General features: G+C 45.9%; 45 protein-coding genes and 1 tRNA gene. 12 read left to right on the top strand and 34 right to left on the bottom strand.

Going from position 1 to position 51,498, the window contains the following annotated elements; genetic code table 11:
- Positions 1 to 13: 13 nt before the first annotated feature.
- From ACOSVP_RS17535 to ACOSVP_RS17525, 3 genes are all read right to left on the bottom strand, one after another.
- The gene (locus ACOSVP_RS17535; RefSeq protein WP_487348774.1) at positions 14 to 457 is read right to left on the bottom strand and encodes an REP-associated tyrosine transposase; all 444 of its coding nucleotides are present in this window, start codon (positions 455 to 457) and stop codon (positions 14 to 16) included.
- A gap of 163 nt (positions 458 to 620) precedes the next feature.
- Complete coding sequence (locus ACOSVP_RS17530; protein WP_487348773.1) at positions 621 to 1,058, bottom strand: tellurite resistance TerB family protein; 438 nt, start codon at positions 1,056 to 1,058, stop codon at positions 621 to 623.
- Positions 1,059 to 1,060: 2 nt separating this feature from the next.
- A complete protein-coding gene (locus tag ACOSVP_RS17525) occupies positions 1,061 to 1,477 on the bottom strand; it encodes a DUF6942 family protein (protein WP_487348772.1) in 417 nt (138 codons plus the stop codon).
- Between the two features lie 141 nt (positions 1,478 to 1,618).
- Between ACOSVP_RS17525 and ACOSVP_RS17520 the strand changes: the two genes are divergently transcribed.
- The 5 genes from ACOSVP_RS17520 (at position 1,619) to ACOSVP_RS17500 (ending at position 5,654) form a co-directional block, all read left to right on the top strand.
- On the top strand, positions 1,619 to 2,017 hold the full coding sequence (locus ACOSVP_RS17520) for a YeeE/YedE family protein (protein ID WP_487348771.1): 399 nt from the start codon (positions 1,619 to 1,621) through the stop codon (positions 2,015 to 2,017).
- Between the two features lie 9 nt (positions 2,018 to 2,026).
- Complete coding sequence (locus tag ACOSVP_RS17515; RefSeq protein ID WP_487348770.1) at positions 2,027 to 2,446, top strand: DUF6691 family protein; 420 nt, start codon at positions 2,027 to 2,029, stop codon at positions 2,444 to 2,446.
- Between the two features lie 264 nt (positions 2,447 to 2,710).
- Positions 2,711 to 3,877, top strand: coding sequence for a type III PLP-dependent enzyme (locus ACOSVP_RS17510; protein ID WP_487348775.1), 1,167 nt, complete (start codon positions 2,711 to 2,713; stop codon positions 3,875 to 3,877).
- A 287-nt stretch (positions 3,878 to 4,164) separates the two neighbouring features.
- Positions 4,165 to 5,001, top strand: coding sequence for an MOSC domain-containing protein (locus ACOSVP_RS17505; RefSeq protein ID WP_487348769.1), 837 nt, complete (start codon positions 4,165 to 4,167; stop codon positions 4,999 to 5,001).
- A 137-nt stretch (positions 5,002 to 5,138) separates the two neighbouring features.
- A complete protein-coding gene (locus ACOSVP_RS17500; protein ID WP_487348768.1) occupies positions 5,139 to 5,654 on the top strand; it encodes a Crp/Fnr family transcriptional regulator in 516 nt (171 codons plus the stop codon).
- Positions 5,655 to 5,834: 180 nt separating this feature from the next.
- Here the strand turns inward: ACOSVP_RS17500 and cobO are convergent, their stop codons facing one another.
- The 10 genes from cobO to ACOSVP_RS17450 all read right to left on the bottom strand — a co-directional run bounded on the left by cobO (position 5,835) and on the right by ACOSVP_RS17450 (position 19,230).
- Positions 5,835 to 6,443: a cob(I)yrinic acid a,c-diamide adenosyltransferase gene (cobO, locus tag ACOSVP_RS17495; protein ID WP_487348767.1), complete on the bottom strand. Its 609-nt coding sequence runs from the start codon at positions 6,441 to 6,443 to the stop codon at positions 5,835 to 5,837.
- A gap of 3 nt (positions 6,444 to 6,446) precedes the next feature.
- Positions 6,447 to 6,902, bottom strand: coding sequence for an SRPBCC family protein (locus ACOSVP_RS17490; protein ID WP_487348766.1), 456 nt, complete (start codon positions 6,900 to 6,902; stop codon positions 6,447 to 6,449).
- The gene (gene metH, locus ACOSVP_RS17485; protein WP_487348765.1) at positions 6,889 to 10,617 is read right to left on the bottom strand and encodes a methionine synthase; all 3,729 of its coding nucleotides are present in this window, start codon (positions 10,615 to 10,617) and stop codon (positions 6,889 to 6,891) included. Before metH ends, ACOSVP_RS17490 begins: the two co-directional genes overlap by 14 nt.
- A gap of 135 nt (positions 10,618 to 10,752) precedes the next feature.
- On the bottom strand, positions 10,753 to 12,474 hold the full coding sequence (locus tag ACOSVP_RS17480) for a hypothetical protein (protein WP_487348764.1): 1,722 nt from the start codon (positions 12,472 to 12,474) through the stop codon (positions 10,753 to 10,755).
- A gap of 117 nt (positions 12,475 to 12,591) precedes the next feature.
- Entirely contained in the window at positions 12,592 to 15,225 is a 2,634-nt protein-coding gene (gene pepN, locus ACOSVP_RS17475) for an aminopeptidase N (RefSeq protein WP_487348763.1), read from the bottom strand.
- 9 nt (positions 15,226 to 15,234) lie between these two features.
- Positions 15,235 to 16,059: a DUF2797 domain-containing protein gene (locus ACOSVP_RS17470; RefSeq protein ID WP_487348762.1), complete on the bottom strand. Its 825-nt coding sequence runs from the start codon at positions 16,057 to 16,059 to the stop codon at positions 15,235 to 15,237.
- On the bottom strand, positions 16,056 to 16,334 hold the full coding sequence (locus ACOSVP_RS17465) for a YeaC family protein (protein WP_487348761.1): 279 nt from the start codon (positions 16,332 to 16,334) through the stop codon (positions 16,056 to 16,058). Before ACOSVP_RS17465 ends, ACOSVP_RS17470 begins: the two co-directional genes overlap by 4 nt.
- 28 nt (positions 16,335 to 16,362) lie before the next feature.
- Positions 16,363 to 17,232: a rhomboid family intramembrane serine protease gene (locus ACOSVP_RS17460; protein WP_487348760.1), complete on the bottom strand. Its 870-nt coding sequence runs from the start codon at positions 17,230 to 17,232 to the stop codon at positions 16,363 to 16,365.
- 15 nt (positions 17,233 to 17,247) lie between these two features.
- Positions 17,248 to 18,129: an NAD(+) kinase gene (locus ACOSVP_RS17455; protein WP_487348759.1), complete on the bottom strand. Its 882-nt coding sequence runs from the start codon at positions 18,127 to 18,129 to the stop codon at positions 17,248 to 17,250.
- A gap of 180 nt (positions 18,130 to 18,309) precedes the next feature.
- Positions 18,310 to 19,230, bottom strand: coding sequence for a 1-aminocyclopropane-1-carboxylate deaminase/D-cysteine desulfhydrase (locus ACOSVP_RS17450; RefSeq protein WP_487348758.1), 921 nt, complete (start codon positions 19,228 to 19,230; stop codon positions 18,310 to 18,312).
- A 168-nt stretch (positions 19,231 to 19,398) separates the two neighbouring features.
- Here ACOSVP_RS17450 and ydiJ point away from each other — a divergent pair, with 168 nt between their 5' ends.
- Together ydiJ and ACOSVP_RS17440 are read left to right on the top strand one after the other, a co-directional pair.
- A complete protein-coding gene (gene ydiJ / locus ACOSVP_RS17445; RefSeq protein WP_487348757.1) occupies positions 19,399 to 22,470 on the top strand; it encodes a D-2-hydroxyglutarate dehydrogenase YdiJ in 3,072 nt (1,023 codons plus the stop codon).
- A 76-nt stretch (positions 22,471 to 22,546) separates the two neighbouring features.
- Positions 22,547 to 23,281, top strand: coding sequence for a spermidine synthase (locus tag ACOSVP_RS17440; protein WP_487348756.1), 735 nt, complete (start codon positions 22,547 to 22,549; stop codon positions 23,279 to 23,281).
- Between the two features lie 41 nt (positions 23,282 to 23,322).
- Here ACOSVP_RS17440 and pgm read toward each other — a convergent pair whose 3' ends face one another.
- Positions 23,323 to 24,957 (bottom strand): phosphoglucomutase (alpha-D-glucose-1,6-bisphosphate-dependent), encoded by a 1,635-nt coding sequence (gene pgm, locus ACOSVP_RS17435; RefSeq protein WP_487348755.1) that lies wholly within the window; start codon positions 24,955 to 24,957, stop codon positions 23,323 to 23,325.
- 377 nt (positions 24,958 to 25,334) lie between these two features.
- Here pgm and ACOSVP_RS17430 point away from each other — a divergent pair, with 377 nt between their 5' ends.
- On the top strand, positions 25,335 to 26,477 hold the full coding sequence (locus ACOSVP_RS17430; protein WP_487348754.1) for a patatin-like phospholipase family protein: 1,143 nt from the start codon (positions 25,335 to 25,337) through the stop codon (positions 26,475 to 26,477).
- 456 nt (positions 26,478 to 26,933) lie between these two features.
- Here ACOSVP_RS17430 and ACOSVP_RS17425 read toward each other — a convergent pair whose 3' ends face one another.
- A complete protein-coding gene (locus ACOSVP_RS17425) occupies positions 26,934 to 27,734 on the bottom strand; it encodes a class I SAM-dependent methyltransferase (RefSeq protein ID WP_487348753.1) in 801 nt (266 codons plus the stop codon).
- A gap of 276 nt (positions 27,735 to 28,010) precedes the next feature.
- On the opposite strand from ACOSVP_RS17425, the gene ACOSVP_RS17420 reads away from it, so the two are divergent.
- Positions 28,011 to 28,679, top strand: a complete 669-nt coding sequence (locus ACOSVP_RS17420) for a transposase (RefSeq protein WP_487348752.1) — start codon at positions 28,011 to 28,013, stop codon at positions 28,677 to 28,679.
- 255 nt (positions 28,680 to 28,934) lie between these two features.
- On the opposite strand, the gene ACOSVP_RS17415 is transcribed toward ACOSVP_RS17420, so the two are convergent.
- From ACOSVP_RS17415 to leuC, 6 genes are all read right to left on the bottom strand, one after another.
- Complete coding sequence (locus tag ACOSVP_RS17415; protein ID WP_487348751.1) at positions 28,935 to 29,678, bottom strand: HNH endonuclease family protein; 744 nt, start codon at positions 29,676 to 29,678, stop codon at positions 28,935 to 28,937.
- Between the two features lie 2 nt (positions 29,679 to 29,680).
- Positions 29,681 to 30,847, bottom strand: a complete 1,167-nt coding sequence (locus ACOSVP_RS17410; RefSeq protein WP_487348750.1) for an AAA family ATPase — start codon at positions 30,845 to 30,847, stop codon at positions 29,681 to 29,683.
- Between the two features lie 198 nt (positions 30,848 to 31,045).
- A complete protein-coding gene (gene asd, locus ACOSVP_RS17405) occupies positions 31,046 to 32,164 on the bottom strand; it encodes an aspartate-semialdehyde dehydrogenase (RefSeq protein WP_487348749.1) in 1,119 nt (372 codons plus the stop codon).
- Positions 32,165 to 32,240: 76 nt separating this feature from the next.
- The gene (gene leuB, locus ACOSVP_RS17400) at positions 32,241 to 33,320 is read right to left on the bottom strand and encodes a 3-isopropylmalate dehydrogenase (RefSeq protein WP_487348748.1); all 1,080 of its coding nucleotides are present in this window, start codon (positions 33,318 to 33,320) and stop codon (positions 32,241 to 32,243) included.
- 9 nt (positions 33,321 to 33,329) lie between these two features.
- Positions 33,330 to 33,980 (bottom strand): 3-isopropylmalate dehydratase small subunit, encoded by a 651-nt coding sequence (gene leuD, locus ACOSVP_RS17395; protein WP_487348747.1) that lies wholly within the window; start codon positions 33,978 to 33,980, stop codon positions 33,330 to 33,332.
- A gap of 9 nt (positions 33,981 to 33,989) precedes the next feature.
- The gene (gene leuC / locus ACOSVP_RS17390; protein ID WP_487348746.1) at positions 33,990 to 35,417 is read right to left on the bottom strand and encodes a 3-isopropylmalate dehydratase large subunit; all 1,428 of its coding nucleotides are present in this window, start codon (positions 35,415 to 35,417) and stop codon (positions 33,990 to 33,992) included.
- A 96-nt stretch (positions 35,418 to 35,513) separates the two neighbouring features.
- Between leuC and ACOSVP_RS17385 the strand changes: the two genes are divergently transcribed.
- Together ACOSVP_RS17385 and ACOSVP_RS17380 are read left to right on the top strand one after the other, a co-directional pair.
- Positions 35,514 to 36,395, top strand: coding sequence for a LysR family transcriptional regulator (locus ACOSVP_RS17385; protein ID WP_487348745.1), 882 nt, complete (start codon positions 35,514 to 35,516; stop codon positions 36,393 to 36,395).
- A gap of 119 nt (positions 36,396 to 36,514) precedes the next feature.
- Complete coding sequence (locus tag ACOSVP_RS17380; protein ID WP_487348744.1) at positions 36,515 to 38,152, top strand: alpha-glucosidase; 1,638 nt, start codon at positions 36,515 to 36,517, stop codon at positions 38,150 to 38,152.
- A gap of 110 nt (positions 38,153 to 38,262) precedes the next feature.
- Here the strand turns inward: ACOSVP_RS17380 and ACOSVP_RS17375 are convergent, their stop codons facing one another.
- The 6 genes from ACOSVP_RS17375 to ACOSVP_RS17350 form a co-directional block, all read right to left on the bottom strand.
- Positions 38,263 to 39,552 carry an NAD(P)/FAD-dependent oxidoreductase gene (locus ACOSVP_RS17375; protein WP_487348743.1) on the bottom strand — a complete coding sequence of 430 codons (1,290 nt, stop codon included), beginning with the start codon at positions 39,550 to 39,552 and terminating at the stop codon, positions 38,263 to 38,265.
- Between the two features lie 93 nt (positions 39,553 to 39,645).
- On the bottom strand, positions 39,646 to 40,095 hold the full coding sequence (locus ACOSVP_RS17370) for a YaiI/YqxD family protein (RefSeq protein WP_487348742.1): 450 nt from the start codon (positions 40,093 to 40,095) through the stop codon (positions 39,646 to 39,648).
- 163 nt (positions 40,096 to 40,258) lie between these two features.
- A complete protein-coding gene (locus tag ACOSVP_RS17365; RefSeq protein WP_487348741.1) occupies positions 40,259 to 41,968 on the bottom strand; it encodes an acyl-CoA dehydrogenase family protein in 1,710 nt (569 codons plus the stop codon).
- Positions 41,969 to 42,112: 144 nt separating this feature from the next.
- Positions 42,113 to 43,168, bottom strand: coding sequence for an AraC family transcriptional regulator (locus ACOSVP_RS17360; RefSeq protein WP_487348740.1), 1,056 nt, complete (start codon positions 43,166 to 43,168; stop codon positions 42,113 to 42,115).
- 85 nt (positions 43,169 to 43,253) lie between these two features.
- A complete protein-coding gene (locus ACOSVP_RS17355) occupies positions 43,254 to 43,586 on the bottom strand; it encodes a hypothetical protein (RefSeq protein ID WP_487348739.1) in 333 nt (110 codons plus the stop codon).
- A gap of 70 nt (positions 43,587 to 43,656) precedes the next feature.
- Entirely contained in the window at positions 43,657 to 44,088 is a 432-nt protein-coding gene (locus ACOSVP_RS17350) for a cytochrome b562 (RefSeq protein WP_487348738.1), read from the bottom strand.
- Positions 44,089 to 44,282: 194 nt separating this feature from the next.
- On the opposite strand from ACOSVP_RS17350, the gene ACOSVP_RS17345 reads away from it, so the two are divergent.
- Complete coding sequence (locus ACOSVP_RS17345) at positions 44,283 to 44,588, top strand: hypothetical protein (protein ID WP_487348737.1); 306 nt, start codon at positions 44,283 to 44,285, stop codon at positions 44,586 to 44,588.
- Here the strand turns inward: ACOSVP_RS17345 and ACOSVP_RS17340 are convergent.
- The 7 genes from ACOSVP_RS17340 to ACOSVP_RS17310 form a co-directional block, all read right to left on the bottom strand.
- Complete coding sequence (locus ACOSVP_RS17340; RefSeq protein WP_487348736.1) at positions 44,585 to 47,056, bottom strand: Lon protease family protein; 2,472 nt, start codon at positions 47,054 to 47,056, stop codon at positions 44,585 to 44,587. The two genes, ACOSVP_RS17345 and ACOSVP_RS17340, sit on opposite strands and share 4 nt — an antisense overlap.
- A 60-nt stretch (positions 47,057 to 47,116) precedes the next feature.
- Positions 47,117 to 47,914, bottom strand: coding sequence for a TatD family hydrolase (locus ACOSVP_RS17335; protein ID WP_487348735.1), 798 nt, complete (start codon positions 47,912 to 47,914; stop codon positions 47,117 to 47,119).
- A gap of 5 nt (positions 47,915 to 47,919) precedes the next feature.
- Positions 47,920 to 48,855, bottom strand: coding sequence for a DNA polymerase III subunit delta' (gene holB, locus ACOSVP_RS17330; RefSeq protein WP_487348734.1), 936 nt, complete (start codon positions 48,853 to 48,855; stop codon positions 47,920 to 47,922).
- Positions 48,852 to 49,484: a dTMP kinase gene (gene tmk, locus ACOSVP_RS17325; protein WP_487348733.1), complete on the bottom strand. Its 633-nt coding sequence runs from the start codon at positions 49,482 to 49,484 to the stop codon at positions 48,852 to 48,854. The genes holB and tmk overlap by 4 nt, the downstream gene beginning before the upstream one ends.
- Positions 49,485 to 49,495: 11 nt before the next feature.
- A complete protein-coding gene (gene mltG / locus ACOSVP_RS17320; protein ID WP_487348732.1) occupies positions 49,496 to 50,521 on the bottom strand; it encodes an endolytic transglycosylase MltG in 1,026 nt (341 codons plus the stop codon).
- Between the two features lie 5 nt (positions 50,522 to 50,526).
- The gene (gene pabC, locus ACOSVP_RS17315) at positions 50,527 to 51,318 is read right to left on the bottom strand and encodes an aminodeoxychorismate lyase (protein WP_487348731.1); all 792 of its coding nucleotides are present in this window, start codon (positions 51,316 to 51,318) and stop codon (positions 50,527 to 50,529) included.
- A gap of 46 nt (positions 51,319 to 51,364) precedes the next feature.
- Positions 51,365 to 51,440: transfer RNA gene (locus ACOSVP_RS17310), tRNA-Glu, on the bottom strand.
- Positions 51,441 to 51,498 lie beyond the last annotated feature (58 nt).

Genomic DNA, 51,498 nt, shown 5'->3' with positions numbered 1-51,498 from the left:
CGTCCGGGGAGAGTTAAAGATAAACACAATCCCAGTGAGGAAAGTCTTTCACAGACTTAACTAAGCCCGCTCTTTTTGGATTAGCAATGATATATCTCGCTGTGTTTATCAGTTGCTCTTCGTCTCTAATCAAGCTGTCATAGAAGCCTTTATTCCATTTGACTTTAAAGCCACTACTTTTCGCTATGTGTCTCTTTACAGAAGAAACCAAAAAGTTAGGCGGATGAGCAATAGCCCTTGTGAGCCAGTGAATATGATCGGGCATAACAACAAAGGCGATGGTCTCCGACCAACCATTCTCATCGCAATACTTGAGAGACCTTATGGTCAGTCTTGCTACTTGAAAGTCACGAAGACATGGGACTTGCTCTCTAGTTGAGAAGACTAAATGGTAAACATTGCCAAGCTCATAGAGTCGGCCTTTTCTTAAAGCTGAATATCCTTTTCCATATTGCATAAAACTCACTCCTTGAGAATTTATGATTTTTATCGCGGGATACAGTCCAGCCCCTTAGGGGAAGCGATACCCCTATCGCGGGGTGCAACCCGTTTGTACGACCCGGCACCGTCCGGAGAAGCAGGCTTTCAATCGCGGGGTACAACCCGCTCGTACAAGTAGCCTATTCTAACTCTTCCTTCGCTGCTAACTTTGCTTGAATAAACTCCGAGTGTTGCATAAACAGCAGCTCACTAATCTTGCGAATACGATGATCTTCATGGGCATCGATATTGCCATCTGCATAAGCAACACGCCATAGACACTTCAGTAATTCAAATTTCTGCTCTAGCGAAGCGTGTTCATTAATGACTTTGGTAAATTGGTAGGCGTCGTGAGCATCGTGAATACTGCTTTTTACTTCTTCAAACAGTTGATCCACATCTTCACCAAGATCGCTCACCGCTTTAATGGCTTCTTTAGCGACCTGCTCCTCATTAGGGTGAATTTCATTATCAGCGATCACAACCTCTAGTAGCAGGGCCGCTACAGCTCGTTGATAACTGATTGGCGCTGGCAACTCTTCACTAAAGGAAAACAGCTTTTTTAAGACATCGATCATACTTACTTCCTAATTTCTATTTTGAGCGCATCTATGAGGGCATTGGGGAACTGTCGATAATCCAGATATGGCGTCCAGATTCGCTTGTTCTCAATATAGGCTTGGTGCCGACCGCACTCAATCAACGTCGCTTGAGCAGGTATCGCAAGATCCTGATAAAAAGATTTCCCGACGATAAACTGCCACTCGTCGTTCAAGGGAAAATCCTCGAATTTGAAAACTAATGTGGCCCTGTGCCAGATAGATTGATCTCTAACTATACGCCAATCTTCGTCTGCTTTGGTGCACAACTTTGCAATGATTGTGAGGATTTTACGCCAGTGATTGCCATTTAGATTCACTAATTCTTCGTAGCTGCATTCTGAGTAGTGTTTTATGCCTTTAGGAAGATCTGGGGTGTTCGGTAGCAGAAACAACATAACTTTCTCTGTTAACATTTCTTATAAGAAAAGATAATAGAGAATACAAAATTACGCCCTGTTATTCCTTATTTATCTATAGATATTCTATATATATTAGATTATTCTTATTTAATAGTAACAATTTGAGGTTGTCTGTTCATGGAATCTTTTATATACCCGTTAGCCGGCGGTTTGCTCATCGGCTTAACTACCGCGGCCTATCTTTTGCTCACTGGTAAAGTGGTTGGCATCAGTGGCATTTTAGCGCAAGCCTTATTTAGCAAAGACCGTTTTCTGCCATTTCTATTTGTGATTGGGCTCATTGTAGGTGGTAGCGCCTACGGTGTTTTAGTTCAGCCGTCGGTGCCTTTTCCTGAAGTTCGCAGCCCTCTTCTACTAATTATTTCTGGTTTATTAGTAGGTTACGGTACACGTCTTGGCAGTGGCTGCACCAGTGGCCATGGCGTTTGTGGTATTTCACGCCTGTCTCCGCGCTCCTTGATTGCTACGGCGATCTTTATGAGCACTGCCATTATTACTGTATTGATCACTAAATAGGAGATGGCAATGTTTGCATTAGTTACCTTTTTAACCGGTCTTTTATTTGGTTTAGGCTTGGCTGTATCCGAGATGACCAACCCTGCTGTAGTGCTTGGTTTTCTAGATTTATTTGGCGATTGGAACCCTTCGCTGATCTTTGTAATGGGGGGCGCTGTCGCGGTGGGGATGATTGGTTATCTGATTCGTAATCGTCGTACTAAGCCTTGGTTAGCCGATAAATGGTATGTACCAACACGCCGCGATATCGATAAAAACCTTATTTTAGGCTCTGCCATGTTTGGTGTTGGCTGGGGTTTAAGTGGCTATTGCCCAGGCCCTGGATTAACGGCATTGGTCAATAATCCAGCAGAAGGCGTTTATTTTATGGGCGCATTAATCGCAGGATCTGCACTTTTTCACTTCCAAAACCATCGAAATAATAATTAGAACACTATACAATCAAAGGCTCTTCGGGGCCTTTTTTTCTGCCTGAAAAAAAGTACAAAAAAATTTCTTGACGCGACAATCGTTGCGCCTTAAATTTCGCCTCGCGTCGTTGCTGAACATATTCCGCACCGCTTCAACTGCTGCGCTAGTCGCTTAAGGCTTTATGCCGGATAAGTAACAGCCACAAGTAGGATGGAGGGAGGTAAAGGCGTAGTATTATTCGGATTATGTTTTACAAGATAGGAGCAATACGCCATGTCTATGATGCCGATTGACGTAGATTCTTTTTACACACCAGACCAGTTCAAACGCCTAAAAACGTTGGCTGACACTAAAGAAACCCCTTTTGTTGTAATCGACACGCAAATGATTGGTGAAGCTTACGATGAGCTAACTAAGGGCTTTCCAACTGCAGATGTTTTCTATGCTATCAAAGCGAACCCAGCACCAGAGATCCTGACACTTCTTCGTGATCGTGGCTCTAACTTTGACGTGGCTTCACGCTACGAGCTAGATAAACTTCTTGCCATCGGTGGTGTAACACCAGAGCAGGTAAGCTACGGCAACACGATTAAGAAAGCGAAAGACGTTCGCTACTTCTACGAGAAAGGCGTACGCATGTTCGCAACTGACTCTGAAGCCGACCTTCGCAACATTGCTAAAGCTGCACCAGGCTCACGCGTTTACGTGCGAATTCTTACTGAAGGCACTGTTTCTGCAGATTGGCCTTTATCACGTAAATTTGGTTGCCGCCCAGATATGGCGATGGACCTACTACTTCTTGCGAATGAATTGGGTCTTGAACCATACGGCGTATCTTTCCACGTTGGTTCACAACAGCGTGATATCGGTGCGTGGGATGCTGCCATTGCTAGCGTTAAAGTTATTTTTGAGCGTCTTAAAACTGAAGACAACATTAAGCTTAAGATGATCAACATGGGCGGTGGTTTCCCTGCAAACTACATCAGCCGTACTAACGATCTTGCTACGTACGCTGAAGAAATCACTCGTTTCCTAGAAGAAGACTTCGGTGACGATATGCCACGCATTATCCTAGAGCCAGGTCGCTCTTTGATTTCCAATGCGGGTATCTTGGTAAGTGAAGTGGTTTTGATTTCGCGTAAATCACACACAGCGCTTAACCGCTGGGTATTTACCGATGTGGGTAAATTCTCGGGCTTGATCGAGACTCTAGACGAGTCTATCAAGTACCCTATCCACGTTGAGAAAACTGGCGAACTTGAAGAAGTTATCATCGCTGGCCCAACGTGTGACAGTGCGGACATCATGTACGAACACTACAAATATGGCCTACCATTGAACCTAGCCATCGGTGATCGCCTATACTGGCTTTCAACGGGCGCATACACAACGACATACAGTGCAGTTGAGTTCAACGGTTTCCCTCCATTGAAGTCGTACTACGTTTAGCACTCATTAATACAATTGCCTTGCATTAGGCAACAGACCGGCCTCCTGCGATGTTCCAACATTTCAGGGGGCCGCTTTGTTTTGGCCCCCGACAGAATCGGGTCGTACGAGCGGGTTGTATCCCGCGATTAAAGCATTGCTTCCCCGATAGAATCGGGTCGTACGAGCTGACTCCTGTCAGCGATTTAAGATTCACTTCCCCGATAGAATCGGGTCGTACGAAGTGTTGCGCCTGCGAGATAAAGCATTCAAACTTAGTTCTTTCTATCCATTGGTAAGGACTCAATGTGTCGTTGTACGTTTCTGAATTAGCTATTTATCCGTTAAAGTCTTGTAAAGCAGTCCCACTACAACAGTCCAAAGTGACCCTCAGTGGATTGGAATTTGATCGCCGCTATATGTTGGTCGATAACCAAGGCATGTTTGTAACAGCCCGCGAATACCCTGCCATTACCCTAATAACTGCCATCATCAAGGATGCAAAGCTTCACTTGAACCATTCAGGTTCTGATCAGCCATTAATCTTGAACCCTGAAGAATATGCTCAGCAATATCTAGATACTGAAATCTGGGAAGTGCCGGTATCCGCACAACTTACAACTGCTGAAGCAAATCAGTGGTTTAGTAACCTGTTGGGGTTCGATGTTTCCTTAGTGTATTTTGGTGAGCAGTCACAACGATTTACCAGTCGCCGTCCCGAGTTACCGGTGGCCTTTGCGGATGGCTACCCTTTTCTATTGACGACGCAGGCGTCGCTAGATGAGTTGAATCGTAGCGGGTTGCAGCAAAACGAAATGCAACGTTTTCGTCCAAATATTGTTATCACTGGCAATGAGCCTTTTGCGGAAGATAAATGGAAGCGTATCCGCATTGGTAATGTGATTTTTGAAAATGTGAAGCCCTGCATTCGTTGTATTTTTACCACGCTGGATCCTGAAACCGCCCAGCGCAGCCGTAAAGGTGAGCCACTTAAAACCCTGGCTAAGTTTCGTTTATTCGAGCGCGAAGGCGTGACTTTTGGCGTCAATTTAGTCGCTGAGAATATTGGTGAAATCCAAGTGGGCGACAGTGTGGAAATTCTTGAGTATCAAGATTCTTATTTATACGCCGATAACCGTAAATAATGGGTGGCTTACTTAGTTCGTACATTGAAATTAAACATTTAAATAAAATGATTACGGTTTGCTACGAAAAACTAAATAAACCACGTGGTTAAATCCCCGCTTCAGGCTTAGGCTTAAGTCAAAGGGAGGTGGTTGTTATGAATACTGTTAGTACTAAAAACTGCCCTTACGATCTTTGTGCGGATACGTTAAAGACAGGTTCAATCTTCGGCGCACTAAGTGCCTCGGCAATTGACTATTTGGTCGATCGAGGCGAGTTAATCCACCTAGAAGAAGGCGATGAACTGTTTAAAGATGGCGATAAAGGCGACAGCTTTTACATTATCATCACAGGTACTTTGTGCTATTACCAAGATAATGCCAAAGCCTCCTCCTTGATTCGCGAAGTAACATTTGGTCAAGCACTGGGTTATGTCACCATGATTTCCCTGTCACCGCGTAACGGCTATGCCAAAGCTGGCTGTGATACGGTTGTTTTGGAAATCGACTACAATGTGTTTGGTGAATTTCACGATCGTTTTGCGTTTGATTTTGGCATTTTGATTTTGAATTTATCGCGCGATATGGCGCGCAATATTCGAATCTTAAGTCACACCCTAGCAGAAGCAGGGGTTAGTGTGGATTTGAGTAAGCCCTGCAACCGTAATCAATAGAATACCTGTACGACCCGATTCTATCGGGGAAGCAATACCTTTATCGCGGGATACAACCCGCTCGTACGACCCAGCTCCGCCTGGGAAAGTGATGCTTAAATCGCCATCTGGAGATGGCTCGTACGACCCAGCTAAGTTCGGGTTCGGGGCGGGACGCCCCTCCTACAAATAGCCTAAATTTTAGAATTCCAAGCCTTTCTGTGCTTTGATTCCGCGCTTAAAGGCGTGTTTCACATCTTTAATTTCGCTGACGGTATCAGCCAGTTCAATTAACTCTTCGCTTGCGCCTCGTCCAGTCACTACGAGGTGCTGCATTTCCGGTCGCTCAATAAGTGCTTTCAAAACTTGGTCAGCGTCTAAATATTCGTAGTGCAAAAGATAAGTCAGTTCATCGAGTACCACTAGATCATAGCTTGCGTCATTTAGAAGCAGCTCTGCTTTTTTCCATGTGGATTTCGAGCTTTCAATGTCTTTTTCACGATTTTGGCTTTCCCAAGTAAAACCCGTGTCCATAATATGCCAAGTGACATTGGGCTGTGCCTTAAAGAAATCAATTTCGCCAGTATTCCATTCCCCTTTCAGAAATTGCACCACACCGACTTTCATATTATGCCCAAGTGCGCGGGCCACCATGCCTAAAGCAGAACTGGACTTGCCTTTGCCATTACCCGTTAAGAGAACAAAGGTGCCCTTTTCTTCTTGAGCTTTGGCAATTCGCTTATCAACATGCTGCTTGATGGCTTTCATACGCTCTGCATGTTTTTCAGGATCGTGAATTGCTTTTGCCATATTCTATAACCTCTCAGACTGAAGCTTTAAGCTTTCAATCCATAAATTTAATATATTATTTACGATTAATTTCTTTTCTGGCCAAACACGTGTAGCAAATGGCCCATTAAGAGCATAATGAATTTCGACGCGAGTGTGTAATTCATCGTCATGTAGAAAGCGTACACTCCATTGTTCTGTATGCTTGAATAGCCAATGACGAAATGAATGCTCTAATACGAGACGAGTAGCAGGAGTGGATTCCACGACTTCGAATTTTGTGTTCAGAAGACCGCGTAATGTCTGGAATTCAAGAGTAACGATTGAGCCTGTATGAAATCCAAGTGTTGCCTCTAGAGATTTTAAGGCGTGGTTCCATTTTGCTTGATCAGGCTGAGTGAAAAGATCCCAAGCCATTTGGCTTGGGATCTTGAGTTGAATACCTACTGTGAGGCTAAAAGGCGAATTAGATTCGGTCATCCTCTGGATCGTATCCTAGGTTAGGAGCCAACCAACGCTCAGCATCATCTTTGGTCATGCCTTTACGCTCTGCGTAGCTGTCCACTTGGTCTGGACCAATTTTACCAACACCAAAGTAATTGCTTTCAGCATTACCGAAATACCAGCCACTGACTGCTGCTGTTGGCAACATCGCATAGCTTTCAGTGATTTCCATGCCAGTATTTTTGGTTACATCCAATAGTTGCCATAGTTTGTCTTTCTCAGTGTGATCCGGACATGCTGGGTAACCTGGTGCAGGACGAATGCCTTTGTAACGCTCTTTGATTAGCTCTTCGTTGGTTAGTGACTCATCAGGCGCGTAACCCCAAAGCTCCTTACGAACTTTCTCGTGCAAGTATTCCGCTGTCGCCTCCGCCAGACGGTCTGCTACGGCTTTGATCATGATTGAGTTGTAGTCATCGTGATCTGCCTCGTAACGAGCCACGATCGCATCGATACCAAAACCTGCCGCACAAGCAAAGGCGCCAATGTAGTCATTGCCCTGCTCTTTGGTGGCAACAAAGTCAGACAGACACTGGTTATATTTACCTGGTGCATTGAGCTCATTTTGGTTACGCAAGAAGTTCAGCGTCATGACTTCTTCAGTACGTGATTCGTCTGTGTAGATCACCACGTCATCATGGTTCACTTGGTTAGCTGGGAATAAACCCACAACCGCTTTGGCGTCCAACCAACTTTCTTCGATCACCGTTGCCAGCATGGCTTTGGCATCTTCAAACAAGCGTGTCGCTTCTTCACCGACGATTTCATCCGTTAAGATACGCGGGTAGGCACCAGCCAATTCCCAAGTTTGGAAGAATGGCGTCCAGTCGATGTAGTTTTGCACTTCGTTGAAGTCGATATCGGTAGTATCAAATACCGTGACACCCAATTTCTCAGGCGTTTTAATGCTAGAGAAATCCACTGGCGTTTTATTCAAACGGGCTTTTTCTAGGGATACACGACGACCAGCTTTGGCGCGATCTTTAAAGCGTTCACGAGTTTTCTCGTAATCATCTTTGATCTCTGCGATAAATTTCGCATGACGCTCCGTATCTTTGGTCAGTAAGTTACTTGCCACACTAACACTTCGCGATGCGTTGGTTACGTGCACCACTTGGTTGTTTTTGTAGTTCTGCTCGATCTTAACCGCTGTGTGCGCTTTAGACGTCGTCGCACCACCAATCATGACAGGAATAGTAAAACCTTGACGCTGCATTTCTTTAGCAACGTGTACCATTTCATCTAATGAAGGTGTGATTAGACCAGACAAACCAATGATGTCAGCATTTTCTTCTTTCGCAGTACGTAAGATCTTTTCAGACGGCACCATAACGCCCAAGTCGATGACTTCAAAGTTATTGCACTGAAGTACAACGCCAACGATGTTCTTACCGATATCGTGTACGTCACCTTTTACGGTAGCCATGATCACTTTACCCGCGCTGGAAGAGCCTTGCGTTTGGTTACGGGCTTTTTCTTCTTCGATAAATGGCATCAGGTAAGCCACGGCTTTTTTCATTACACGCGCCGATTTTACTACCTGTGGTAGGAACATCTTACCGGAACCAAATAGATCACCGACTACACCCATACCATCCATCAACGGACCTTCGATTACTTCCAAAGGACGGTCAAATTGCTGACGCGCCTCTTCTGTATCCTCGTCGATAAATTCCGTAATACCTTTGACTAAGGCGTGCGTTAAACGCTCACCCACTGGCAAGCTACGCCATTCTTGGGTTTCCTTTTCAGCCGTTTCGCCGGTGCCCATAAAGTCACCCGCGATCGCCAAAAGGTTATCAGTGGCTTCAGGTGTACGGTTAAGCACCGCATCCTCTACCGCATCGCGTAAGCGCTTAGGAATGTCTTCGTAAACCGCCAACTGACCTGCGTTTACGATACCCATAGTCATGCCGTTTTTAATCGCGTGGTATAGGAATACCGCGTGGATCGCTTCACGAACTGGGTTATTACCACGGAACGAGAAAGAGACGTTCGATACACCGCCGGATACTTTGGCGTAAGGCAGTTCACGCTTGATATCGCCGGTTGCTTCGATAAAGTCCAACGCGTAACGGTTGTGCTCTTCAATACCTGTGGCAATGGCAAAGATGTTAGGGTCAAAGATGATGTCTTCTGGTGGGAAGCCCACCTTGTTCACCAATACATCGTACGAACGACGACAGATCTCGATCTTGCGTTGACGAGTGTCCGCTTGGCCCATTTCGTCAAACGCCATCACGATCACGGCCGCACCGTACTTCATTAATAGTTTTGCTTGTTCGATGAACTTCTCTTCGCCTTCTTTCAAGCTGATCGAGTTCACCACACCCTTACCTTGGATGTTTTTAAGACCCGTTTCTAGGATTTCCCACTTAGAAGAGTCCAACATGATTGGCACGCGAGAGATATCTGGCTCGGAGGCGATCAGTTTCAAGAAGCGCTCCATCGCCGCTTCGGAATCCAACATGCCTTCGTCCATGTTGATATCGATGATTTGCGCACCGTTTTCAACTTGTTGGCGAGCTACATCAAGCGCCGTGTCAAAATCGCCTTCTTTAATAAGACGTTTAAACATCGCAGAACCAGTAACGTTGGTACGCTCACCTACGTTCACAAATAGACTTTCGTCACTGATGTTAAATGGCTCAAGACCCGATAGACGACACTCTTTTGGAATCTCAGGAATCACACGAGGTGTGGCGTCAAGGAAAGCATCAGCAAACGCTTTGATGTGGCTTGGTTCCGTACCACAACAGCCACCAATGATGTTCAAGAAGCCCGCATCGACCCAAGTTTGGATCTCTTCCAGCATTTCTTCTGGTGTTTCGTCGTACTCACCAAAGGCGTTTGGCAGACCCGCGTTAGGGTGTGCAGATACGTGCGTATCGGCAATGTTTGATAGCTCTTCAATGTACTGACGTAGATCTTTTGGGCCCAAGGCACAGTTCAAGCCGACAGAAATTGGGCGTGCGTGAGAAATCGAGTTCCAGAAGGCTTCGGTCGTTTGACCTGACAGCGTACGACCTGATGCATCGGTAATGGTACCGGAAATCATGATTGGGTAACGCACACCATGATCGTCAAAGTACTGTAGCGCTGCAAAGATAGCGGCTTTCGCGTTAAGCGTATCGAAAATAGTTTCGATCAAAAGAATGTCTGCGCCACCTTTGATCAAGCCATCGATAGACACCGTGTAGGCTTCTACTAGCTGATCAAAGGAAACGTTACGAAAACCTGGATCGTTTACATCAGGAGAAATGGTACAAGTACGGCTTGTAGGCCCAACGGCACCTGCCACAAAGCGTGGCTTGCTAGGATTTTTAGCAGTGAATTCATCCGCCGCTTCACGGGCAAGCTTTGCTGACTCAAAGTTTATTTCGTAGCTCAAAGACTCCATATGGTAGTCGAGCATCGAAATTGAGTTGGCGTTGAAGGTGTTGGTCTCAATGATGTCTGAGCCAGCTTCTAGGTAAGCCGAGTGAATGGCTTTAATGATTTTAGGTTGAGTCAGTGACAGAAGGTCGTTGTTGCCCTTTAGTTCGCTATGCCAGTCGCTAAAGCGCTCACCACGATAATCCTGCTCTTCCAATTTATAACTCTGGATCATGGTACCCATACCACCATCCAGAATTAGGATATTATCTTTTAAACGACTTTCGATAACGTCATACGAACCAGACTTAACCACTGTCACTACCTCTAAAATTTAATGCGAGCCTACTATAGCAAACCAGCCATGTAAGTTGTTGAATTTTAGTAATAGCAAAGTGAATGAATGTGTATCGATGACGTTATCAAGCATATCAAGTGCTTAGAAGCGCCTCTAGGCTTGTGAACGACGTCCGAGCTTACCTGCGCCAAAGCCCAGCAACAATCCGCCTAAGATAGCCGCCACCCAAAAACCATATTTATTGAGCCAATCTTTAGAAATCAACTCGACGCTTTCGGTATCGCGATAAATCTTACGCAAGATCACCTGTCCGTTGTAATTGACCTCTTGAGTGACGGATACATTCATGGTGGCATTCGGACGCTCATTTAGACCACTGAGGCGCCAACGGAAATTTAATTGCCCTTGATTTAAGGTCGATTCGGCTTCCGCCGCACTCATCATGCTCAATGCGCTGTCAACAAACAGCTCCGCATAATAAGTTTGCCCTTGCACCGGATTGCTAACCTCAGCGGACAGCTGAATTTCAAAGGTGTCATGAAGATTTGCGGAAGTTGGCAAGGTCCAACGCACGTTAGTCAGCTCACTTTGCAACTGACGCTGCAGTGACATCACCGCCCCTTCAAATGGAATGAGGTTGTTGACCTGATTTTCCAGTTTGGTCTTTTGCTCTGCTTCCACCAAGGCTTGCTGTTCTAGCTCTTTGATTTGCTGCTGAGATAGCTGGTATTGATCACGCAACTCCTGCAACTGAGCTAACAAGTCCGTTTTTTGCTGGCTAGAGGCCTCAAGTTCGTTTTTAAGGTTGGCCATACGTTGATCACGTGTTTGCAAGGCATTACGCAACTCGGTCAGCTCGGAAGTCACTTGTTTGTGACGTTGCGTCAAATCCTTGTAGCGAGTATCTAGTGACGTCAATTTGCTGGTGAGATCTTGCTCTTTACGCTGCAGTGCTGCTTCCAATTGCACGACGTCTTTTTGATACCCAGAAATCATGGCATTTTGCGCGGTTAATTCAGCTTTAAGACGAGTGATTTGGGCGGTGAGATTAGACACATCTGCTAAGCCATTTGAACCTGTGTCAGCGGCGGTGACGATCAAACCACCCCGACTTTGTAAATCAGCATTCTGAGATTGCAAAGTATTGATCACATCACCTTGCACTCGCACTTTATCCCATAATGCTTGATGTTGAATGCGGGCTTCGGTTAAGTGGCTGGTCAGCAATTCGTTCTGATCTCGCAATGCTGAATAGTTGCGGGACAAACTATCATTTTGCTGCATCAACATATCCACCTGACTTTTTAGATGTGCATGATCGATGGACAGGTCGCGATAGTTTTTAGATAACGCATAATGGGCCGTGTTAAGCGTTCTAAAGTCTTGGTTCAACTCAACAAAGTCAGCTTCTGGAACAGGGTCTGGTTCAACAACAGGTTTGAGTGCTTTAAGCGCCATAACTTGAGCATTGTTTTGCAATGTTTGAATGCGTGCAGTTAAGCGATCGTTGTCCTGATGCAGCTGGTTATAGGTGAGCTCTAGCTCATCGCGTTCATTACCCAATCTCTGAATCTGCATTAATGTGCTGGCATCAATGTAGCCAGCCATCATTTCTGACAAAGCCTTCTCTTTTTCATCTAACTGCTGAGCAAGGCGTGCAATCTTGTCGAAGTTATTAGCGACCTGGATGTGCAATTGATCAATTTCTTTAGCATTGGCTGCAGGATCTGAAAAAGGTGCCGTGAGCGATGCAGGCTTGATGGAGGTTTGAGTCGTGTATTGTGACGCACTGTCATCCCGAACGGACGTATTACTACAGGCCGTTAAAATCGTCCCTAGCGCCACAGGTACAACATAGCGATATGGCTTTTTCATTATTATTACTCCCACTCCAGCGGCTCAAACCAGTTAAAACAATTAGTTAATTGTAGTTCGAGTTAATAAGCTTTACCTCAAAAAAAAGCGCTGTCATGACAGCGCTTTTTGATTTAATTAGGCAAGACTCTTAGAAACCACTTCATAAACGTCTTTTGAAAGGTCTTCTTGGGCAATACGCTCAAGCTCTCCTTTCATTTTATCTGCCAACGTAGGCACCATTCGTTGCCAACGAGTAAGTGGCGTACAAAGGCGTGAAGCGATTTGTGGGTTGCGTTTGTTTAACAGAATAATTTGATCTGCTAAGAAAGCGTAACCGCTACCGTCTAAGTTATGGAAGGTATCCACGTTTTGACCTAAGCCACCGATTACCGCACGTAGCTTGTTCGGGTTTTTAATGTCAAAGTTTGGATGCTGCATCAGGGCTTTAATGTGCTCAAGGCCATTATCCTGTTCGCGCGCTGCAGACAGCATCAACCACTTGTTCACTACCAAGGCTTCATGCTGCCATTGCTCAAAGAAGGCATTCATCAACTCATCCGCTTCAGCTAAGTTGAAGTGTACAATGCACGACAAGGCCGCGAATTGATCGGTCATGTTGTCGGCATTGCGGTACTGACGCACCACGGTTGCTTTCGCCTCATCAGAACCAGAAGCTACCCAATACATCAAAGCGGCATTTTTCAAAGAACGTTTTGCAATCTGTTCGGCACTGGCTTGGTACGCTTCACTGACCGTATTGCCTTCATAAACATTCTTAAACTCAGTCTGCAGAGCCTTGCCAGCTAGCGTGCGTAGATGCTCACGAGCAGCCTTGATTGCTTGCGGGTCGATTTTCTCCGCAAGCTCTGACAGATACGCCTGGCTAGGAAGGCTTAAGATCAAAGCCACCATGGCTGGATCAAGGGTCTTATCCGCCAACAAGGCTTTAAAACCTTCTACCAAGTGGGTTTCGTCACTCAATCTTTGACCGTTTTGGTATTGCTCAATCAGTAGGTTCAGCTCATTTACCGCCAGTTGTTGTGAAGCGCTCCAACGGTTAAAACCATCTGGATCGCCAGACATCAATTGCAGTAGCTGTTCAGTTGAGTAGTTGTAATCCAACTTAACCGGTGCTGAGAAACCACGTAGCAATGATGGCACTGGCTTAGAGACAACATTTTCAAATACAAAGGTTTGCTCAACATCGTTAACCTGTAGCACTACTTCGTCTTGTGTTTGGCCTTGGAAAGTAAAGCTTAGCGCTTCGTTTAACGCACTCACCAAGCCCACTTTCACTGGGATGTGAAGCGCCAGTTTAGTCGGCTGATTCGGCGTTGGCGGCGTCATTTGCTGAATCGTTAAGCTATAAGTTTGAGCTTGCTCATCATAGCTATCAGTCACCGTTAGACGTGGCGTACCCGCTTGCGAGTACCAACGCTTAAACTGACTCAAATCGACACCGTTAGCGTCTTCCATGGCTTTAACGAAATCATCACAAGTGACCGCTTGGCCATCGTGACGCTCAAAGTAGAGATCAGAACCTTTACGGAAGCCTTCTTCGCCTAGCAACGTATGAATCATACGCACCACTTCAGCGCCCTTCTCGTAAATGGTTAGGGTGTAGAAGTTAGAGATTTCGATGAAAGATGCTGGACGAATTGGATGGGACATTGGGCCCGCATCTTCGGCAAATTGCGCTGTTTTTAAGAAAGAGACATCTTCGACACGTTTCACCACATCAGAGTGGGTATCGGCTGAGAAACACTGATCTCGAAATACAGTAAAGCCTTCTTTCAAGCTTAACTGGAACCAATCACGGCAGGTGACACGGTTACCAGACCAGTTATGAAAGTACTCGTGCGCCACAACAGCCTCGACACGAAGATACGCATCATCGGTAGTGGTTTCTGGGCTCGCTAACAAACAAGAAGAGTTGAAGATATTCAAGCCCTTGTTTTCCATGGCGCCCATGTTGAAGTCATCGACCGCCACGATCATAAAGATGTCCAGATCGTATTCACGACCATAGACTTCTTCATCCCACTTCATGGAACGCTTGAGCGAGTCCATCGCGAAGTCGACTTTGTCGATGTTGTGCTTCTCGGTGAAGATTTGCAGCTTCACATCACGACCGCTAATGGTGGTGAAGTTATCGTTCAACACTTCAAGGTTGCCGGCCACTAGGGCAAACAAGTAAGCCGGTTTTTTGAATGGGTCGTGCCAAGTAACGAAGGTTTTGCCCTCTTCTGTTTGGCCACGCTCAATTTCGTTACCGTTCGACAGCATCACTGGGTAACGACTTTCATCACCAATGATGGTGGTGGTAAAGATCGACATCACATCCGGACGGTCTAGGTAATAAGTGATGTGACGGAAACCTTCCGCTTCACACTGAGTACAGAACATAGAAGAAGAACGGTACAAACCTTCTAGCTTAGTATTGTTTTGCGGCTCAATCATGGTTTCGCAGGTCAGCACAAACTCATTTGGCGTCGCTGTGATCACCAACTTATCGTCTTTGATGGCGTACTCTTCCTTTGGCAGAGCGTAATCATCAATGGCAACGCCAATTAGCTGTACATCTTCACCGCCATCAAGAACAAGCGGCGAAGTCTGCTCTTTGCTTTCTGGGTTGCGACGAAGGTGCAAACGTGACGTGACAATGGTTTGTGTTTCATCCAGATCAAACGTCAATTCCGTTTTATCAATTAGAAAATTAGGAACAGTGTAGTCTTTCAAATAAATTGCTGACGGCTTTTGCTCTGCCATGAGTGGCTCCTATAGCGTGAATTCCGCTTCGTATCCTGTGTATTTGCGTAGATTGATAACGCCCGTATCTAAAATCCAATATTGTCCTTTGATGCCCATTAAGGTGCCTTCTACTAGAGGCGTTTTCTCAGCATTAATGCTGCTGATTTTAGTTGGGTATTCCAATACTGGATAAACAAATTCATGGGTAACGTTATCGGCCCCAAGCTCTTGAATTGCCTGTAGACCATATTCATTTTGTAGTGCGTCTAAACCTTCCCAAAGGCGATTAATCAAGCGCTCTTGCTCGACCTCAAGGTTTAGCTCAACATCGATGCCTTTAAGCATATTACGCCAGTTGGTTTTGTCTGCCACTTCTGATTTAAACAAGGTTTCCACCAAACCAGACATGCGGCGGTTTTCCACTAAAAACATCGCACGTGCTTGGGTTGCGCCCTGATCAATCCAACGAGTAGGTAATTGGTCACCACGGGTAATACCAACCTTTAAAGCAGTGGTATTGGATAAGTACACATAATGGCTTTGCATACAGTATTTATCCGCCCACTCAGGCTCACGGCAGGTGCCTTCAAAATAATGGCACTTTTCTGGGCTCATGATGCAAGTATCGCAAGCTGCCAACTTCTTAAAACATGGGAAACAATACCCTTGGCTAAAGGATTTTTTACTGGCGCGACCACAGTGAATACAGTGGATCTGGCCGGTAAAGTTCAAAGACACTTTTTGGCCAATGGCTTGCTCTAGTGGTACCAGCTGATCGCCAAGTTTTAACTCGTAGCTGACTTTGCCATCCACCACTTTTGCGGGCATCTTACGAAGATTACCTTGGATCATTGCTTTGCATCCGGGTTAATCACCCACTTTACTGTTTCATGCTCAAGGGTGTCTTTTTTACTGCTGCAACCAAGATGTGCTTCACGATCGATAAAGCCAACGCGCTCATCTTCAGGCTTGTTCGTGTAATCATAAGTGATCACCGCTTGCATACAGAGCTCAATTTGCTCTGACGTCAATTTTACGCCGTTTGGCCACTTACCTAACTCAACGGCTTGTTTTAGTCGCCCATATACTTCTGGCGACATGTTATCGATCATGTCTTTAAAATTCATAAGTCACTCATACCGAATTCACGGTTAATTAACGTCGTTTGAATAATTTCCACAAGATGCTGTACACACCCGCACAGGCCAAGCCAGAAATTAGTCCTAACAAATGGGCTTCATTGGCCATTTTTCCAAGGCCAAACATGGCGAACACATCGGTGTAGCCAAGTACCAACCAGGCAATAAAAAATATCATCAGTGGCTTAGAGATGATGCTTGGCCAGCCTTTAATCAACCAAGGCATTACCCACGCGAAACCGATCAGCCCGTAAACTAGGCCCGATAAACCACCAAACAGAGGATATTGACTCACTAGATATTGACCCACATTGCTGGCGATCGAGACAACCATCGCAAAGATCATCCAAGCCAAAGATCCCATTAAACGCTCTAGCTTGCGCCCCACTTCCCATATCCAAAGGGCATTAAACACCAAGTGCATGGCACCAAAATGAATGAAAGCAGGGGTCAGTAAGCGCCAATATTCACCTTTATCCAGTACCGTGGTTAACGGATCAAATTGAATACGATTGCCGATGATGTCGAAGGAGGAAATGGTAAACCAGCTCAATGTGTCTAGGTATTGCCCGAGTCCCGTCACCAATGCTACTAACGCTGCGATCAATAAGGTCGCAATGGTCACTGGAGACTTGTGCCAGTCTTTAAAATTTGGATTGATAGCTCGACGACGTGGTTCCGGAGAAGCCCATTGCTGGGCTTCATGCGGGTCTTGTTGCCAAAGTTTAATTAAGGTTGAGGCCTGCTGCACATCGTCTGGATTGAGCAACCATAACTGATCATGTTGGTTGGCTTGAACGATTCGATGTCCAATACGATGTTGCCAAAGTATTTTACTCAAACTTTGTGGCTGCTCGTTCACAGCAAATTCATAGATCAACAGCATAGGGGCTAATGGTCCTTATTGGCGATAACCGGACTGCCACCCCAGCTTGGTACGACACACATCGTAAAAATCATGATCCTTTGGATGAATCAATCGAATCCCGCCTTTACGACGTGTGATATGGATCTCATCACCAGGTGCAGCAGTAATATTAAGTTGCCCGTCGCAACTGACGCTTGGGTAAGTCAGATTCGACTCACATACCACAATTCGAATGTTGGCATTCGCATCAATCACAATGGGTCGATTACTTAATGTATGTGGGTGCATTGGCACTAATACAAGCGCATCCAACTTAGGCAGCATAATCGGACCACCGGCAGACAACGCATAAGCCGTCGAGCCTGTCGGGGTTGCCACAATCAAACCGTCTGATTTTTGGTTCATGACAAATTGGTCGTCAATAAACAAATCAAAGCGAATCATGCGCGCCGATTTGCCTGGGTGAAGCACTAGGTCATTTAGGGCAATACCCTCGCCGCTAGGACGATTTTGGCGTTTGATCTTAGCTTCGATCATAAAGCGTTTTTCTTCTAGGTATTCACCACGAAGAATCGGCTCTAATTCTTGCTCGAAATCGATTGGAGAAATATCTGTAAGGAAACCTAAAGTGCCACGGTTCATCCCCAGCACCGGAATATCGTAATCAATGATTGCTCGCGCCGCGCCAAGGAAACTACCATCCCCCCCTACCACGATGACCAAATCACAGTGATCACCTAACTCTTTAAGCGGTGCCGCAGAGGTTTTAGGAGAAGGCATCATGGTCGCCAAATCTGCCTCTAACACAGGCTCAACTCCCTGCGTAATTAGGAAATTGGTCAGGCGTTCAACCGTTTCTAGGATCTGTGGTTTATCTAAGCGCGCGATAATACCGATTCGTCTAAAAAGACTCATTAATCAATCTTTCCCATCACTGATTTTGCATGAGTAAAGGCCAATATTATGCCTTTACTGTACTGCGATTAATTTTGTATTGCTTTCAAGCAATTAGCCTTAAACAGCATACAGTCTAGAATGTATCAGAAACCGTAGGCCTTAGCTATTGCACTTGTTTACAGTGCACATGAATAAGCATCATGTGCACGAATACTGATCATAAGGGCATTTTTCGGCGTCAAATCCTTGCCAACCCTGCAAGCCTCCCGTGTGAATAAAGAGTGTCTTCTTATAAGGCCACTGTCCTTGCTGAACTAATTGATTGACTCGGTAAACCATCTTAGAGGTATACACCGGATCCAACGGAATATCAGGGTTTAAGCTTTTTAAGCTACTAAGAAAGCTTAGTAACTCATCACTGATGCGTCCAAAGCCACCGTGCAATGCTTCATCATAGCCATCGATGGTAGCCTGGTATGACAATTCAGCCTGCTGACAATGGTGATGCAAATCTTGTGCTAGATGGTTTACCCCTTTTAAAGCAGAAAAGACCGACAAAGATCGAAAACTTGACGCAGCAAACCCTGCCGCCGTAGCTCCAGTACCGCTGGCGACACAGACATGCACGTCATTGTCTGGAAGCATCTGATAAATATCATTTGCCCAATCAAAACAACCGCGCACCCCAAGCGGACCCGCACCACCTTCAGGCACCCAATAGACATCCCCTTGGTAGTAATCATCAATGACTTTTTTCACATCAGACTCTAAACCCAGTCGATAATCTGCCCGTTGACTGGGAAATAGGATCGCCCCTTGGTTAACAGCTTGACGCAAGGTCGGCGTTAACATGGCCCACGTTTCCCCACGCACGACAACGATAGGCTTTACCCCTAACTCACTACAACGGGCCACAAATGCAGCGATATGATTGGAATGCGGTCCACCAAAGGTCGCCACATAGGGCTTTCGTTCCGCCAAAGCCTGTTGTAAATGATATTTGAGCTTATGTTGTTTATTGCCAGGTGCCGTTTGACACTCAAGATCGCCACGATAAATCAGAAAGGATTGCTCGCTGGCGTCTTGATTAGCGGGGAGATAAATTGGCTGTAACAGCATGGCACCCTTCAAAAACGTCGCAGTCTAACAAAAAATACAAAAAAATCGTCGCTTTATGAAAATAAAACATGTTTACACAACTTATTTTTCATCGAGTTGAGAACTTTACACGTAGTTTCTTTGTTAGAATGGTCCACGCATAAGGTCGCAAATATCGGAGAATATTACATGATTCCTAAGTTGTCTGAAGTCTCGCCAGTTCAAGCGAAGTATCTCGCCTTTATCGAGCGCTTGAAGGCTTCAGGGTTTAAGGGAGACACCAACCCAGATTATGCCAATCGCGTCGTACTTGCGACCGATAACTCAATCTACCAAGTTCTTCCTCAAGGTGTTATCTATCCAAAAACGGTTGAAGACATTCAACTGCTGACTCGCCTATCCAATAACAGCGAATTTCACGATATCGTGTTAAGTCCTCGTGGCGGCGGTACCGGCACAAATGGCCAATCATTAACAGATGGACTTGTGGTCGACCTTTCCAAGCACATGAACAAGATCTTGGAAGTAAACGTGGCCGAAGGCTGGGCGCGTGTTCAGACCGGCGTGGTCAAAGACCAACTCAATAAAGCCATTGAGCCAGATGGCTTATTCTTTGCCCCAGAGCTGTCTACCAGTAACCGCGCCACCATTGGCGGCATGATCAATACCGATGCCAGCGGACAAGGCTCAGTGATGTACGGCAAAACCCGTGATCACGTGCTTGAGCTTAAAACCGTGCTACTAGACGGTGAAATGATCACCACCGCACCTATTTCAGATGACACTCTAGAGCAGATTAAACAAGGCTCTGATTATTCAGCTCACGCTCACCGCGTTATTGATAGCATTGAAAAAACTAAGCAAAAGGACATTGCAGCGACCTTCCCTGAACTGAACCGCTGTATGACCGGCTACGATCTGGCGCACATTCGTGACGCAGACGGCCGCTTTAATATGAACAACATTCTGTGCGGCTCAGAAGGCACCCTTGGCTTTATCGTTGAAGCCAAAGTTAACCTGCTTAAAATTCCGAAATTTGCGACCCTAGTTAACATTCGTTACAACAGCTTTGAAGCTTCTTTGCGTCACGCCAAAGAGCTGCTTGAAGCCAAGCCTACCTCTATTGAAACGGTTGACTCGAAAGTACTTGGCTTGGCCAAAGGCGATATTATTTGGAACTCTGTGGCTGAGTTCTTCCCAGAGCAGCCTGGTGAAGACACGCAAGGCATCAACTTGGTGGAATACACCGGTGACAGCGAAGCAGAAATCGCCGAGCGCGTGAAGGTGCTGACCGATGCGCTAGATATCCTAACGGCAGATTCATCCAGCAGTGCTTTGGGTTATACGGTGGCCAATGGCCACGCCAACGTGAACAAGCTTTGGGGCATGCGCAAGAAATCTGTTGGCCTCTTGGGTAATGCCAAAGGCGAACAGCGCCCTGTTCCGTTTGTCGAAGACACCGCCGTGCCGCCCGAAAATTTGGCCGATTACATCATGGAATTCCGTGCAGTGCTGGATTCCTATGGCGTTGCTTACGGTATGTTTGGGCATGTGGACGCGGGTGTTTTGCACGTACGCCCTGCGCTAGATCTGAAAGATGAAGCTCAAGAACCTATGGTGCGTGAGATCACCGACAAGGTTGTAGCGCTTACGCAAAAATACGGCGGTTTGCTGTGGGGTGAACACGGCAAGGGCGTACGCTCAGAATACGCGCCTTCGTTCTTTGGGGATCTTTACCCAAGCATCCAGCAGGTGAAAGGCGCATTCGACCCGCGCAATCAACTCAACCCTGGCAAGATCGCCACACCATTTGAATTAGGTGCCGAACTTTTAAAAATCGATGAAGTACCACTTCGTGGTCAGCTAGATCGTCAAATCCCTCTGACCAATCGCGACCAATTTAAAGAAGGCATGTACTGTAATGGTAACGGTGCCTGCTTTAACTTCGATCCACACGATGCCATGTGCCCTTCTTGGAAAGGCACACGCCAACGTATTCATTCGCCCAAAGGTCGCGCCTCTTTGATGCGTGAATGGCTGCGTGGTATGAGTGAGCAAGGCGTCGACGTGCGCAAGGCGAGTTACAAAGCCAAGCACAGTACTTTTGTTGGCAGCTTCATCCCTCGCTTGCGTAATACTCTGGCGAAACGCAAAGGTGAATACGATTTCTCCCACGAAGTACATGAATCCATGATGGGCTGCTTGGCGTGTAAGTCATGTGTTGGCCAATGTCCTATCAAGGTCGACGTACCTGAGTTTCGTGCCAAGTTCCTTGAGCTGTACTACAGCCGTTACCTACGCCCAGCAAAAGATTATTTTGTCGGTGCATTGGAATATATGATGCCAACTATGGCGTCTTTCCCACAGCCATATAACTGGTTGGTGAGCAATAAGTTCACCAACAAAGTACTGAGTAAAGTGGTCGGCATGGAAGACAGCCCTAAACTGTCTAAGTACAACCTTAAGCGAGAAATGTCTCGTCGTGGTATTCGCTTAGCCACACCGTTAGCGATCGAATCCCTTAGCCCAAAAGATCGCAAACGCGCAGTCATTGTTGTACAGGATGCGTTCACCAGTTACTTTGAAACCGAGCTAGTGCTGGACGTGATGGAGCTTTTGAGCCGCTTAGGCTTCCAAGCTTACTTGGCGCCTTATATGCCAAACGGCAAACCTCTGCACGTGCATGGCTTCTTACGCTCGTTTGAACGCGCGGCGAAGAAAAACTTAGACATGCTACAGAATCTAGCCTTCTACGGTCTACCGATGATTGGTATCGATCCGTCGATGACGCTGACTTACCGTGCTGAGTACGCCAAGACCTTTGGCAACAGTCGCCCTATACCTAAGGTGCAGCTGATGCAGGAGTGGCTAGCCAATCAATCCCAACATCTGGAAAAACAAGCCATCACAGCGAAGGATGAAACTTTCCATATGATGGCTCACTGTACCGAGAAAACCAACGCAGCACCGTCGATCAAAGATTGGCAGTCCGTTTATGAATTATTAGGCCTTAAGCTTGCGGTCGAGAACGTTGGCTGTTGTGGTATGGCTGGCACTTACGGCCATGAATCGCGCAACAAGGCGACCTCAGTTGAGATTTACAATCTGTCTTGGAAAGACAAGGTGAATGATCCAGCCTTGAATAACAAGCTCGTGGCGACGGGTTATTCTTGTCGTTGTCAGGCGAAGCGTTTAGACGATGCCAAGATCAAACACCCTGCACAAATTCTGCTTGAGCACATCAAAGCCGATTTAGCCTAGCGTTAAAATTCGGTATCATCTAGACAAAGGCCAGACATCTGTCTGGCCTTTCTTTTTTTAGCTAAGAGAACAACCCATGTCTTTACTGTATGAAACTCAAGATGAGTTTGGCGTTATTCGAGTGTTCGATGATGGCAAATACCGTATTCTCTCGTTCGCCGAAGGCGATGAGCAAAGCCGCGTGCAAATTAAGAGCCCACACGTGCTTCAGCATGAATACACTCAGGCTATGTTGCTGGCTTTAATGGATCGCACACCAAAGCGCGCCTGCGTATTAGGCTTAGGTGGCGGTGCACTGGTGCATGCTCTAGCAAAAGCGGTCAGCGGCATTCATGTGACGGCCGTGGAGTTAAGGCCCGAGATTGTGGCGATTGCAGAAGAGTTTTTTAAACTGCCGAAAAGCAAACGCATTGAAGTGATTACGGATGATGCGATTGAGTTTGTTGCCAATAATAAATCAAAGAAATTTGATATTTTATTTACCGATCTTTATCAGCATTTTGGCATGGACAACCGTGTTGCCACACAGGCATTTCTTGAGGATGCCAAAAAGCAAATCAAAGAAGGCGGTATGCTGGTCTTAAACTGCTGGGAAGAACATCAGTATCAACACGACCTGAAACACTCTCTAAAAGAGCTGTTTAATACAGTAACGGGATTGGATACAGGCTGCGGCAACTGGGTGGTGTTTGCCACCAACGATCCACACAACTTGAATTTAAAGCAACAGCGAGATGAATGCGACAAGCTGTCACAAACGCTGGGCTTCCCGATCAATAAATGGCTAAATCGCTTAGAAGAAGTGGAATAACTTCTTCTAAGCGCAACACAGCCTAGTAAAAGGAAGTACGGTTAGCCTAAGACACTGTTTACCAAGGCGACCGCTTCTTGTTCCAGCAATGCCAAATGCTCTTCCGAGACAAAACTTTCTAGGTAGATCTTGTAAACGTTTTCTGTGCCGGATGGGCGTGCCGCAAACCAGCCATTGTCGGTTGATACTTTCAAACCACCAATCGCCGCACCATTACCCGGTGCATGAGTCAATTTACTCACGATCGCGTCACCCGCAAGGGTATCGGCTTTCACTGAGCTAGCTTCAAGCTTACCTAGAATCGCTTTTTGCTCTGGTGTCGCAGCCACGTCGATACGTTTGTAGTAGGGCTGACCAAAGCGTTGTGCTTGCTCAGCGGCTAATTGCGCAGGATTCTTGCCGGTGACCGCTAACATCTCTGCCGCTAACAAAGCCAAGATAAAGCCATCTTTGTCGGTTGACCAAACACCACCATCTCGGCGCAAGAAGGATGCCCCTGCACTCTCTTCACCACCAAACGCCATAGTGCCATCGAATAAACCGTCCACATACCACTTAAAGCCTACTGGTACTTCACACAGGGTTTTACCCAATGACGCGACCACTCGATCGATCATGGCGCTTGAAACAAGAGTCTTACCGTATTGAATGTCCGCTGGCCAATCACGATGCGTCGCCAAGTATTCAATCGCAACCGCTAGGTAAGCGTTTGGATTCATCAAACCAAAGCCAGGACAAACAATCCCGTGACGATCATAATCTGGGTCGTTACCTACCGCTACATCAAACTGGTCCTGGATTTTCAGAAGGTTATTCATCGCATAGGGAGATGAGCAATCCATGCGAATACGACCATCTTTATCAAGTGGCATAAAGGCAAAGGTTGGATCGACACGGTCATTTACCACTTCGATATTGAGACCGTAACGATCCGCAATCGGCTGCCAAAAACCAATCCCCGAACCGCCCAATGGGTCCACACCGATACGTACTTTGGCATCGCGAATCGCAGCCATATCGATCACATTTTCAAGATCAGCCACATAATGCTCAATGTAATCAAATGGCTCAACTAGATCACTCGCTAGCGCGGCTTCAAACGAAACGGCTTTCACTCCTGCCATACCATCAGCAAGCAGTTCATTGGCACGCTTAGCGACCCAATCGGTAATATCTTTGTCTGCTGGGCCACCTTTAGGTGGATTGTATTTGATACCACCATCTTCTGGTGGATTGTGCGATGGCGTGATAACAATACCGTCGGCTTGATCGGAACAAGCTTCATTGTGAGTCAAGATGGCATGGGAAATCACTGGCGTTGGAGTGTAGCCATCCCCTTTTTGCACTCGGACACGAACATCGTTCGCTACTAGCACCTGTAGCGCACTAGCAAACGCTGCCTCAGACAAAGCGTGGGTATCTTTACCAAGGTAAACCGGACCATCAATTCCCTGTGCTTGGCGATATTCACAAATCGCCTGACAGATAACTAGAATATGAGCCTCATTAAAGCTTTTTGAAAATGCGCTACCACGATGCCCAGACGTACCAAAGCTTACTTTTTCCACTTCGATGTCGACATTCGGTTCAAGTGCGTAGTACGCGCTCATCAGTTTCGGCACATTAACCAAGGCTTCAGACGGAGCAAGCTGCCCTGCTTGAGGATGAATTGCCATATGAATTTAGCCCCTTATCAAAAAAGTTATTTTTATATAGTCACGGAAATCCCGATAACTTTCAACGCATCCCTTAAATAAAACAAGTATTTACGAAGCTTTCATGACAAGTCAGATTCACCCTAGGGAAGCTTAAGCGTGAATCGAGCAATACTGACGCAACAATCGACAAGAATCTGACATAAATTACGCGATTGGTCTCAATTTCCACTAACAGCACATACGCTTAGCGAGCTATTAAGCTGGCTTCCCAAAATTAGGAGCAATTACATAAAAGCACCAATGCTGATCATTTCTTTACCAAACGCACCAATACAAATCACCCGCAAATGCACTACCCTTAAAAGTGCCTTCTGTATTAATGAGTAGGAGCGCACATGGATAAAGCTAAAACTGCATTATTACTTTCTGGCGGGGGAGCGCGAGGCGCCTATCAAATTGGTGTACTGCAAGCCGTTGTCAAACTACTACCACACCAGCATACCCTCCCTTTCCCCATTTTATGTGGCACCTCTGCGGGTGCACTTAACGCTGCATTACTGGCCACTCGAGCCAGTAGTTTTAGCCGTGGCGTAAGACATCTGGCCTTTATTTGGAGTCATTTGACCACTGAACAAGTTTATCAAGTGAGTCGCTGGCCTATTGCTTCATCCATTACACGCAGTATCGCCAGCATCTTTCAAAGCCAAAGCGAAGGAAGACAATTATCACTCATGACAAACAGCCCGTTAGAGGATTTGTTATACAGTTATTTAAACCTAGATGATGTGGCGATTGCACTTAATCAGCGATTTATTGAAACCCTTGCTGTCACTGCAATTGATTACAGTAATGGCAATTCCACCACATTCTTTCAAACCTCAAATGCTGATATCAGCAACTGGCATATGGGGCGCAAAACTGGCGTAAAACAAGCCATTAAAGTGGATCATCTGCTCGCTTCCAGCGCTATTCCAGGCATTTTTCCAGCACGTAAGATTGGTCAGCATTATTACGGTGATGGTGCGGTGCGTTTAGGTTCCATCATTCAGCCCGCCATTCGCCTTGGGGCAGAAAAACTGTTTATTATTGGTGTTAGTGATAACCGCCAAGCCATCGAGTGGCAACAAGCCACAAGTACCGAAGATGCTATGCAACCATCCATTGTGCAGGTGCTTGGCCATCTATTTAACAGCGCCTTTTTGGACACTGTGGACGATGATATTACCCATATTGAAATGATCAACCGCCTACTTGAGAAGATCCCTGAAGATCAGCGCCCAGCCGAGTTACCGCTACGAAAAACACTGGTTATATCACCTTCAAAAGGTCTAAACGTGTTGGCTGACGAGCATTTAGACTCACTACCAAGACACATTCAAAAGTTGCTTCGTACGGCCAGCGGCAATCAAAGCAGCAACGCCTCATCTGCGGCAAGTTATTTGCTGTTTACACCCGAATACTGCAAAGCTTTGATGGAGCTTGGTTATAAAGATGCCATGTGGCAAAGAGATAAAATAGAAGGTTTTTTTGCGGATTAATTATAGTTGTACGATCCAGATTCTATCTGGGATGAAATACATATATCGCTATCAGGAGACAGCTTGTATAACCCGATTCCGTTCGGGTAAGCATGGCTTCAAACTCTTGCATGCGTTGCTGCACTAGCGTCAGGGCCTTGGCTTCTGACGTGATACCGCCCTGTTCAGTTTTAAGCTGATAAATCCAGTGTCGAAGAGCCGTTTCACCAACACCGAAGACTTACAGGCTTCGGTTACGATGCAATCTTGATCAAACACTAGGAAGTGCTGCTTTATGCTTAAACTCTGTTGAAAATGTACGACGCTATTTTTTTCATTGGAGACCTATTTTGGTCTGGCTATATTACCACTTTAAATGGTGTCCTGTTTTGCTAGACCACTACGGTCAGCCTAATAGTATTTACGGTGGGTATCTCAATAACTTTTTATGTGATTTTTAAGTGATCATGTATCCTGTCAGCTCAATACAACAACAAGCTCACCAACAGCTCCAGAAAAGAAGCCTTCAGACATACTGTCCACCGTTAACCCTGCTGTCTGAGCAAGTTCTGTTATTTGCTTTCGATCAATGTATGCATAATGCATGTCTTTAGTTTCTGTTATTATCTGACTACCTTGACTATCTAATATAGCCAGTTTAGTTGTCATCGTTCTAACCTTAGTCACATCCTCATAACGCATTGATAAAACCTGAAAATCAATAACAAGTTGCTTTTGTTGATCCTGTAATCGAATCGTCGATTTCATTGAATCTATTTCATGCTGTGGAACTGATCGACAAAGGAGGCTAGGTTCAGGCAAATGCAAAACTGCGATACCATTAGGAGCAAGGTGTCTTTTAATGTTTCTTAAACATCTTATCTGTTTGTCTTCAGTCAACAAATAGCTAAAGCCGTAATACCCAACAATGATCAAGTCGAACTGCTTCTTGAAATCAAATGTTTCCAAATAGGACTGCTGAATAAAAATATTTTTCTCAGCGTCTAAAGATGAAGCTCTTTTTCGAGCAACGGCCAGCAGCTCACCGGATGCATCGAATGCAGTGATCATTCTGTGCTCACCAGCTAGCTCTGAAAAAATTCGTCCAGTTCCACATGCTGCATCAAGAATATTGTGGCGCGATTCCATTGCAAGCCTCTCATAGAAATCAATATCTTTATATTGCGCAGCAACTCCAGAATATAAAATGTCATAACACTTTATATGTAAAGAGCTCTCACAATAAAATGAGGAGCCATCGATATCTGGTTTATCCACTGAATAATCCTTATAAAAAACTTTAGCCCTATAATACAGCCCGTTGAGCCAGCCCCCTACTGACTTAATAATTTAACTAACAGAATAGCCAAAACACAGCTTTTTTTATACAGTTTTAATCTAAATTCACTCAAACACCTCAAGCATCGAGGGTTTGAGTATGTCAAAACCCAGAAAACAGCTGATCAGCATTGCTGACACACCCTACTACCACTGCGTATCTCGCTGTCAACAGAAGAAATCTTTACCCGCTGGCACGTCATACATTAAGGCATCATGATCACCCAGCAATATAGGCTGTTAGGCCAAGTACCCGATTACTTACAGCCATTGCTGGATGCAACCGTTGAAACCTACCGACAACGGCTAATGGATATCAGCTGGTTTCTGAGAGAACTGAATGAAAACATCGCAAGACAGGCTAATTATGAAGACAACTGCACGGGACGCTTTTGGGAAGGTCGATTCAAGTCCCAAGCCTTACTCGACGAAGCCGCACTGATGGCTTGCATGGCCTATGTCGATCTCAACCCCGTTCGCGCCAAAATGGCAGAAACACCCGAAACCTCAGACTACACCAGCATCAAAAAGCGCATCTACAGCGCTAAGCAAAACCAACAACCAAAAGTACTGCATCCATTTGTCGGCAATCCACGAGAAAACCAACCAAAAGGCCTGCCCTTCAAACTGGAAGACTACCTAGAACTTGTCGATCTCACAGGCCGCATTGTGCGAGAAGATAAACGCGGTAGCATCGACCTAAGCTTTGCTCCCATTCTACAGCGCCTAAACATCCCATCGGAAAACTGGCTCACCATCGCCACGCAATTTGAACAACATACCTTCGCCGCCGTTGGCAGCGAAATCATCCTCTCCAACTACTACCAAAACGCTGGCTACAAACGAAGACCCAAGATCAACAAAGCCAAACAGCTGCTGGCTTAACTCAATCCTCACCGCCCTTAAGCGATTGCCTAACTGGTAGACACCCACTCGCCTTAAACTCGCCAAAACACTTCAAATAAAGCCAATTTCCCAACTAACACGCATAAAAAAGCCAGTTTCGACAGGAACTGGCTAGTTATTTGGTGCTGGTTAGAATTGAGTTAGGAGTCACTTTTTAAGGTGGGTGTCTCAATAATTCGAAGTGCCAATCACTTTTTAAGGTGGGTGTCTCAATTAAACCGTCAATTAATCAGATTAAGCACACTTAAGAACTAGTTTCTTAGACTTTTCTAATAGCTCATTTAGTTCAACGCCCCAAAGATCATCACCTTTCATAACTTCAATTAGCTCATTAAAACTTGAGTCACTATGAACTACCGTAGAAGTTGTTGCTGCATAAATAGCATTTGGTTGACATTCTCTTAGGATCCCTTCAACGAGACTAATCAATCTATTTTTCGACTGTGTTTTACCATTTATTTTAAAGGTATTATATCGCTCCCATGCGGTTTCAATAGAGTCAGCTATTTGGCTTCCAATTTCAAATCTTTTAATAACAAGTCGATCTTGATTATTCAATCCAACAACATCAATACTATTTTTTCCGATTTTGGTTAGCCCCTTAAATCTGTAAAACCTCATTGCAAGATGATCTTTAGGGTTCTCAATATAAGGATTTAATATCGGATCCAATATAACATCATGGGTACTTTTAGAACCATTACATTTCTTACATGATGGCAATAAGTTCTCCCAAGTAACAACCTTATCAGGGTTATTTTTTTTATCTTCAAAGTGCTCAACTTCCATATATTTGCTCTCCTCAGTCAGATCACACTCACAATATGAGCACTTCCCAAAACTAGACTTAAGCAATGGATCTTTAATATGATCTACGTTCCACACTGAAGAACCTGTTTTTTTAAACTCTTCCACAAGCTCACTAACTTTCTGATCAGTAAGGAAGTCAGGCTTTGGTAATCTATCTAGCTTTATCATGCCTAACCCTTTACTGCTGCCAATTGGAACTTCAATAACTTTCTCAAATGGTTTTCTGGGTGCAATAATACATCTAATTTATCATATGCAATCTTTGATTCATCATAATCTTCTAAATCAATTGCCATCTCAAATTCAGACATCAATTTATTATATGTATCCGTTCGAGTATCAGACATTCCCATAACATCTGTAAGGACTTCTTCTACAGTCCATCCCTGAAAACCATATGAACCACCATTTAACTGCCTTCTATAAACTCCTTCTTCATTTAAGGCTAATGCTATAATTTCATTAGGTTTTGCATTTTGCAGTATATGAGGACTATGAGTTGATGCAATAAACTGAATTTTCGGAAACACCTCGACTAATATACTAGCTATTTTAGACTGCCATTCAGGGTGTAAATGAAGTTCAAGCTCATCAATTAGAATAATCCCATCAAATTCGTCTACTTTGATACAAGGAGATTTGAATCGGAATTCAATATCTTTAATAATACCAAAAATTATCGACAGACAAGACTTGAAGCCAGAAGACAAATATTCATAATAGATCTCCCCACTAGGGGAATCAATCATGATCTCATTTGAAGAAGCTAAAACCTTTTTAAACTTAAACCCATCACTTAATAATGAAAATGCTTTTTGGGCTATTTTCAAGTTATGTAACTGTTCTTCAGTCAAAGCACCATCATGTGCGGAATATAAATATCTATTAACAAACCAATTCTTAACCTCATTAATATTAACTCCAGACTTAGCCTCTTCATAAGTATTATGTTGGTTTTTATTAGTATCTTTAGCAACTGCATGTAGAGGCTGATATTGAAATGTTCTTGAAACCTTTAATGAAAGTAATTTTTCAGCATATTGTCTTAAGCCATTTACATTTGATGACTTATCTGGATCAAAGTCATTTATTTGAACTTTTGAATTCTGTGTCCCATTCTCTGTTTCAATAATAGCAGTAAAATCTCCCTGATCACTCGAAACATTTCTTTTAAGGATATTTGTGCTGTTAAACGAGAAAGAATGAGCAACACATTCTAGAATTGTAGTCTTTCCTATCCCATTTGGCCCACAAATAAAATTCATATTATCATCGAAATCGATGTGTAAATTCTTTATCCCGCCAATTCCTTTAATATCTATTGACTTTATTTTCATCTTTACTCCATTAATCTAAGGATATAATTTCTATCTAATTCTAGATACTGAATGGTATTTATAAATCCTTCAATCTCATAAAGTGTCTTTAACCAATTATATGAGATTCAGGCTGGGACAGCCCTACTACAAAACAAAAAACCCGCTATCTCTCGAAAGCGGGTCTTTCTAACTCATTCTAACACTAACCCAAAGACCTTAGTCTTCAATCAAGATACGCAACATACGACGTAGTGGCTCTGCCGCACCCCAAAGTAGTTGGTCACCCACTGAGAAAGCGCTGATGTATTCAGGGCCCATGTTCAGTTTACGGATACGACCCACTGGGATGTTTAGAGTACCAGTAGTAACCGTCGGAGTTAGACGCTCCATAGTTGCTTGTTTGTCGTTTGGTACCACGTTCACCCATTGGTTGTGCTCAGCAAGCAAGCCTTCGATGTCCGCAACTGGGATATCTTTGTTTAGCTTGATTGTGTAAGCCTGGCTGTGACAACGCATCGCACCGATACGGACACATAGACCGTCAACTGGGATTGGCTTGCCATTGATGCCTAGGATCTTGTTACACTCAGCCTGTGCTTTCCACTCTTCACGGCTTTGACCGTTATCAAGTTGGCTATCGATGTAAGGGATCAAAGAACCCGCTAGTGGTACGCCGAACTGATCAGTCGGAAGTGTACCAGAGCGCATTTTCTCTGCTACTTTACGGTCGATGTCTAGGATCGCACTCGCTGGGTCAGCAAGCTCAGACGCCACTTCTGCGTTTAGCAAACCGAATTGGTTTAGTAGCTCACGCATGTGGCGAGCACCACCACCAGACGCTGCTTGGTATGTCATAGATGACATCCACTCGATGTGGCCTTTCTCGAACAGACCACCTAGAGCTAGAAGCATCAATGAAACAGTACAGTTACCACCTACAAAGGTTTTCACGCCATCAACAAGACCTTGCTTGATTACGTGTTGGTTAACTGGATCTAGAACGATGATGGCATCTTTTTCCATACGAAGAGAAGACGCCGCGTCGATCCAGTAACCTTTCCAACCTGCCTCACGCAACTGTGGGTAAATCGCCTTGGTGTAATCGCCACCTTGACACGTAATAATGATGTCCATCTTTTTCAACGCTTCGATATCGTTCGCGTCTTGTAGCAATGGAATATCTTTACCAATATTTGGACCCGCTTGGCCCGTTTGGGACGTAGAGAAGAACACTGGATCGATATGATCGAAATCGTTCTCTTCACGCATACGTTGCATCAGCACAGAACCAACCATTCCGCGCCAGCCGACTAAACCTACAGTTTGTTTTGACATGTTTTCTTTACCTTTTTTAGTGTGGGCCTACTCATACCAAGAGCAGTATCCCGAGTTAATGCTTAATTATTATGAATTAAGCTTTCAAAGCAGCAAGTACGGCATCACCCATTTGTGATGTACTTACTGTTTCGCTTCCTTTTGAAGCGATATCTGCTGTACGAAGACCTTGGTCAAGCACTGTGCTGACCGCCGCTTCGATCGCATCCGCCGCGTCTTTCGCGTCAAGCGAGTAGCGCAACATCATAGCAACAGAAAGGATCGTCGCCAATGGGTTTGCAACACCTTTGCCAGCAATATCTGGTGCCGAACCATGACATGGCTCGTACATACCACGACCTTCTGCATTTAGAGAAGCAGAAGGTAGCATACCGATAGAACCTGTCAACATCGCTGCCGCATCTGACAAAATGTCACCGAACATGTTGCCGGTTACCATTACGTCAAATTGCTTTGGTGCACGTACAAGTTGCATCGCTGCGTTGTCTACTAGCATGTGTGACAATTCAACATCTGGGTACTCTTTCGCTACTTCTTCCATGACTTGTTTCCATAGAACTGTAACTTCTAGTACGTTTGATTTGTCGATAGAACATACGCGTTTGCCACGCTGACGCGCTGCTTCAAAGGCAGAACGACCGATACGGCGGATTTCAGACTCGCTGTAAACGTAAGTGTTGAAACCTTCGCGCTCGCCATTTTCTAGCGTACGGATACCACGTGGCTGACCGAAGTAGATACCGCCAGTTAGTTCACGCACGATTAGGATGTCTAGACCCGCTACGATTTCTGGCTTCAAGCTTGAAGCGTCCGCTAGTTGTGGGTATAGAATCGCTGGTCGCAAATTGGCAAATAGCTCTAGGTTAGAACGTAGACCTAGCAGACCTTTCTCTGGGCGAACAGACATGTCTAGGCCGTCCCACTTAGGACCACCTACTGCACCTAGTAGAATCGCGTCCGCTGCTTTGGCTTTCGTTAGCGTCGCTTCTGGCAGTGGCGAACCTGTTTCATCGTATGCAGAACCGCCTACTAGGGCATGCTCGTGTTCGATGTCTAGGTTGAATTTAGCGTTAACCGCGTCAAGTACGCGCACCGCTTGCTCTACGATCTCTGGACCAATGCCGTCACCCGGCAATACTAATACTTTCTTAGACATGTTCTTTCCTTACAATGAGCGCGCTTCGAATAACCAAGGCGCTGTTTTCATTCGTTGTTCTTCGTAAGCGTTGATCGCATCGGATTCTTGTAGTGTTAAACCGATGTCATCTAGGCCGTTTAGTAGGCAGTGCTTACGGAACGCATCCACTTCGAAGCTGAACTCTGCACCAGAAGGTGAGATCACTTTTTGCGCTTCTAGGTCGATGGTTAGCTCGTAACCTTCGTTCGCTGCAACTTCTTTAAATAGCTGGTCTACTTCTTCTTCTGTCAAAACGATCGGTAGTAGACCGTTTTTGAAACAGTTGTTGTAGAAGATGTCGGCAAAGCTTGGCGCGATCACAGAACGCATGCCGTAATCGTCTAGAGCCCAAGGCGCGTGTTCACGGCTTGAACCACAACCGAAGTTTTTGCGAGCCAACAAGATGCTGCTACCTTGGTAACGGTCTTGGTTTAGCACGAAATCTTTGCGTAGTGGACGGCCAGTGCACTCTTGGTCTGGCTGACCTTCGTCTTCGTAACGCAATTCGTCAAAAAGGTTTTTACCAAAGCCAGTACGCTTGATCGATTTCAAGAACTGTTTTGGGATGATCATGTCGGTATCAACGTTGGCCAAGTCTAATGGCGCTGCGATACCTGTGTGTTTTGTAAATGGACGCATCGCTAACTCCTACTGTTTAACCAAATCGTTTACGTCAACAAAGTGACCGGCAATTGCAGCGGCTGCCGCCATCGCTGGGCTAACCAAGTGCGTACGACCGCCAAAACCTTGACGACCTTCAAAATTACGGTTCGACGTAGAAGCACAGTGCTCGCCTTGACCTAGTTTGTCGGCGTTCATGGCTAGACACATTGAACAGCCTGGCTCGCGCCATTCAAGACCCGCTTCAGTGAAGATTTTATCCAAACCTTCTTTCTCAGCTTGTGCTTTAACTAGACCAGAACCTGGCACCACGATCGCTTGCTTCAAAGTCGATGCCACTTTACGGCCTTTTACCACTTCTGCAGCAGAACGTAAGTCTTCGATACGAGAGTTAGTACAAGAACCGATAAATACGCGGTCTAGCGTAATATCAGCAAGGGTTTTCTTGCCTTCTAGGCCCATGTATTTCCATGCACGAGCGTAACCTTCACGCGTTACTGGATCCGTTTGATCTTCTGGACGTGGGATGTCTTGATCGATGGCAATAACCATCTCAGGCGAAGTACCCCAAGTCACTTGTGGTTTGATGTCGGCGCCATTTAGCACTACCACTTCGTCAAACTGAGCGTCTGCATCAGAAACAAGGTCAGCCCATGCTTCTACCGCCATGTTCCAGTGATCACCTTTTGGTGCGTATGGACGGTTCGCCACGTAATCAATGGTTGTTTGGTCAACAGCGATCAAGCCAACGCGCGCGCCTGCTTCGATTGCCATGTTACAAACGGTCATACGACCTTCCATTGATAGTGACTGGATCGCTTCTCCACCGAACTCGATTGCAAAGCCTGTACCGCCTGCGGTACCGATTTTACCGATGATCGCTAGTACCACGTCTTTTGCTGTTACGTATGGCGACAATTGGCCGTCTACGCGCACAAGCATGTTTTTCATTTTCTTTTGTACTAGACACTGAGTCGCAAGTACGTGCTCAACTTCTGAGGTACCGATACCGTGTGCCAAAGCACCGAACGCACCGTGAGTAGAGGTGTGCGAGTCACCACATACTACTGTCATACCTGGTAGTGTTGCGCCCTGCTCTGGGCCTACTACGTGAACGATACCTTGACGGATATCGGTCATTTTGAATTCTGTGATGCCGAATTCGTCACAGTTATCATCCAAAGTGGTTACTTGGATTTTTGATACTGGATCGGCGATACCGTTCACACCGCTCTTACGTTCTTCAACGGTTGTTGGAACGTTGTGATCCGGTGTGGCAAGGCTTGAAGTCAGGCGCCATGGCTTACGGCCGTGCATACGCAGACCTTCAAACGCCTGCGGAGACGTTACTTCGTGTAGTAGTTGTAAATCGATGTAGATTAAGGCACTACCATCGTTACGTTGTTGGACAAGGTGGCTGTCCCACAACTTGTCATATAATGTTTTACCTGCCATTGCTTTCTCTCCTACATAAGCATTGCTTTATAGTACTGGCTGAACTTAAATTACTCCAATTCATATTTTTCATGTTTTGGATAATTTTTTGGAATCATGGACATTCAAGAGCTATTAACCTTTATCAAGGTGGCGGAGACCCAATCGTTTTCCGAAGCGGCGGACGGCCTCTTTGTCACCCAACCGGCGGTGAGCAAACGTATTGCCGCTTTGGAAAGCAACCTGAATGTGCGCCTGTTTGACCGTATTGGTCGCCAAGTGCATCTCACCGAAGCGGGTCAGCGCCTCTTGCCTAAGGCTAAACGTCTTGCCGAGGATCTGAACGATATCAAACGCAGCATGTCTTTGCAGATGGAAGATGTCTCCGGTGAGCTTTTGATTGCCACCAGTCACCATATTGGCTTGCACCGCCTACCAAAAACTTTAAAGCAGTTTCAATTAGAGCACCCGCAAGCGGAAATCAAGATCGACTTTACTCAATCAGAAGACGCCCATCGTCAGATTTTAAAAGGCGAAGCGGAGATTGGCATCATCACCCTTTCGGCTCAATCGGAAAATATGCTGAACGCCATTCCGATCTGGTCCGACCCCTTACAGTGTGTGGTGAGTTTGGATCATCCTTTGGCACAAATGGATCAAGTGGACGTGGTGGAATTATCGAAATACCCCTGCGTGTTGCCCCATGAGAACACCTTTACCCGCCAAATTGCTGAGAAGGTCTTCGCGGTCAATGGCGTGCGTCCTCAAGTGAAAATGAACACCAACAATTTGGAAACCCTTGCCATGTTGGTGAGCATTGGCTGGGGCTGGTCTTTGGTACCTTCTACCGTGGTAAACGACCAGCTAGCCGTAGTGAACTTACCGGCGTTAAACGTGGAGCGAAAACTAGGGGTGATTCACCATAAACAACGCACGCTAAGCCGCGCGGCAACCGCCTTTATTGAGCTATTACAAAAATTAGCTAAGGAAGCCAAATAACTTTTAAATTTCCAAGCGATAATTCACCAAATCCCAAGCAATAAAGCTCAAAATTCCAATGCGTTAGCGCAAATAAATGCTAGTGTAAGAGATAGATGTCTACTTATCAGGAGTAACAGATGAGCAAGCAAACGACGGATTGGTGGCGCGGCGCCGTAATATATCAAATTTACCCACGCAGCTTTATGGACTCTAACGGTGACGGCATCGGCGACCTAAAAGGCATTACTGAGAAAATGCCTTATATCGCGTCCCTTGGTGTCGATGCGATTTGGCTTTCGCCGTTTTTCACTTCCCCAATGAAAGACTTCGGTTACGATGTCTCCGACTACTGCGATGTGGATCCTATTTTCGGTAATCTAGCCGACTTTGACGAACTGATTGAAAGCGCTCATCAGCACAATATCAAAGTCATTATCGACCAAGTACTGAACCACACCTCTGACCAGCACCCCTGGTTTAAAGAATCCCGCTCTAGCCGTGATAATGATAAATCCGATTGGTATGTGTGGGTTGATGCCAAACCCGATGGCACGGTACCGAATAACTGGCTGTCGGTTTTTGGTGGCCCCGCTTGGCATTGGGACAGTCGCCGTCGTCAGTACTATTTGCACAACTTCCTTGATAGCCAACCAGATCTCAACTTCCATAATCCAGACGTGGTCGACGCCCTGCTCGACAGTGTGCGCTTTTGGTTAGAGCGCGGTGTTGATGGTTTCCGTTTGGATACTGCGAACTACTTCTACCATGACCTGTTACTACGTGATAACCCGCCGAAAAAAGAAATCATCGAAGGCAGTATCGGGGTCAGCCTAGATAACCCTTATGGCTATCAATTACATCTGTACGATAAATCACGCCCTGAAAACATCCCTTTCTTAGAGCGTTTGCGCTTATTACTGAATGAATACCCAGGCTCTACCACTGTCGGAGAAGTAGGCTGTGATTTCTCTTTGAGAACTATGGCGCAATACACCCAAGGCAATGACAAACTGCATATGTGTTACTCATTTGATTTGCTGACTCACGATAGTTCCATGACCCATATCCATAAAACCATGAGCACCATCGAAGAAGGCCTTGGCAGCGGCTGGCCCTGCTGGTCCATGAGCAACCATGATGTGGAGCGTGTGGCATCGCGCTGGAATCATGGCAAAGCCTGCCCAGCGAAAAGTAAGGTGTACATGGCGACGCTGTTGTCTCTGCGTGGTAGCGTGTGCTTGTATCAAGGGGAAGAGTTGGGACTACCGGAAGCGGAACTGACGTTTGAGCAATTAGTCGACCCGTTTGGCATTAACTTCTGGCCAGAATTTAAAGGTCGCGATGGCTGTCGCACGCCCTTCCCATGGAGCAATGACAGCAAAGGTGGCTTCTCCACTGCTGCTGATACTTGGCTACCCGTCAGTAAGGCGCATTTGCCCCTAGCGGTATCTGAGCAGCAAGGAGATCGTCATTCCGTGCTGCATGCCTATCGCGATTTCTTGCATTTCCGCAAGCATCACCCTGCTTTGATTTCGGGCAAGATCGAATTTTTATTCAGTGACAAAAACGTGCTGATTTTTACCCGCACCCATGCCGAGGAAACCTTAATTATCGGGCTTAATGCTGGGGATCAGGCGCACTTTACCCCACCGCTCAACTACGAGGTAAAGGATATTGTGATGCCTGAGGGGCTTAGAATTGGCGAATATGAACAGCATAAAATGGTGCTGCCGTCGAACTCGGTCTACATCGGCAAAGTGACCAAATCTCTATAGCGAACAAAATACTGTATATTTATACAGTTACCATAAAAACCTCACTAAAAAGGGCCTTCCAACTATATGGAAGGCCCTTTTTGTTTACCAATGCGCATTACTTAAGCGGTTTAGTGCAGTTTTAACTTAGGTTTTACCACTTTACCGATACGTTGTGCCGCCAAAATAATCATGGCTTTAAACCAACCGTGGATGGCAATCAGGTGCAATCGGTACAAGGACACATAGACAAAACGCGCTAAACGCCCTTCGACAAACATTGAGCCTTTCATTAGGTTACCCATCAAGCTACCCACTGTGCTGTAGCGACTTAGGTTAACCAAAGAACCGTAGTCTTTGTATTCGTAATCTTTAAGCGGCTCATTTTTAAAGCTGGCTAAGATGTTTTCATGTACCAAGGACGCCATCTGGTGAGCAGACTGGGCACGTGGCGGTACGAAATTACCGTTGGCTTGCTTACAAGCACAGCAATCACCAATCACATACAAATCGTCACTTAGGGTACTTTGTAGAGTACCTTTCACCATCACTTGGTTATTGCGGGTGGTTTCTAGGCCTTTGATGTTCTTAATAAACTCAGGTGCTTTCACACCCGCAGCCCAGATCATCAGATCCGAGGCAATCACTTCCTCTTCTGCTGTCACCAAGCCCTCTTCACGGGCTTCGGTGACACGGGTTGCTTCACGCACGTGTACACCAAGCTTCTCAAGTTCTTTCTTGGCATTGTTAGCGATACGATCAGGTAAGGCTGGCAACAAGCGAGGACCGGCTTCAATCAGCTCTACCTTCACCTTATCTTTCGACATTTCCGTCATGCCGTAGGTTTTCAGCAGGTCGGCCACGTGGAACAGTTCCGCTGATAATTCAACCCCCGTGGCACCGCCACCGACAATCGAAATATGTAATTTTTCATCGCCGCCTAATTGGTGCACACGCATAAATTGCTGTAGCAAGGCTTGTTGGAAGCGCTCGGCTTGACGGTGTGAATCAAGGAAGTAACAGTGGTCAGACACGCCAGGAGTACCAAAATCATTGCTGACACTGCCCACGGCCAAAATCAAAATGTCATAGCTGACTTCACGGGTTGGCAGTACTTCATGACCTTTGTCGTCATGAATGGATTCCAAGCGGATGATCTTGTTTTCAGGGTCGATATCGTAAGCAGTACCCAATTTGAACTTGTAATAGTGCTTGGTTGAGTGAGCGCGGTAATTAATACCGTCAGTATTGATATCAAGGGAGCCAGTGGCTACTTCGTGTAGCAGAGGTTTCCAGATGTGGGTTTGCGAGCGGTCGATCAGGGTAATGTCCGCGCATTTGCGTTTACCCAAACTGTGACCCAGACGCGTAACAAGCTCTAAGCCACCGGCGCCACCGCCGAGTACTACGATTTTTTTCATATAAATCCCCAAACTGTGAATGATTTGCTAAACACTGGTATTGCTTAGCAAATCACTCCTCAAAACGAGGAGCGAAGCGGAACCTAGCTGTGCTTATTTAGGTCGCTTGGCAAGAAGTCTGTCTAAGGCATTAGCGAACGCGGCTTTATCACGATCGCCATATGGCGCCGCGCCGCCCGTATCAAAACCGCTGGAACGCATTTGATCCATAAAATCACGCATTTGCAGTTTTTGTTTAATGTTTTCTAAGGTGTATTGCTCCCCTTTTGAAGTCATCACTTGCGCACCACGTGCAATGCAGTCCGAAGCGAGGGGAATATCAGAAGTGATCACCAGATCACCTACGGCAACGTTTTGCTCAATGTAGAGGTCGGCTTCATCAAAGCCACTTGGCACCACTTTGCGGGTGAGCCATTTACTATTGGGTAAGGCGATGGCGACATTGGCCACAAAGATACACTGAACTTCACAACGCTCAGCGGCTTTAAACAGGATTGGTTTGATGGCGTTAGGACACGCGTCCGCGTCGACCCAGATCTGCATTGAGAGCTCCTTAAACTAGAGCTCCATTATTGCGGTTCAATGACCCTTTGGCTATAGCGAAAATAGCAACGATTAATAAAAATATATTATTCTCATTAATGTTGGGTATTTGGCTTTACCAAATACCCAACCAATAGAACAAAAGATAAATAGTTTTACTTATTTATCTTTTAAGCAATTCTGCTGTGGGGATTTGTGCTGAAGGCGAAAAGGTTTTCACCGACGCAGCCAAACTATGAGCACGCACCAGCACATGATCAAAATAGAACTGCACCTTAGCACGCCATGTCTCATCTGCGGCATCGCTTTGCGCACCTTTTAATAATAGCCAGCCGCCAATCACATAGCCTGACAGCATCATAAAATCGTAGGCAGCTTCGCCCGACTCTACCTCGCCAGCTAACAATGCCTGTTTGGCATCGTTTAACAGACTAATGTAGCTTTTCAGCGATACCACCTTGTTCACGTGCTGCGTAAAACTTGCCACATCGGTTTGCATTTCATCAATTAAGGCTGACATGGCCGCGCCTTGATCGGCCGCCAATTTGCGTCCGACCAAATCTAATGCCTGCACACCATTGGTGCCTTCGTAGATAGGTAAGATACGCGCATCGCGGAATAGCTGTGCCACCCCAGTTTCTTCGATATAGCCCATACCACCATGCACCTGCACCGCGAGCGACGTGATTTCTTGCGCCATTTCAGTGAGCCAACCTTTAACAATCGGCGTGTACAGCTCAGTACGCGATAGATGCTTCGCATCGGTTTTCGACAAATCATTTTCAACGGAAGCGGTGTACATCAGAGCTCGCATAGCGGCCAGCGTGCTGGCCATTTGCCACAACATACGTTTTACATCGCCGTGTTCAGCAATGACCGCTTTTTCTTTACTGCCCTTCACAGAACCTTGTTTACGCTCATGGGCATAATCGAGCGCCATTTGATAAGCCGCTTCAGCAACGGCTAGACCTTGTAGACCGACACTTTGGCGAGCGTTGTTCATCATGGTAAACATGGCCGCGAGGCCTTTATGTTCTTCACCGACCAAATAGCCGATTGCCCCTTCGGTTTCGCCGTATTGCATGACACAGGTGGGCGAGCCATGAATACCCATTTTGTGCTCAAGGGATAACGGGAACACATCGTTGCGACGACCTGCATGACCATTTTCATCCAACAGATACTTAGGCACTAGGAACAAAGAAATACCACGCACACCTTCCGGTGCATCCGGCAAGCGCGCTAACACCAAATGAATGATGTTTTCGCTCATCAAGTGATCGCCCCAGGTGATAAAGATCTTCTGACCATAAATGCGATACTGATCACCATCGGGCACGGCTTTGGTTTTAATAGCCGCTAGATCCGTCCCTGCCGCAGGCTCAGTAAGGTTCATGGTACCAGTCCATTTGCCAGAGACCATATTGGGTAAGTAGGTTTCTTTTAATGCTTGGCTTGCGTGGGTTTCGATGGCGTCGACTGCCCCTTGAGTAAGCAAAGGGCATAGAGAAAAGGATAGATTGGCAGATTGAATACCTTCATTGAAGGCTACTTCCAACGCCCTTGGTAAGCCTTGCCCACCAAACTCTTCTGATGCCGCAAGTGTTGTCCAAGCCGCTTCTTGCAAGAGTTCGTAGACATGTTTGAAATCGGGTGTTTCTTGCACGCAACGCTCCACCATTTTTGGCGGGGTTTTGTCTCCTAAGCGATTGGTGGGGGCCACACATTGTTCAGAGAATTTCGCTGCTTCCGCCAGAATCGGTTCAAGAAGGTCCGCACCATAATTTGGAAAATGCGACTCTAAACGAGAAACGCCAGCAATCTGCTCCAAACAAAATTGAATGTCTTTTGCGGGGTAACGATAACCACTCATTGATCGACTCCTTATAGATTCTTATTTTTCTATTGTAGTTTTTTAATAGAAAGAGTGGTCAATTAGAGCATATTCGACAATGGCAAATGATCGCTAATTTGCTGACAAATATGCTCAGGTGCGGCGCATTGACGGCAGCAGAAGCTATTTTAAAGTCTGATAATCCGCGTGTTTGCGGTATTCGCCTGGCGTCATACCAGTCCATTTTTTGAATGAACGATAAAAGGCACTGGGTTCTTCAAAGCCCATCAAGGCCGCGATTTCATTAAACGACAGCTGTGGTGCATTGATATAAGTAATGGCCGCTTCTTTACGACACTCATCTTTGATTTGCTGGAAAGACGTGTCTTCGTCGGTTAGACGGCGGCGCATGGTCGAGACACTCATATTGAGCATGGACGCCACGTCTTCGGCAGAGAGCATTTCTTGGGAGAAATCCTTACCCAGAATGGAAATGATGCGCGATTTTAGACTGTTGTCGTTATCCACCATGACCAGTAACTGATACGGCGCGGTCTTTAAGAAGCTACGCAAACTGTCTTCGTTCTGCACCAGCGGCATATCCAAATAGGACGATGGAAACACCAAGGCATTACCATGTTGGGAGAACTTCACATCGGACTGGAACAGAGTTTGATAGTATTCCACGTCGTCAGGACGTGATGCGGTGAAGTACGCGGCTTTTAACACCAAACGTCGACCAATTAACCAGCTGATAAAGTGATGCCACATGGACAAGGTAGTTCGCACCCGCTCACGGGATTCAAACGCTTTATCAAGGCAAACTTCTGCACTGCTTTCAAGGGATTCAATTGGCGCAAAGGTAACTTTGGCAAAACGCCCTTTTTTCACCACGATGGGTTTGATGGTCGGACCGCGGCAGATTTCATAGAAATCACTGCAACGCTTTAGCGCTTGAGCCAAGTTCTTTGAATGTAGAATGCAAAGACACATCATCCGAAATGAGCCTTTGGGCATTTTCCCACCGCTTAAAATACAAAAGGATTCATCGTCCATCATTTGCATAATGCGCTGATACAGCAAGCCATAACGGTACACCGAAATCCCCGTACTGCCTTCCACGTCAGCTCGGCTTAAGCCAACTTCTTGCAACAATGGGCTAATATCACACCCTTGTTTTTCTACCGCACTCACCAGATAACGTACACTCTGAGCTGGAACAGTCGCTTTAGACTCCATGCAATCAAGCCCCCTCAACAATTACCCAAGAAAATTTTGGCACAAAAAAAGGCTGCATAATTTATGCAGCCTTTTCAATTTATTATTAGTTTTGCTCTGTTAACGCTTTCAGTAGTTCATTCTTGATCGAGTCTTCTGACGTCGTTTGTTCTACTGAAGAGTTTGCAGAATCGTCCACCTTAGGAGTGAAAGTAAAGCGCTTTGGACGCACTTTAGGTTGCGCTACTTCTTTTTCAGGAAGTAGACCTAAACGCTCAAGCTTACGATGAGCTTGATCTTTGCGCTGCTTCGCTTTTTTAGCATCAAATTTAGAAGGAGAAGCAGCTTTACGGGCTTTCCTCTGCTCTTTTAGCATTTCCTTGGTACCGGTTTTACCAAGCTTCCCTTTCATGCTACGGGATTTCTTTACGCGAGACATAATTAACCTCTCTAACAAGACGCCTATTGTATCAATCTAGTTCATCGAGGTCACGCTGATCGCTCAAAGATTAACAATCTGCCTTAAATGCACGGTGACCTTTTTTACGCAGGTTACCCACTTCACCTAGGGCAGTCTGTGCCGCCTTAGCATCCTTGGCAATGACCGCAGCATCCAGTGCCTCAAAAGCCGTGATAGTATCATCGATCACTGATTGGTAATCTGCTTGGCGAGACGCTAGCTCTTCACCCGCCAACTCTTTTTCTTTAAACATGTATGGTGATTCTTCACGGGCTTCACGCAATGTTTGAATAATGCCATCAATACGTGCATCTGCGGCAGCGAAGTCTTCTTTCTTAACGTCAAACGCCAGACTCTTCATTTCCGTTTTTAGCACTTCCATATCATGATGTAGCTCGGTGTGACCACAGCCATTATGGGCGAAAGCACCAGCACTCGCTGTAAGCAACACACCACCTAGAATCATTTTAGGACTAATCATTACTCTCTCCATTATTCAATAAATCGCTAAACTCTACCCTAATGACTGCGTATCTGTCAGTAGAGTTCCTTGAAAACAGATAATTTGCCATAAGTTAGAGGGTTATTCGGTATTTCATGGGGTAAAAACTTGCGTCGGCAAATTGGTTTTACCTAACATGGTCAAATCATTTTAAGAAACCCCAAAATTTGTATATGAACAAATGTAGGCATTTTGCTTTATTAACCCTTATTTCCACTGCTGCACTGCTCACCAGTACAACAGGAAAGGCGGTCGAATGTGATGACCGTAGCGCCATGGCCGCGGCGATGAATGCTTCCAGCGGCATTATGGGTGGCAATAGCTTTCGACGCCCGCAAGTATTGAAACGCCACCACCCCAGCAAACGCAAAGAGGTCGCCACTTACTTTGAAAGTGGCGACCTCTATTACACACTGTATTGGATCGTTTCAGACAACTGCGAAGCTGGCTTTATTAAACGCACCCAAGGCAAGTATTAGTCTTTTTTCTCTTTCGACTTATCCGAGCCAGACTTAGATTTGCCATCTTTGGCTTTTTCTTTGTCTTTCTCTTTACCCTCTTCCTCGTCTTCTTCCTCACCTAGCTTAGAAATCTCTTCTAGGCGCTTAAGAATACGAGCCGACAAGGTGCCTTCTGGGTAGTTACCATCTTTATCCGCCACACCCGGCTCGATACCTGTCAATAGGTGCAGGGCTTCGTCCGCTTTCTCAACCGCATAAACATGGAATTTACCTGCTTCAACGGCTTCGATAACCTCGTCATTGAGCATCAGGTTAATCACGTTAGACTTCGGAATAATCACACCTTGTGTGCCGGTTAAGCCACGTGCGTTACAGACATTGAAGAAGCCTTCGATTTTCTCGTTTACACCGCCGATTGCTTGCACTTGGCCGTATTGGTTCAAGGAACCAGTAATCGCCAAATCTTGGCGCAAGGGCACATTGATCAAGGCTGACAATAGACAGCATAGCTCTGCGGTTGAGGCACTGTCGCCATCCACGTAACCGTAGCTTTGCTCCATCGCAATCGATGCACTGATGTCTAATGGGTATTCCTGAGCATAGCGATGACCCAAGTAACCTGACAAGATCAAGACACCTTTCGAGTGAATACTTTGACCAAGGTTCGATTCGCGCTCGATATCGACGATGCCTTTGCCGCCAGGGTAAACCGTGGTCGAAATACGCGCTGGCGCACCAAAGCTGCTGTCACCGATCTGCATCACGGTTAGACCATTGATATTACCAATGGCTTGACCTTCACTTTCTAGCAAAATCGTACCATCGACGATTTCTTCGATGATCTTCTCTGCCACACGGCCAGTACGGTGTTTTTTCGCCGCCAAAGCACGTTTCACGTGAATGTCAGTGATCAGCTCATCTTTCGCCAATTGACGATTAAAGTCCGCTTCACCTAATAACTCGAACACATCACCGATTTTAGCTGCCATTTCTTTCTGATGTTCAGCAAGGCGACTGCTGTACTCAATCAGCTCAGCCACACCCGCGTCGGTCACATCGGCGTAGCCTTCTTTTGCCACACGATCTTTCAATAGACGGGCAAACGCTAATTCCGTTTCTGGGTTACGTTTTAGGGAGTCGTCAAAATCCACCAAGACACGGAACATTTCTTGGAAGTCTGGATCCGCATCTTGTAGCAAGTAGTAGATCTCGCGAGAGCCGATCAAGATCACCTTCACTTGCAGCGGCAAGTCTTCCGGTGACAAGGTGGTAGTGCTCATCAGACCCATATCTGCATACGGATGCTCGATCTTAAGGGTTTTACTCTTTAGGGCGCGCTTTAAAGCTTCCCATAGGTAATGATCCGTCAGCAGTTTTTCCGCATCCAAAATTAAGTAACCACCGTTGGCCGCATGCAAGCTACCAGAACGAATCAAACGGTAACTGGTAATCAGCATACCTTGGTCTGAGCTGTATTCCACTTGACCAAACAGATTGCGGTAAGTTGGATGCGGTTCGTACACCACTGGCTGACCGCCATCAGTGGTATGCGTCACCGCCACGTTTGGCAAGTACATTTCTTCGTACATGCTGCGGCGGCTCGACTCATCGCGGTTCTCAGAAGACTTGTCATCAACAAACTGATCAATGATCACCTTATCCAAGTCTTCACGCATTTCGTTTAAGAATTTCAGTACTTGCTCAACGCCCGTGTATTTCTCAAACAGCGGTGCCATTAAGGGATCCAGTGCTTCTTCCACCGTCGCAAGATTTAGCTCTCGCAAGGCTTCGTAAGAAATACGCTTCCAAGTTGGTAGACTTAGCAGCTCGTCATTCAGCATGCCTTCAAGTTCAGACACACCCGCTTGGAAATCATCACGCTCTTCATCGGTTAAACTAGCGAAGTCTGCTTCTTCTAGCGCTTTACCATCACGCATGGGCGCAAAGCTAACCGATGATGCATCACGGAACATAGCCACGCCGATTTTAGAAGCATGACGCTCAACTAGGTTGATGGCAGATTCGTATTGATCATTAAAAGCACGATCAATGGCACTCTTTTGTTGTTGGTAATTTGGGTTTTCAAACGCCGCAGGGAAAGTTGCCATCAAGCCGTCGATCAGAGCACGAATGTCTTGCTCAAATACTTTTGATTGGCCCGGATTAAATTCAATCGCTTTTGGTGAACGCGTGTCTTTAAAGTTGTTAAGGTAAACCCACTCACTTGGTGCTGGTTTACGTTTTGCTTCGCTTTTTAGGTAGCTGGTGACATAGGATGAGCGGCCAGTACCGGCACCGCCCATAACAAAGATGTTGTAGCCTGGGCGATGCATCGCCACACCAAATTGAATCGCTTCGACCGCGCGCTCTTGTCCTAAAATCCCACTGAGCGGCTCAAGTTGACTTAAAGTTTCGAAGGGAAGTTTGCCACTTTCTAATTTAGCTGCAAGCGCACTTGGCGCTAAAGACTGAACCATTTTTGACATCTTACAGGTCCTTTTGAAGACAACACCTTGACCCACAAGGTGCTGTATTTTTCGTTGTTATTAAAGTAATACGTCGCTTGGGTCTACTTTAGAGAACTTGCGATGGAAGTTAGCGGAACTAATCTCCATCAATTCCTCTAAGCGAATTTGCTTAATATCTGCGACGAATTGAGCCACATCACGTACATACTTCGGCTCATTTTTTTTGCCACGGTGAGGAATGGGCGCTAAATAAGGAGAATCCGTTTCTACAATTAATGACTCTAATGGCAACTTGCGTACTGTGTCACGCAAATCCTCAGCATTTTTAAACGTAACAATGCCGGAAATAGAAATTAAGTAGTTCAAATCTAAGGCACTTTTCGCCATGTCGTAATCTTCAGTGAAGCAATGCAGCACTCCACCGACGTCTAAACTACCGTGCGCTTTGATTAGCTCTAATGTATCTTGTTTCGCATCGCGGGTATGGATAATGGTCGGCAATTTCAGCTGACCTGCCACATCCAAATGTACCGCAAAACTTTCTTTTTGAGCCACGTGCAGTTCAGGCTCTTTATCGTAAAAGTAATCCAAACCCGTTTCACCGATCGCAACTACCTTGTCTTGTGAAGCAAGGTAGAACAAACGATCTGGAGAACTTAGCAAGCCTTCTTTGTGTAATGGATGCACGCCACAGCTGGCAATAATGCCAGCACGTTCAGTAAAGCTGTAAACATTCTCAAAGCTGTCTAGATCCACAGAAATCGTTAAGATCTGATTTACGCCGTTATCTCTCGCGGCATCAATGGCACCTTGCACACCATTGTCATAAGCATTTACGTCGAGTTTGTCTAAGTGACAGTGAGAATCTACTAACATTTACCTTACCAAGAATTTAATTCGCCAATAATTTGTATAGTGGGGTTTAAATGGGTTTTATCAAGCTGTGACTTTAATTCAGTTAAGTTCTGGATAAAGCCCATCAGTCGATAAATATCATAGCGGGCCAACAAGCCTGTCACCGCATGGCGAACTTGCTCATGACATTGCCCTGTGACCGTGTATTGCACCGATTGAGTTAATAACGCCAATAAACCATCAATGAAGTCTGCGGTGGTTTCTTTGCCTGCCTTGCCAGCAAATTCGTCGGTGCGTAGGTTGCCCTGTAGCCAATCGCTCAACCATGCTGGTAACTGCTGCAGCATGTCAAAGCTGGGGGATTGCGTTAGCGCTAACAAGTGATACGGCGTTTGACTGAACCACAATAAATTGGACGCATCTACCTTAGCCTCATTAAGCAGCCATTGGCTCACTTGATCTGCATTGGGAGTTGGCAAGGTCATGCGCTGACAACGACTGAGTATGGTCGGCATCAGTGAACGAGAGGTGTGCGTTGTCAAAATGAAAAAAGTCGACGATGGCGGCTCTTCTAGTGCTTTTAGAATAGCGTTGGCCGCATTGACATTCATCTGGTGTGCGTCGTGCAACAACACCACTTTGGAATAGCCCAGCTGCGGTTTGTTCGCTACTTTCGCCACGACTTGGCGCACGGCATCCACACGAATACCACCTTCTTGGCCATCAAGAACCATCAGATCTGGATGGGTATCCGCTTTTGCCACCTGACAACTGTGACACTGTCCACAAGGGGCGTTATCGGTTTTCTCACACAGCAACAGCTTGGCCATGGCTTCCGCAAAGGCATTTTGCCCCACCCCATTGATACCACTGATCAATAAGGCGTGATGAAATTTCCCTTGGCGACGCCACTGTTGCGCTTGCTGGTAATCCTGCTCAAGCCAAGGCGCTAAGGCATTCATGCACTTGGCTCCACGATCAGTTGATTCAACTGAGCAATGATCTGCTGCTCTACCGATTCGATACTTTGACTGGCATCAATGACAGCAAAGCGATCAGCATCCTGTGCAGCACGCTTAAGAAAGCCATGACGCACTTTTTCATGGAACGCCAAAGACTCACCATCTAAACGGTTGGATTCACCGCGCGTTTGCACACGACTCATACCAATCTCGACTGGCACATCCATTAACAAGGTTCTCTCTGGTAACTGCCCCTTTAGAAATGTCTCTACTAGGCCATCAATAATGCTTTCATCAATGCCGCGGGCAATGCCTTGGTAGACATAGCTAGAATCAACAAAACGGTCACTGATAACCCATTTGCCTTGTGCCAGCGCCGGTAGAATCTTTTCACTTAAATGTTGTACTCGAGATGCGAACACCAACAGCAATTCAGTATTAGGGGCGACTTTCTCCTCACGTGCAGACAATACCAATGCGCGGATTTCTTCTGCCATGGGCGTGCCACCAGGTTCACGAGTTAGCACATACTCGATGCCCTGCTGTTCTAGCCAAGTCTGAATGGCTTGAATAGCTGAGCTTTTACCAGCCCCTTCACCGCCTTCTAGCGAAATAAATTTACCTGTCATCAGTAATCCTTCTAATTCGATGGCGTGGAGGTGTAATTTTTACGACGCTTACGCTGAAATTCCGCAACGGCCGCATTGTGCTCTACCAGTGTGTTGGAGAATACATGCGTTCCATCACCTTTCGCGACAAAATAGAGAGCCTTTGTTTCGCCGGGATTGAGCGCCGCATGGATGGCCTCTCGACCCACGTTGGCAATCGGTGTTGGCGGTAAACCATCAATTTGATAGGTGTTGTAAGGCGTATGGCGGCGCAGATCCGCACGGGTGATATTGCCCTTGTAACGCTCGCCCATACCATAAATCACCGTTGGATCCGTTTGTAAACGCATACCTTTTTTCAGACGGCTAATAAACACGCGGGCGATCAGTGGGCGCTCTTCGGGTACACCGGTTTCTTTTTCAATAATCGACGCCATAATCAGAGCTTCATAAGGCGTTTTGTAAGGCAAATCTTTGGCCTTGCCCTCCCACAACTCATCTAGCGTCGCTTGCAGTAGTTGGTTGGATTGCTTCAAGATATCTAAATCGGTATCGCCATCGTGATAGCGGAAAGTGTTGGCAAATAACATACCTTCGGGAGAAGCTTGCTCTAATCCCAACTCTTCAGCAATTTCTTTATCGGTTAGCTCAAGCAATGTCATCTCGATATTGCCCTTGGCTTGCATGGCTTTTAGGTATTCTCGGAAAGTATGCCCCTCAAGCAGCGTGACTGGATAAAATACTACTTCACCAGTATCAAACAGCGCTAGGGTTTCCATTAGACTCATGCCTGGGTAAATATCGTATTTACCCGCCTTTGGTACGATTTGAGGATTTAATTGGTGGACTAGACGAGCCAAAATCGGATGCTCAATCCAGCCTTTTTCCGCCAACTGATTGCCAAGCTTAATGATGGATGCGCCACGCTCCACATCAAATTGGGTCGCCTCAGTCAAATTCATAGGTTTGGTCAGGGCGTTATAAGCCCAACCCGCTCCCACCGCCACCAACGTCATTGCAACCAAAGCCGCCAGCGTTATTCGTTTAACTAGTTTCATGTTTCTTAAACTTGATCCATTAATTTTTGTGTTAGCCGTCCGATCGGCAAGGTTTTATCTGCAAATTGTGTGACCGGCAGAATGCCACTTAAAGCATTGGTGACAAATATTTCGTCTGCCTGATACAAGACATCCAGCCCATAGGAGCCCATATTCACAACCCCCTCAAAGCTAGACAATACTCTCGCTCGATAACTCCCTTGCACACCAGACTGATGCAGTGCTGGCGTATACAACTGAGCATGTTTGATCCAGAAGAGATTACTTTGCACACACTCAACCAAATGCTTGTTGGCATCCAGAAGCACTGCTTCGTAAGCTTGGCTCGACAAAGACTGTTTAGCTAGGACATTTTCCAAACGATTTAGGTGCTTAAGACCACTAAATGAGCGGTTGATCGATGCCTGTATCGGCGACACCAACAAGGACACGCCTGTTTTCTGCTGCACCTGGTAATTAGGCGCTTCAAACACGCCAACCAAAAACTCAAATTTAGGCTGTTCAGGTGGCAAATAACCTCGACCACCACTGCCTCGGGTCAGCATCACCTTGATACCACAATCAGGATTCTCGATTGCTTGCTCTTGAACAAACAACCACCATTGCTGCCACAACTCAGTGGGCACATCGAAACCTAAGCGCTTACAGCCACGAGCCAAGCGGGCTTGATGGAAAGACAATGCTGGAATTGAGCCAGACTGCGTTGCGATGGTTTCAAATAAACCGTCACCGTAGGCTAAACCACGATCAGAAATGGCGATGGAGCTATCAGGATTAAAATTTTTGAACCACTGCATATGATTGATCTCAAACAGAAAGGTGAATCATATCAGATTAGGAAGATGGCGTCCCATAGGGGGTTCGAACCCCTGTTACCGCCGTGAAAGGGCGGTGTCCTAGGCCACTAGACGAATGGGACGTAATTGAAGCGTACTTCATGTGACATTGTTTTACACCGAGTCACCATATTGAAATCG

The organism is Marinomonas sp. HM11-D (genome assembly GCF_057626615.1).
The sequence above is the reverse complement of the archived record's forward strand: the minus strand, read 5'-3'. Positions and strand labels throughout refer to the sequence as shown.

Excerpts from the sequence above, each read along its gene's own strand:
- ACOSVP_RS17535 (WP_487348774.1), bottom strand. The coding sequence starts at position 457 with ATGCAATATGGAAAAGGATATTCAGCTTTAAGAAAAGGCCGACTCTAT.
- ACOSVP_RS17530 (WP_487348773.1), bottom strand. The coding sequence starts at position 1,058 with ATGATCGATGTCTTAAAAAAGCTGTTTTCCTTTAGTGAAGAGTTGCCA.
- ACOSVP_RS17525 (WP_487348772.1), bottom strand. The coding sequence starts at position 1,477 with ATGTTGTTTCTGCTACCGAACACCCCAGATCTTCCTAAAGGCATAAAA.
- ACOSVP_RS17520 (WP_487348771.1), top strand. The coding sequence starts at position 1,619 with ATGGAATCTTTTATATACCCGTTAGCCGGCGGTTTGCTCATCGGCTTA.
- ACOSVP_RS17515 (WP_487348770.1), top strand. The coding sequence starts at position 2,027 with ATGTTTGCATTAGTTACCTTTTTAACCGGTCTTTTATTTGGTTTAGGC.
- ACOSVP_RS17510 (WP_487348775.1), top strand. The coding sequence starts at position 2,711 with ATGCCGATTGACGTAGATTCTTTTTACACACCAGACCAGTTCAAACGC.
- ACOSVP_RS17500 (WP_487348768.1), top strand. The coding sequence starts at position 5,139 with ATGAATACTGTTAGTACTAAAAACTGCCCTTACGATCTTTGTGCGGAT.
- cobO (WP_487348767.1), bottom strand. The coding sequence starts at position 6,443 with ATGGCAAAAGCAATTCACGATCCTGAAAAACATGCAGAGCGTATGAAA.
- ACOSVP_RS17490 (WP_487348766.1), bottom strand. The coding sequence starts at position 6,902 with ATGACCGAATCTAATTCGCCTTTTAGCCTCACAGTAGGTATTCAACTC.
- ACOSVP_RS17480 (WP_487348764.1), bottom strand. The coding sequence starts at position 12,474 with ATGAAAAAGCCATATCGCTATGTTGTACCTGTGGCGCTAGGGACGATT.
- pepN (WP_487348763.1), bottom strand. The coding sequence starts at position 15,225 with ATGGCAGAGCAAAAGCCGTCAGCAATTTATTTGAAAGACTACACTGTT.
- ACOSVP_RS17470 (WP_487348762.1), bottom strand. The coding sequence starts at position 16,059 with ATGATCCAAGGTAATCTTCGTAAGATGCCCGCAAAAGTGGTGGATGGC.
- ACOSVP_RS17465 (WP_487348761.1), bottom strand. The coding sequence starts at position 16,334 with ATGAATTTTAAAGACATGATCGATAACATGTCGCCAGAAGTATATGGG.
- ACOSVP_RS17460 (WP_487348760.1), bottom strand. The coding sequence starts at position 17,232 with ATGCTGTTGATCTATGAATTTGCTGTGAACGAGCAGCCACAAAGTTTG.
- ACOSVP_RS17455 (WP_487348759.1), bottom strand. The coding sequence starts at position 18,129 with ATGAGTCTTTTTAGACGAATCGGTATTATCGCGCGCTTAGATAAACCA.
- ACOSVP_RS17450 (WP_487348758.1), bottom strand. The coding sequence starts at position 19,230 with ATGCTGTTACAGCCAATTTATCTCCCCGCTAATCAAGACGCCAGCGAG.
- ydiJ (WP_487348757.1), top strand. The coding sequence starts at position 19,399 with ATGATTCCTAAGTTGTCTGAAGTCTCGCCAGTTCAAGCGAAGTATCTC.
- ACOSVP_RS17440 (WP_487348756.1), top strand. The coding sequence starts at position 22,547 with ATGTCTTTACTGTATGAAACTCAAGATGAGTTTGGCGTTATTCGAGTG.
- pgm (WP_487348755.1), bottom strand. The coding sequence starts at position 24,957 with ATGGCAATTCATCCTCAAGCAGGGCAGCTTGCTCCGTCTGAAGCCTTG.
- ACOSVP_RS17430 (WP_487348754.1), top strand. The coding sequence starts at position 25,335 with ATGGATAAAGCTAAAACTGCATTATTACTTTCTGGCGGGGGAGCGCGA.
- ACOSVP_RS17420 (WP_487348752.1), top strand. The coding sequence starts at position 28,011 with ATGATCACCCAGCAATATAGGCTGTTAGGCCAAGTACCCGATTACTTA.
- ACOSVP_RS17415 (WP_487348751.1), bottom strand. The coding sequence starts at position 29,678 with ATGATAAAGCTAGATAGATTACCAAAGCCTGACTTCCTTACTGATCAG.
- ACOSVP_RS17410 (WP_487348750.1), bottom strand. The coding sequence starts at position 30,847 with ATGAAAATAAAGTCAATAGATATTAAAGGAATTGGCGGGATAAAGAAT.
- asd (WP_487348749.1), bottom strand. The coding sequence starts at position 32,164 with ATGTCAAAACAAACTGTAGGTTTAGTCGGCTGGCGCGGAATGGTTGGT.
- leuB (WP_487348748.1), bottom strand. The coding sequence starts at position 33,320 with ATGTCTAAGAAAGTATTAGTATTGCCGGGTGACGGCATTGGTCCAGAG.
- leuD (WP_487348747.1), bottom strand. The coding sequence starts at position 33,980 with ATGCGTCCATTTACAAAACACACAGGTATCGCAGCGCCATTAGACTTG.
- leuC (WP_487348746.1), bottom strand. The coding sequence starts at position 35,417 with ATGGCAGGTAAAACATTATATGACAAGTTGTGGGACAGCCACCTTGTC.
- ACOSVP_RS17385 (WP_487348745.1), top strand. The coding sequence starts at position 35,514 with ATGGACATTCAAGAGCTATTAACCTTTATCAAGGTGGCGGAGACCCAA.
- ACOSVP_RS17380 (WP_487348744.1), top strand. The coding sequence starts at position 36,515 with ATGAGCAAGCAAACGACGGATTGGTGGCGCGGCGCCGTAATATATCAA.
- ACOSVP_RS17375 (WP_487348743.1), bottom strand. The coding sequence starts at position 39,552 with ATGAAAAAAATCGTAGTACTCGGCGGTGGCGCCGGTGGCTTAGAGCTT.
- ACOSVP_RS17370 (WP_487348742.1), bottom strand. The coding sequence starts at position 40,095 with ATGCAGATCTGGGTCGACGCGGACGCGTGTCCTAACGCCATCAAACCA.
- ACOSVP_RS17365 (WP_487348741.1), bottom strand. The coding sequence starts at position 41,968 with ATGAGTGGTTATCGTTACCCCGCAAAAGACATTCAATTTTGTTTGGAG.
- ACOSVP_RS17360 (WP_487348740.1), bottom strand. The coding sequence starts at position 43,168 with ATGGAGTCTAAAGCGACTGTTCCAGCTCAGAGTGTACGTTATCTGGTG.
- ACOSVP_RS17355 (WP_487348739.1), bottom strand. The coding sequence starts at position 43,586 with ATGTCTCGCGTAAAGAAATCCCGTAGCATGAAAGGGAAGCTTGGTAAA.
- ACOSVP_RS17350 (WP_487348738.1), bottom strand. The coding sequence starts at position 44,088 with ATGATTAGTCCTAAAATGATTCTAGGTGGTGTGTTGCTTACAGCGAGT.
- ACOSVP_RS17345 (WP_487348737.1), top strand. The coding sequence starts at position 44,283 with ATGAACAAATGTAGGCATTTTGCTTTATTAACCCTTATTTCCACTGCT.
- ACOSVP_RS17340 (WP_487348736.1), bottom strand. The coding sequence starts at position 47,056 with ATGTCAAAAATGGTTCAGTCTTTAGCGCCAAGTGCGCTTGCAGCTAAA.
- ACOSVP_RS17335 (WP_487348735.1), bottom strand. The coding sequence starts at position 47,914 with ATGTTAGTAGATTCTCACTGTCACTTAGACAAACTCGACGTAAATGCT.
- holB (WP_487348734.1), bottom strand. The coding sequence starts at position 48,855 with ATGAATGCCTTAGCGCCTTGGCTTGAGCAGGATTACCAGCAAGCGCAA.
- tmk (WP_487348733.1), bottom strand. The coding sequence starts at position 49,484 with ATGACAGGTAAATTTATTTCGCTAGAAGGCGGTGAAGGGGCTGGTAAA.
- mltG (WP_487348732.1), bottom strand. The coding sequence starts at position 50,521 with ATGAAACTAGTTAAACGAATAACGCTGGCGGCTTTGGTTGCAATGACG.
- pabC (WP_487348731.1), bottom strand. The coding sequence starts at position 51,318 with ATGCAGTGGTTCAAAAATTTTAATCCTGATAGCTCCATCGCCATTTCT.